The sequence below is a fragment of the Pseudohoeflea suaedae genome (assembly GCF_004354915.1).
Taxonomy (GTDB): Bacteria; Pseudomonadota; Alphaproteobacteria; order Rhizobiales; family Rhizobiaceae; genus Pseudohoeflea; species Pseudohoeflea suaedae.
Genome location: NZ_SMSI01000003.1, coordinates 92,501 through 150,171, shown reverse-complemented (window position 1 = coordinate 150,171; position 57,671 = coordinate 92,501). Strand labels below are relative to the sequence as shown.

Annotated in this window: 47 protein-coding genes, 1 tRNA gene and 2 rRNA genes (2 of these 50 running past the window's edge); 19 read left to right on the top strand and 31 right to left on the bottom strand. The window is 62.1% G+C overall.

All coding sequences use genetic code 11. The features are described from left to right. The 3 genes from E2A64_RS14410 to E2A64_RS14400 all read right to left on the bottom strand — a co-directional run. Positions 1-652 carry the 5' portion of a FadR/GntR family transcriptional regulator gene (locus E2A64_RS14410; protein WP_133285207.1) on the bottom strand. It extends 41 nt beyond the left edge of the window, so only the first 652 of its 693 coding nucleotides appear in the window; it begins with the start codon at positions 650-652; its stop codon lies off the left edge, out of view. Beyond that, positions 649-2,955 carry a molybdopterin-dependent oxidoreductase gene (locus E2A64_RS14405; protein WP_133285206.1) on the bottom strand — a complete coding sequence of 769 codons (2,307 nt, stop codon included), beginning with the start codon at positions 2,953-2,955 and terminating at the stop codon, positions 649-651. The genes E2A64_RS14410 and E2A64_RS14405 overlap by 4 nt, the downstream gene beginning before the upstream one ends. Positions 2,956-3,132: 177 nt before the next feature. Continuing rightward, positions 3,133-3,579 carry a cupin domain-containing protein gene (locus tag E2A64_RS14400; RefSeq protein WP_133285205.1) on the bottom strand — a complete coding sequence of 149 codons (447 nt, stop codon included), beginning with the start codon at positions 3,577-3,579 and terminating at the stop codon, positions 3,133-3,135. 343 nt (positions 3,580-3,922) lie between these two features. Here E2A64_RS14400 and E2A64_RS14395 point away from each other — a divergent pair, with 343 nt between their 5' ends. Genes E2A64_RS14395 through E2A64_RS14385 form a run of 3 tightly spaced genes read left to right on the top strand, consistent with a single transcriptional unit; the run spans position 3,923 to position 8,313 of the window. Further along, positions 3,923-5,041 carry a mandelate racemase/muconate lactonizing enzyme family protein gene (locus E2A64_RS14395; protein ID WP_133285204.1) on the top strand — a complete coding sequence of 373 codons (1,119 nt, stop codon included), beginning with the start codon at positions 3,923-3,925 and terminating at the stop codon, positions 5,039-5,041. Positions 5,042-5,064: 23 nt separating this feature from the next. Further along, positions 5,065-6,579 carry an aldehyde dehydrogenase family protein gene (locus E2A64_RS14390; RefSeq protein WP_133285203.1) on the top strand — a complete coding sequence of 505 codons (1,515 nt, stop codon included), beginning with the start codon at positions 5,065-5,067 and terminating at the stop codon, positions 6,577-6,579. Positions 6,580-6,606: 27 nt separating this feature from the next. Further along, positions 6,607-8,313: a GMC family oxidoreductase gene (locus E2A64_RS14385; RefSeq protein ID WP_133285202.1), complete on the top strand. Its 1,707-nt coding sequence runs from the start codon at positions 6,607-6,609 to the stop codon at positions 8,311-8,313. A gap of 567 nt (positions 8,314-8,880) precedes the next feature. Here E2A64_RS14385 and E2A64_RS14380 read toward each other — a convergent pair. After that, entirely contained in the window at positions 8,881-9,819 is a 939-nt protein-coding gene (locus tag E2A64_RS14380) for a LysR family transcriptional regulator (protein WP_133285201.1), read from the bottom strand. A 149-nt stretch (positions 9,820-9,968) separates the two neighbouring features. Between E2A64_RS14380 and E2A64_RS14375 the strand changes: the two genes are divergently transcribed. Together E2A64_RS14375 and E2A64_RS18155 are read left to right on the top strand one after the other, a co-directional pair. Continuing rightward, on the top strand, positions 9,969-11,663 hold the full coding sequence (locus tag E2A64_RS14375; protein WP_133285200.1) for a GMC family oxidoreductase: 1,695 nt from the start codon (positions 9,969-9,971) through the stop codon (positions 11,661-11,663). A 145-nt stretch (positions 11,664-11,808) separates the two neighbouring features. Then, positions 11,809-12,018 carry a hypothetical protein gene (locus E2A64_RS18155; RefSeq protein WP_133285199.1) on the top strand — a complete coding sequence of 70 codons (210 nt, stop codon included), beginning with the start codon at positions 11,809-11,811 and terminating at the stop codon, positions 12,016-12,018. Between the two features lie 309 nt (positions 12,019-12,327). On the opposite strand, the gene E2A64_RS14365 is transcribed toward E2A64_RS18155, so the two are convergent. The 6 genes from E2A64_RS14365 to E2A64_RS14340 form a co-directional block, all read right to left on the bottom strand. Further along, positions 12,328-13,242, bottom strand: coding sequence for a dihydrodipicolinate synthase family protein (locus E2A64_RS14365; protein ID WP_133285198.1), 915 nt, complete (start codon positions 13,240-13,242; stop codon positions 12,328-12,330). A gap of 107 nt (positions 13,243-13,349) precedes the next feature. Continuing rightward, entirely contained in the window at positions 13,350-14,333 is a 984-nt protein-coding gene (locus E2A64_RS14360) for a Bug family tripartite tricarboxylate transporter substrate binding protein (protein WP_206662456.1), read from the bottom strand. A gap of 166 nt (positions 14,334-14,499) precedes the next feature. After that, complete coding sequence (locus tag E2A64_RS14355) at positions 14,500-16,044, bottom strand: tripartite tricarboxylate transporter permease (RefSeq protein ID WP_206662455.1); 1,545 nt, start codon at positions 16,042-16,044, stop codon at positions 14,500-14,502. Then, positions 16,038-16,523, bottom strand: coding sequence for a tripartite tricarboxylate transporter TctB family protein (locus E2A64_RS14350; RefSeq protein WP_158285768.1), 486 nt, complete (start codon positions 16,521-16,523; stop codon positions 16,038-16,040). The genes E2A64_RS14355 and E2A64_RS14350 overlap by 7 nt, the downstream gene beginning before the upstream one ends. 64 nt (positions 16,524-16,587) lie before the next feature. Next, positions 16,588-17,553 (bottom strand): tripartite tricarboxylate transporter substrate binding protein, encoded by a 966-nt coding sequence (locus E2A64_RS14345; RefSeq protein ID WP_133285194.1) that lies wholly within the window; start codon positions 17,551-17,553, stop codon positions 16,588-16,590. Between the two features lie 102 nt (positions 17,554-17,655). After that, a complete protein-coding gene (locus E2A64_RS14340) occupies positions 17,656-18,483 on the bottom strand; it encodes an IclR family transcriptional regulator (protein ID WP_158285767.1) in 828 nt (275 codons plus the stop codon). Positions 18,484-18,726: 243 nt separating this feature from the next. Between E2A64_RS14340 and E2A64_RS14335 the strand changes: the two genes are divergently transcribed. The 5 genes from E2A64_RS14335 (at position 18,727) to E2A64_RS14315 (ending at position 24,884) form a co-directional block, all read left to right on the top strand. Then, a complete protein-coding gene (locus tag E2A64_RS14335; RefSeq protein ID WP_133285192.1) occupies positions 18,727-20,454 on the top strand; it encodes a dihydroxyacetone kinase family protein in 1,728 nt (575 codons plus the stop codon). A gap of 106 nt (positions 20,455-20,560) precedes the next feature. Continuing rightward, on the top strand, positions 20,561-21,595 hold the full coding sequence (locus E2A64_RS14330) for a TRAP transporter substrate-binding protein (protein ID WP_133285191.1): 1,035 nt from the start codon (positions 20,561-20,563) through the stop codon (positions 21,593-21,595). A 61-nt stretch (positions 21,596-21,656) separates the two neighbouring features. After that, positions 21,657-22,175: a TRAP transporter small permease gene (locus tag E2A64_RS14325; RefSeq protein WP_133285190.1), complete on the top strand. Its 519-nt coding sequence runs from the start codon at positions 21,657-21,659 to the stop codon at positions 22,173-22,175. After that, positions 22,172-23,461, top strand: a complete 1,290-nt coding sequence (locus E2A64_RS14320; protein ID WP_133285189.1) for a TRAP transporter large permease — start codon at positions 22,172-22,174, stop codon at positions 23,459-23,461. The genes E2A64_RS14325 and E2A64_RS14320 overlap by 4 nt, the downstream gene beginning before the upstream one ends. A 16-nt stretch (positions 23,462-23,477) precedes the next feature. Further along, positions 23,478-24,884, top strand: coding sequence for an FAD-binding oxidoreductase (locus E2A64_RS14315; RefSeq protein WP_133285188.1), 1,407 nt, complete (start codon positions 23,478-23,480; stop codon positions 24,882-24,884). 153 nt (positions 24,885-25,037) lie between these two features. Here the strand turns inward: E2A64_RS14315 and E2A64_RS14310 are convergent, their stop codons facing one another. The 16 genes from E2A64_RS14310 to E2A64_RS14235 form a co-directional block, all read right to left on the bottom strand. Further along, a complete protein-coding gene (locus tag E2A64_RS14310; RefSeq protein ID WP_133285187.1) occupies positions 25,038-26,183 on the bottom strand; it encodes a fumarylacetoacetate hydrolase family protein in 1,146 nt (381 codons plus the stop codon). Continuing rightward, positions 26,183-27,733 (bottom strand): sugar ABC transporter ATP-binding protein, encoded by a 1,551-nt coding sequence (locus E2A64_RS14305; protein ID WP_133285186.1) that lies wholly within the window; start codon positions 27,731-27,733, stop codon positions 26,183-26,185. Before E2A64_RS14305 ends, E2A64_RS14310 begins: the two co-directional genes overlap by 1 nt. After that, on the bottom strand, positions 27,733-28,707 hold the full coding sequence (locus tag E2A64_RS14300; RefSeq protein ID WP_174235805.1) for a sugar ABC transporter substrate-binding protein: 975 nt from the start codon (positions 28,705-28,707) through the stop codon (positions 27,733-27,735). Before E2A64_RS14300 ends, E2A64_RS14305 begins: the two co-directional genes overlap by 1 nt. Positions 28,708-28,727: 20 nt before the next feature. Further along, a complete protein-coding gene (locus tag E2A64_RS14295) occupies positions 28,728-29,696 on the bottom strand; it encodes an ABC transporter permease (protein ID WP_133285185.1) in 969 nt (322 codons plus the stop codon). Beyond that, a complete protein-coding gene (locus tag E2A64_RS14290) occupies positions 29,696-30,466 on the bottom strand; it encodes an enoyl-CoA hydratase/isomerase family protein (RefSeq protein ID WP_133285184.1) in 771 nt (256 codons plus the stop codon). Before E2A64_RS14290 ends, E2A64_RS14295 begins: the two co-directional genes overlap by 1 nt. Positions 30,467-30,471: 5 nt before the next feature. Continuing rightward, positions 30,472-31,605: a carbohydrate ABC transporter substrate-binding protein gene (locus tag E2A64_RS14285; protein WP_244598304.1), complete on the bottom strand. Its 1,134-nt coding sequence runs from the start codon at positions 31,603-31,605 to the stop codon at positions 30,472-30,474. Between the two features lie 2 nt (positions 31,606-31,607). After that, entirely contained in the window at positions 31,608-32,804 is a 1,197-nt protein-coding gene (locus E2A64_RS14280) for a CaiB/BaiF CoA transferase family protein (RefSeq protein WP_133285182.1), read from the bottom strand. A gap of 14 nt (positions 32,805-32,818) precedes the next feature. Then, a complete protein-coding gene (locus E2A64_RS14275) occupies positions 32,819-33,610 on the bottom strand; it encodes an SDR family NAD(P)-dependent oxidoreductase (RefSeq protein ID WP_206662454.1) in 792 nt (263 codons plus the stop codon). Continuing rightward, positions 33,607-34,788, bottom strand: coding sequence for an aldose 1-epimerase family protein (locus tag E2A64_RS14270; protein WP_133285181.1), 1,182 nt, complete (start codon positions 34,786-34,788; stop codon positions 33,607-33,609). The genes E2A64_RS14275 and E2A64_RS14270 overlap by 4 nt, the downstream gene beginning before the upstream one ends. A 94-nt stretch (positions 34,789-34,882) precedes the next feature. Then, positions 34,883-35,797 (bottom strand): sugar phosphate isomerase/epimerase family protein, encoded by a 915-nt coding sequence (locus E2A64_RS14265; protein WP_133285180.1) that lies wholly within the window; start codon positions 35,795-35,797, stop codon positions 34,883-34,885. 20 nt (positions 35,798-35,817) lie between these two features. Continuing rightward, a complete protein-coding gene (locus E2A64_RS14260; protein WP_428977490.1) occupies positions 35,818-36,897 on the bottom strand; it encodes a Gfo/Idh/MocA family protein in 1,080 nt (359 codons plus the stop codon). Between the two features lie 29 nt (positions 36,898-36,926). Beyond that, positions 36,927-37,979: an ABC transporter ATP-binding protein gene (locus E2A64_RS14255; protein ID WP_133285178.1), complete on the bottom strand. Its 1,053-nt coding sequence runs from the start codon at positions 37,977-37,979 to the stop codon at positions 36,927-36,929. Continuing rightward, a complete protein-coding gene (locus tag E2A64_RS14250; RefSeq protein WP_133285177.1) occupies positions 37,979-39,067 on the bottom strand; it encodes an ABC transporter ATP-binding protein in 1,089 nt (362 codons plus the stop codon). The genes E2A64_RS14255 and E2A64_RS14250 overlap by 1 nt, the downstream gene beginning before the upstream one ends. Continuing rightward, complete coding sequence (locus tag E2A64_RS14245) at positions 39,064-40,002, bottom strand: carbohydrate ABC transporter permease (protein WP_133285176.1); 939 nt, start codon at positions 40,000-40,002, stop codon at positions 39,064-39,066. Before E2A64_RS14245 ends, E2A64_RS14250 begins: the two co-directional genes overlap by 4 nt. After that, the gene (locus E2A64_RS14240) at positions 39,999-40,859 is read right to left on the bottom strand and encodes a carbohydrate ABC transporter permease (protein WP_133285175.1); all 861 of its coding nucleotides are present in this window, start codon (positions 40,857-40,859) and stop codon (positions 39,999-40,001) included. Before E2A64_RS14240 ends, E2A64_RS14245 begins: the two co-directional genes overlap by 4 nt. A 78-nt stretch (positions 40,860-40,937) precedes the next feature. Continuing rightward, complete coding sequence (locus E2A64_RS14235) at positions 40,938-42,545, bottom strand: extracellular solute-binding protein (RefSeq protein WP_133285174.1); 1,608 nt, start codon at positions 42,543-42,545, stop codon at positions 40,938-40,940. A gap of 215 nt (positions 42,546-42,760) precedes the next feature. Between E2A64_RS14235 and E2A64_RS14230 the strand changes: the two genes are divergently transcribed. Continuing rightward, positions 42,761-43,765, top strand: coding sequence for a LacI family DNA-binding transcriptional regulator (locus E2A64_RS14230; protein ID WP_133285173.1), 1,005 nt, complete (start codon positions 42,761-42,763; stop codon positions 43,763-43,765). Between the two features lie 58 nt (positions 43,766-43,823). On the opposite strand, the gene oiaX is transcribed toward E2A64_RS14230, so the two are convergent. Next, the gene (gene oiaX / locus E2A64_RS14225; protein WP_133285172.1) at positions 43,824-45,071 is read right to left on the bottom strand and encodes a 3-oxo-isoapionate-4-phosphate decarboxylase OiaX; all 1,248 of its coding nucleotides are present in this window, start codon (positions 45,069-45,071) and stop codon (positions 43,824-43,826) included. Positions 45,072-45,231: 160 nt separating this feature from the next. On the opposite strand from oiaX, the gene E2A64_RS14220 reads away from it, so the two are divergent. The 7 genes from E2A64_RS14220 to nanR all read left to right on the top strand — a co-directional run bounded on the left by E2A64_RS14220 (position 45,232) and on the right by nanR (position 53,100). Beyond that, positions 45,232-46,167, top strand: a complete 936-nt coding sequence (locus E2A64_RS14220; RefSeq protein WP_133285171.1) for a D-ribose ABC transporter substrate-binding protein — start codon at positions 45,232-45,234, stop codon at positions 46,165-46,167. A 20-nt stretch (positions 46,168-46,187) separates the two neighbouring features. Beyond that, positions 46,188-46,868 (top strand): DUF2291 family protein, encoded by a 681-nt coding sequence (locus E2A64_RS14215; protein WP_244598303.1) that lies wholly within the window; start codon positions 46,188-46,190, stop codon positions 46,866-46,868. Further along, positions 46,865-48,421 carry a sugar ABC transporter ATP-binding protein gene (locus tag E2A64_RS14210; protein WP_133285170.1) on the top strand — a complete coding sequence of 519 codons (1,557 nt, stop codon included), beginning with the start codon at positions 46,865-46,867 and terminating at the stop codon, positions 48,419-48,421. Before E2A64_RS14215 ends, E2A64_RS14210 begins: the two co-directional genes overlap by 4 nt. Next, the gene (locus E2A64_RS14205) at positions 48,421-49,482 is read left to right on the top strand and encodes an ABC transporter permease (RefSeq protein WP_133285169.1); all 1,062 of its coding nucleotides are present in this window, start codon (positions 48,421-48,423) and stop codon (positions 49,480-49,482) included. Before E2A64_RS14210 ends, E2A64_RS14205 begins: the two co-directional genes overlap by 1 nt. A 12-nt stretch (positions 49,483-49,494) precedes the next feature. Beyond that, positions 49,495-50,514: a Gfo/Idh/MocA family protein gene (locus E2A64_RS14200; RefSeq protein ID WP_133285168.1), complete on the top strand. Its 1,020-nt coding sequence runs from the start codon at positions 49,495-49,497 to the stop codon at positions 50,512-50,514. Further along, positions 50,511-52,244 carry a D-apionate lactonase family protein gene (locus tag E2A64_RS14195; protein ID WP_133285167.1) on the top strand — a complete coding sequence of 578 codons (1,734 nt, stop codon included), beginning with the start codon at positions 50,511-50,513 and terminating at the stop codon, positions 52,242-52,244. The genes E2A64_RS14200 and E2A64_RS14195 overlap by 4 nt, the downstream gene beginning before the upstream one ends. Positions 52,245-52,374: 130 nt before the next feature. Continuing rightward, positions 52,375-53,100 carry a transcriptional regulator NanR gene (gene nanR / locus E2A64_RS14190; protein ID WP_133285166.1) on the top strand — a complete coding sequence of 242 codons (726 nt, stop codon included), beginning with the start codon at positions 52,375-52,377 and terminating at the stop codon, positions 53,098-53,100. Positions 53,101-53,125: 25 nt separating this feature from the next. On the opposite strand, the gene E2A64_RS14185 is transcribed toward nanR, so the two are convergent. Further along, complete coding sequence (locus tag E2A64_RS14185) at positions 53,126-54,490, bottom strand: four-carbon acid sugar kinase family protein (protein WP_133285165.1); 1,365 nt, start codon at positions 54,488-54,490, stop codon at positions 53,126-53,128. A 114-nt stretch (positions 54,491-54,604) separates the two neighbouring features. On the opposite strand from E2A64_RS14185, the gene E2A64_RS14180 reads away from it, so the two are divergent. Beyond that, on the top strand, positions 54,605-55,432 hold the full coding sequence (locus tag E2A64_RS14180) for a phosphogluconate dehydrogenase C-terminal domain-containing protein (RefSeq protein WP_133285164.1): 828 nt from the start codon (positions 54,605-54,607) through the stop codon (positions 55,430-55,432). Between the two features lie 666 nt (positions 55,433-56,098). On the opposite strand, the gene E2A64_RS14175 is transcribed toward E2A64_RS14180, so the two are convergent. The 3 genes from E2A64_RS14175 to E2A64_RS14165 form a co-directional block, all read right to left on the bottom strand. Then, a tRNA-Met gene (locus tag E2A64_RS14175) sits at positions 56,099-56,175 on the bottom strand. A gap of 151 nt (positions 56,176-56,326) precedes the next feature. After that, positions 56,327-56,441: ribosomal RNA gene (gene rrf / locus E2A64_RS14170) — 5S ribosomal RNA — on the bottom strand. A 109-nt stretch (positions 56,442-56,550) separates the two neighbouring features. After that, positions 56,551-57,671, bottom strand: a 23S ribosomal RNA gene (locus E2A64_RS14165); it runs 1,676 nt beyond the window's last position.

Here is a 57,671-nt window from a genome sequence, read left to right as displayed (position 1 = left end):
CCTTCATGGCCGCGGCCGCTCCCGCCTCGTCTCCCTTCTCGACGCAATCGAGAATGCGCGTATGCCCCTCGAGAGCCGTCTTCAGGCCCTCGCGCGTCGCCAGCGTGATCTGACGTTCGGACCCCGTCGCGGTCATGACGAAGTGGACGAGGCTGTCGATCAGCGAATTGCCGGTGCTTTCGCCGAGAATGCGATGAAAGTCCGCATCCGCCTTGATCGCCCGTTGCGGCTCGTCGATGTTCGCCGCCAGTTCATCGACGCTGGCGCGCAGCTTGTTGAGATGCTCGGCATCGATCATCTTCGCCGCCAGCGCCGCGAGATTGGGCTCGAACAGCATGCGGAGTTCGAACACCTTGGAAACATTGTCGCCATTGCCGCCGACCCATGTCTCCAGCATGTGCAGTTCGCGCTCGGCGCGAGATCGCACGAATGCCCCGCGTCCGGCATGAACCTCGATATAGCCTTCGCGTTCGAGCGCACGAAGCGCCTCGCGCAGGCTGATCCTGCTGATCCCGAACTGCTGGCACATGGTCCGCTCACTCGGCAGCTTCTCGCCGGGTTCCAGCCCCTTGGCCTCTATCATCTTGCGGATCTGATTGGCGACATCCTGCCAGATCGACCGGCGCTCGATGGTCGCGAATAAATCGCTCATGTCTCGGGTTCCTCTCTCCCAATTCCCTCGGGGAGCTTCTGGTGGATGTCGGGATAGGCCGAATCGGCGCTTTTTTCAACGAAGACCAGAGCGGAGTGCTGCGCCGGTGCGTGGCTGAGCGTGCTCGTTGGCACATTGCTGGTCAGCACATTCGGATTGCCGTGAAGGTCGCGTGAGCCCCGACCGCTCCGGCCTTCGGGATTATACCATGCCCCGGTTGCCAGGGCGATCACGCCGGGCATGACATGCTCGCTCAGCGATGCGGTCGCCAGACACTCGCCGCGCTCGTTCCAGATCCGCACCTCGTCGCCATCCCGGATGCCGCGCTCGGCCGCGTCCTCGGGATTGATCCGCGCCGGCTCGCGCCCCTTGATCTTCGAGCGCCTCGACACGCCCACCCCGTCGAGCTGTCCGTGAAGACGGTGTGCGGGTTGTGGCGACACCATGTGGAGCTGGGTCGCCTTCGCGCTTCCCAGCCATTCGCGCGGCTCCACCCAGCGCGGATGCGGATGAACATCCTCGTGAACCGACTCGGCGATGAAACGCGACCAGATTTCGATCTTGCCCGAAGGCGTCTTCAACGGGTTCTTTGCCGGGTTGTCGCGGAAATCCGCGAAGAGGGTATAGGCGCTTTCGGGCGCCGGCAGTTCGGCGAAGCCCTTTTCCCAGAAGGCGGCAAAGGCGGGCAGAACGGCGCCGAGCGTATCCCGGGCACGCTGCCGGTAGTCCTCGTAGATATGCTCGAGCCATCCCATCTCGTCCCGGCCTTCGCCATAGGCCTCCAGGGTACCGAAACGTGCCGCCAGACCGGAGAAGATATCGAATTCGGATCGTGCTTCGCACTGCGGTTCGATCTGCTTGCTCATTGCCGCCGTGTAACGGTCGGTGGGAGATCCGGAAATGTCGTTCCGCTCGAAGGCGGTCGTCGCCGGCAGCACGATATCCGCGTGGCGGGCGGTAGCCGTCCACCAGATTTCGTTGACGATCACCGTGCGCGGCTTGCGGAATGCCTCGACCAGCCGGTTGAGATCCTGATGGTGATGAAATGGATTGCCGCCGGCCCACCAGACGATATCGATTTCCGGATAGGTGATTTCCTGACCATCGAAATGAATTGTGCCACCGGGGTCGAGCAACATGTCGGCCACCCGCGCCACGGGGATGAAGCGGCCCAGCGGATTGGTCCCTGCCTTGAAGCCGGGCGACGAGATGACCGGGCGCGGATCGCCGCGATTGCCCATCGAGCCGTAACCGAACGAGACGCCTCGGCCCGGCAGCCCGATCTCGCCCAGCATGGCGGCAAGTGTGATCAGCATCCACAAGGGCTGCTCGCCGTTCTCCTGACGCTGCAGCGACCAGGACGCGGTCAGGAACACCGGATTGTCCGAGAGCTTCGCTGCCAGTTTGCGGATGGTGCCCGCAGGAATTCCGGTAATGCCGGACGCCCAGTCGGCATCCTTGCGAACACCGTCCGCCTGTCCCGTCAGATAGGGTTCGAAGGCGCCATATCCCGTGCAATACCGCTCGAGAAAGCGGTGATCGACGCGGCAGGTTTTCACGATTTCGTAGGCCAGCGCCAGCATCAGCGCGGTGTCGGTTCCCGGGCAGATCTGCAGCCACTCATGCGGCGGCAACTGCTCGCCGGAATCATGGACGGGGCTGATGCAGACGATCTCGATGCCGCGTTTGCCCGCTTCCGTCAGCCAGTCCGCGGTGGCGTGATTGCCGAGGCCACCGGCGGCGATCTGCGCATTGGACAGGTTGATGCCGCCGAAGAATACGATGAGCCGGGCATTGTCGAGAATTGCCGGCCATTCCGTGGTTTCGCCGCCGAAGAGAATGCGGTTGTCGCCCACCACATGCGGACAGATGATCTGGCCGGCGGCGAAGGAATAGGTCTGCGTCTGGTCGACAAAGCCGCCGATTGTATTGAGGAAGCGTTTGAGATGCGTGGCGGCATGATGGAATCGACCGGCCGATCCCCAGCCATAGGAGCCGGCGAAAATGCCCTCATTGCCCTTCTCGGCAATCGTGGACTTGAGTTCCCGTTCGATATGATCGTAGGCGGTTGCCCAGTCGACCTCTACGAACGCGCCCTCGCCCCGGTTTTCACGGTCACCTTCGAGCCATGCCTTGCGGATTGCGGGTCTGAGCACGCGCGTCGGCGCATATATCGCTTCCGGGAGCCCGCCGATCAGAGGTGAGGGATTCCGGTCACGGACGAACGGATCGATGGCTTCCACCCGCCCCGCTCTGGTCGTGACATGCGTGAACCCCCAGTGGGTCGCCGAAACATCGGCCATTCAGTTTTCTCCCTGCCGGCAGGCATTGATCAGCACCGGCGATCGCCCGGAAAGGTCAACGCGATTTCCGCCGGTATGGCACGAGAGAAAGTGTAGGGGGAGAAGTGCCCCGCCGGAAGCCACGGACGCCTCCAAACATGTCGACCGCAAGACATCTCCTCCCCCTCGGCCGCCGGCTTAAGCGGCGGCGTTCTTGGTCGAGCCCTCGAAGACTTCGTACGGCGTTTCGGTCGGCCATTTCGGCCAGAGCGGCACGAGCATGACGCCGCCGATCACCAGAAGCCGGAGCGTCTTGTCCCCGGTATTGTGTACGCGGTGGGTCTCGTTGGGGCGCTGCAGCGAGCAGCCACCTGCGACCAGCGGATACCGCTCGCCCTCGAGCTCCAGTTCACCCTGGCCATCGAGAACATAATAGGTTTCCTCGCAATTGTGCCGGTGCATCGGCGAGGCATGGCCCGGATCGATCTCGACAAGCCCCATGCAGAGCGTCTGCGCCCCAAGTCCGGTTTCCGGATAGACAAGCTTCAGATCGCGGACACCGCCGCCTTCCTGCTGCATGGGCGCGCCATCGAGGATCTGCTCCGGACTGATGGTGACGATCTTCTGCTGTTTGGACGTGGTCATGCTGTGCTTTCCTCTCACTGACGTTTGCTTCCGGGCGTGCTGCCCGCGACGGAACCGGCAAAGCGCCTGGCGCGTGGAGCGGCGGGCCATCTGCCTCCCGCTCCGGCGTCACAATCGCATTGTGGCGATCCCATTGAACTCCTCCCCAGCGCCAATCGCACATTGGCCAGCTGGTAATACCAGCAGATAGCTTGACATCTTACCCATTGTCAAGCACAACAAGGCAAGGCCCGGCGTTCGGGAGGACGGACGCCACATGAAAATCCTGCGTGTGCAGGCGGGTTCGATGACAGCGGAGCGCGGTCAAGGCCACGTTTCCGCAGAATGACTGGGAGGATGATCCTTGAAGATCACCCGCGTACGTTTCGTCCTGTGCGGATACGAGCTTCCGACGCCCATACCGCTGTCTTGCGGTGAATTGACCCACCGCAATTTCGGCCTCGTGCTGGTCGAGACGGATGCAGGCGTGACGGGCATTGGCGAAACCTCGGTGAACTTCCCGCCCTGGTGCGTGCACGAACGCCGCGCTACGATCGAGGACGGCCTCCAGAGCCTTCTGCTGGGCGAGAACCCGCTCGACATCGCCCGCCTCAACAAGCGTATGGTCGATGCCACGCGCCCCTTCACCAGGATGTGGGCCGAAGGCGCGATCGCCCAGGCGATCTCGGGGATCGACATCGCGCTGTGGGACATTGCGGGCAAGGAATACGGCGTCCCCGTCTGGCAACTGCTCGGCGGCAAGTATCGCGACGAGATCCTGTGCTACGCAGTGGGCTTCAATGCCGCCGATCCCGGCAAGGGCGCCCTCGACATGCGTGGGCGCGGCTATACTCATGGCAAGATGCGCATCGGCTTCGACGATGCCGCAGATATCGCCAAGGCGCGCGGCATGCGCGAGGCCGTCGGCAATGACTTCGCCATGATGATCGACGCCAACCAGGCCTTCGACCTGCCCCGCGCACGCCGGATGATGACGGCCCTGAGCGACCTTGATCTCTACTGGCTCGAGGAGCCCCTCCTCAACGACGATTTCGACGGATACGCGGCCCTGCGCACCGAGTTTCCGCAAATCCCTCTGGCTTGGGGCGAGAATGCCTTCAGCCTCGGTAATTACAACACCATGCTGGACAACCACCTCGTCGATGTCGCCATGCCGGACCCTTGCCGGTCGGGCGGGCTGACGACGGCTGTCCGCATGGCGGAAACCGCGGCAAACCACGGCATAGCCATATCCCCCCACCACTATGGCTCTGATGTCGGGTTTGTCGCGGCCCTCCATTTGGCGGCCAGCCAGCCCAATTTTTCCATCATGCTGCGTGACGAGGCGCCGGTGCCCCTGCGCGGCGACATTCTGTCCGAACCGCTTGCCGTGAGGAACGGCACCATTTCGGTGCCCGCCAAGCCAGGCCTCGGCATCGATCTCGATCACGATATCGTCGAAACCTCGACGATCCGCCTTTGAACGACGCATACGGAGCAGCGACAATGAACGCTCACCCCGCCGACCTTCTGGTCCATCACCCTGAAAAGCAGCTCTCCGCCCGGGCCGCCGCCTTCGCCGCGAAGAAGAAACAGCTCTATATCGGCGGCAAGTTCACCGATGCATCGGACGGCGCCACCTTCACGTCCGAGGACCCGGCCACAGGAAAGATCATCTGCGAATTCGCGGAGGCCACACGCGAGGATGTCGATCGTGCCGTACGCGCCGCCGATGACGCCTTCGAAAACCACTGGCGCGACATGGCGCCCGCCGGGCGCTCGGCACTTCTCCACAAGCTCGCCGACCTGATCATGGAAAATGTCGACGAGTTGGCCGAACTCGAAAGCCTCGACGCCGGCAAGCCGGTCGCAGTGGCGCGTGCGCTCGACATTCCCTTTACCGCCGAGATCCTGCGCTATTACGCAGGCTGGGCAACGAAGCTCTCGGGCAAGACCTTCAATCTTTCGCTCCAGGGCGATCCCTACCACGCCTATACGCTGCGCGAGCCGCTCGGCGTCGTCGCCGGCATCATCCCGTGGAATTTCCCCTTCTCGCAAGCAGGCTTCAAGATCGGTCCGGCGCTTGCCGCCGGCTGCACCATGCTGCTCAAACCTGCCGAGCAGACCCCACTGACCGCCGTCCGCCTCGCCGAACTGATCGACGAGGCCGGCTTCCCGGCCGGCGTCGTCAATGTCATCACCGGCCACGGCCGGACCTCGGGCGCGGCGATAACGGAACATGCGGGCGTGCGGAAGGTTTCCTTCACCGGCTCGACCGAGGTCGGCAAGATCCTTCTCAAGGCGGCATCGGGCAACCTCAAGCGCCTGACGCTCGAACTCGGCGGCAAATCGCCCAACATCATCTTCGCTGACGCCGACATGGAGAAGGCGATCCCGGCCGCTGCCGGCGCCATCTTCGGCAATACCGGCCAGGTGTGCAACGCCGGCTCCCGCCTCTATGTCCAGCGCTCGGCCTTCGACAAGGTCGTCTCGGGCATCGTCGATCATGCCAGGAAGCTCAAGCTCGGCGCCGGCCTCAACGAAGGCACCGAACTCGGCCCGCTGATCTCGAAAGTCCAGCGCGACCGGGTGGCAGCCTATGTCGAGGCCGGACGCAGGGACGGCGCAGACATTGCCACCGGCGGCGGCGCCCCGGGCGAGGCCGGTTACTTTTTTGAACCGACCGTGCTGCTTGGCACCACGCCCTCGATGAGCGTACAGACCGAAGAGATCTTCGGCCCCGTTCTCTGCGCCATGCCCTTCGACGACATGTCCGATATCGAGCCGGTCGCCGATCACGCGCAATATGGCCTGGCCGCCAGCATCTGGACGCGCGACCTTTCGACCGCACACCGGCTGGGCCGCAGGGTTGCCGCCGGTGCGGTATGGATCAACTGCTTCGGCGTTTTTGATCCCAATCTTCCTTTCGGCGGCTACAAGGAGAGTGGCTGGGGCAGGGAAATGGGTCAGGAAGGCGTCGAGGCCTTTACGGAAGTCAAGTCGGTGACCGTTCGGCTCTGAGGAGGGCCGCATTCGGGAGGAGTGAAAATGACGGAGTTTGATTACGTTATCGTCGGCGGCGGCGTGGCAGGATGCGTTGTCGCAAACCGGCTGACGGAAGACCCGTCGGTCCGGGTCGCCATGCTGGAATTCGGCACCGACAATAACCACAAGAAGCAGATCGTCCGCGCGCCGCTCGGCATGGTCACCTTCATGATGCCGAACCTGGCTTTCCTGGGCGGCACCAAGATGATGTATCTCTACGAGGCCGAGCCGTCGCGCGGGCTCGGCAACCAGAAAATGATGCTGCCGCGCGGCAAGGCGCTCGGCGGCTCCTCCATGGTCAACGGCATGATCTACATCCGCGGCCAGAAGCAGGACTATGACGACTGGCGCGACATGGGCAATCCGGGATGGGGCTATGACGACATGCTGCCCTATTTCAGGAAGTCCGAGAACTTCGTGCTGGCCTCCGAGCCGGATGCCACGAAGAACTTCAATCTGGGCGGCAAACCTGTCCGCGACCAGATCGACATGCGCTATCACGGGACAGGCGGTCCGGTTTCCGTCGCGCCTCCCCGCTCGCCAAATCCGCTCTGCCCCACCTATTTCGAAGCCGCCAAACAGGCCGGCTACAAGCTCAATGCCGACTTCAACGGCGAGGACCAGGAAGGCATCGGCTATCACTGGCTGACCCAGAAGGGCGGCGAACGCTGGGGCGCCGAGAGCAGCTACGCCAACCCGGCCCGCGAGCGCCCGAACCTGACGATCATCACCGAGGCGCGCGCGCTCGAGATCCTGATGGAGGGCAAGCGCGCCACCGGCGTGAAGTACGACCGAGCCGGTGAAATTTCCGAGATCAAGGCCGGCAAGGAAGTCATCCTCGCCACCGGCGCCTTCATCTCGCCCCAGCTTCTGCAGCTGTCGGGAATCGGCGACCCGAAGGAGCTCAAGCGCCACGGCATAGAGGTCAGGCACGCCCTGCCCGGCGTCGGCCAGAACCTGCAGGACCATATCGACACCTGGACCAAGCAGCGCACGACGTCCAACCTCACCTACGGCATTTCCTGGGCAACGATGCATTCCAACGCCATGCACATCCTCAAATGGTTCACGTCACGGCGCGGCATGTTCACGTCCAACACAGGCGAGGCCGGCGGCTTCGTCAAATCGGGCCCGGATGTCGATCGCCCCGACCTGCAGCTCTTCTTCTGTTCCACCATGGCCTCCGCGCAGGCCGCCGACAGTTTCTGGGGCCATGGCTGGGCCATGCACGCCTGCCTTCTGCGCCCCAGGAGCGTGGGCCATGTGGGGTTGAAGAGCGCCAGCGCCTACGAGGCCCCGCTCATCGCACCGAACTTCCTCGGCGACCCCTACGACATGGAAATCCTGATCCGCGGCGTGAAGATCATGCGCGAGATCACCAACCAGCCGGCCTTCGACGCGCATCGTGGCGAGGAGGTGGCTCCGGGGCCTTCCGTGCAGACCGACGACGACATCGCCGCCTATATCCGCAGCCATTCGATGACGATGTATCACCCCACCAGCACCTGCAAGATGGGCACCGACGACATGGCCGTCGTCGCCCCCGACAGCCTGCTGGTCCACGGGCTCGAAAACCTCGCGATCGTCGACGCATCGGTGATGCCGGCGGTCATCTCGGGCAACACCTTCGCGCCGACCGTCGCCGTCGCGGAAAAAGCCGCCGACCTGATCAAGGCACGCGGCAAGGCGCGCACGGCCAGGGCTGCCTGACCGCCTCGATGGCGAGGTTACCCATGAAGATACGGCTCTCCGATTTCCCGGAGAGCCGCAGGAAGCATAAGCAGGGCCGGACAGCTTCTCCTCACGGCGCGCAGATCAAATCTGCCCGGCAGCCGCCATTTCGCGCAAATTCTCAAGCACCTTCTTTTCAATTGCAGTGCGCACTCAAATCAATCAAAGCCCACAAAGATAAAAACGAAGACAATTAAAGCTGCCACATAGGAATATTTCCAGTCAGGAATATACCGATAGTAAAGGGGATTGATAAGACGCGCAAGCAGCAGCCCGCCAGCAGCCATGCCCGCAATGAATGTGCGAAGAATTATTTCGTGACAATCTATCATTGTCGTCGTTAATTTTTAAAATCTGTCTTTGTTATTTGTGAAGAGGAACGATAAAATGGCCAAGCCTGCTGATTGCAAGCGTAACCATGATAGAGACCATCAGTTTACCTCCCATCACGGATGGCCACTCGGCCCAGCGATGCGCGAAATTATTCGCAACGCGGGTTTCGGCTCTACAACATTCGAACCATCGGCACTTCCTGCGGCGGCCGGTCTAACCGGTCCGCGCCCAGATTTGCGATGCCGCCTCGAAAGCGAGCGAGATCACCGGATCGGCGATGCGGCTCTTGAGGCAGATCAGGCTGAGGGAGGTGGAGACCTTCACCGCATTGGCGATTGCCAGTCCGTTTGCCTGCTGCTCATGAAGCGCGAGGGATTCGCGACACAGGCTCAGGCCTAGACCGGTTCGCACCATCGCCAGCATCGAAGACTCCTGATCAACCGACGCAACGATATTCTGGCGCAGCCCGAGCTCGTTGAAGAGCCGGTTGAGGAGCCGGTTGTGAACCGAGGCGGGCGGCGTGCCGATCCATGGCAGTTCGGCGAGATCGCTCCAGTCCTTGTCGTTGACCACATCACGAAGTTCCGGCGGCGCGACCACACGATAGGTCAGCGGGGCGAGCCGCAGAACATGGTAGAGACCGTCCTCACTGTCCTGATCGGTCTGAAAGGGGGAAGCGTCGTAGTCGCGGACGTCGCCGAGGAAGAAGCCGATATCCAGCTCGTTGCGCTTGAGGCCCTCCGGCACCTGCCCGCTCATGCCATGACGCAGCTCCGTTTCGATCCCGGGCCCGTTTTCCACCAGCATCTTCAAAAGCGAGCCGAGCCGGGTGAACTCCGGATCGATGATCGTGCCGATGCGCAATTTGCCCCGCACATCTGTCGCCAGGCGGCGGGCTGTCTGATTGAAATCGGTGAGCGCCGCAAAGACGCGTTCAGCTTTGGCGAGAAGCAGCACTCCCTCCGGGGTGAGCTCCATGCCCTTTGCCGTCCGCCGGAACAGGTCGATGCCGGCGTCGGCGGCAAGCCGCCTCAACTGCAAGCTGACCGCCGGCTGGGTCAGGCGCAGCCTGTCTGCCGCCCGTGTCACGTTGCCCTCCCGCGCGACGGTGACGAACGCGCGCAGGGTCTTGAGGTCGATCGAGTCCATCATATTAACAGCACTTATAATTGACAGCGCCATTTGTCATTTGATTTCCGATTTTGGCGACGATTACACTCGGATGGACCGTGGCGAGGCCCAATCCGGCAATTCGGGGCTAGCCGGTTTTATAAGGCAGCCGATCAGGGAGGAGGCGCGCCATGGCGAAAACCGAAGGGTTCAACCCTGTCGACCATTTCGATTACGTCATCATCGGCGGCGGCTCGGCCGGGTGCCTTCTTGCCAACCGGTTGAGTCGCGATCCGTCACATCGCGTCCTGCTGCTCGAGGCCGGCAAGAAGGACAATTATCTCTGGATCCACGTGCCGGTCGGTTATCTCTACTGCATCGGCAACCCCCGGACGGACTGGCTTTACAATACCGAGCCGGACGCCGGCCTGAATGGCCGCCAATTGCGCTATCCCCGCGGCAAGACACTCGGCGGCTGCTCCTCGATCAATGGAATGATCTACATGCGCGGCCAGGCCCGCGACTATGATCGCTGGGCCGCGCTGACCGGAGACGACGGCTGGTCCTGGGAAAATGTGGTGCCGGCCTTCAAGGCCCATGAGGACCACTACCGGCTCGACGACGACGAGGATCCGCAGACGGGCGACAACAGCCGGTTCTCGGATCTCCACGGACATGGCGGCGAATGGCGCATCGAGAAGCAGCGACTGCGTTGGGACGTGCTCGACGCCTTCGCCGAAGCCGCCGTACAGGCCGGTGTGCGCAGGACCGCCGATTTCAACGCCGGCGACAATGAGGGGGTCGGCTATTTCGAAGTCAACCAGAAGGCCGGTTGGCGCTGGAATACGGCGAAGGCATTCCTGCGTCCCGTTCTGAAGCGGCCAAACCTCACCGTCTGGACCGAGGCGCAGGTCGAAAAGCTTGTCATCGCCACCGGCGCGGACGGAGCGAGAATGTGCAAGGGGGCCAGGGTCAGGCGCGCGGGGAGCGTCGTCGACGTCGAGGCCCGCAAGGAATTGATCCTGTCAGCCGGAGCCATCGGCTCGCCGGCGATCCTTCAGCTCTCCGGCATAGGCCCCGCCCAACATCTCAGGGAAAAGGGGGTCGATATCGTCGCAGACATTCCGGGCGTGGGTGAAAACCTGCAGGACCACCTACAGATCCGCTCCGTCTTCAAGGTGAAGGGCGTCAAGACACTCAACAAGCTGGCAAACAGCCTGTTCGGCAAGATGATGATCGGCCTTGAATACGGGCTTTTCCGCTCCGGCCCGATGAGCATGTCGCCGTCTCAGCTCGGCGCCTTCACCCGCTCGGACGACAGCCAGTCCCATGCCAATCTCGAATACCACGTGCAGCCGCTGAGTCTCGACGCGTTCGGCGAACCCCTCCATCGCGATCCCGCCTTCACCGCGAGCGTCTGCAACCTCAACCCGACCAGCACCGGTTCGGTGCGGATCCGCTCGGCCGATGCGGGCGAGGCGCCAGCCATCGCACCGAATTATCTGAGCACCGAGGAAGACCGGAAGATCGCCGCCGACAGCCTGCGGCAGGTCCGCGAGATCGTCTCGCAGCCGGCGCTCGCAAAATACCAGCCCGAGGAATGGAAGCCCGGCGTCCGGTACCAGTCGGACGAAGAACTCGCCAGGCTTGCAGGCGACATCGCCAGCACGATCTTCCATCCCGTCGGCACCACGAAGATGGGGCGGGACGACGATCCGATGGCTGTCGTCGACAGTCGGCTGCGCGTGCGGGGCATTTCCGGCCTGCGCGTCGTCGACGCCGGCGTGATGCCGAAGATCACGAGCGGCAACACCAACGCTCCCACATTGATGATTGCCGAGAAGGCTGCGACCTTCATTCTTCAGGACGCAGCCGCCGGCGCCTGACCACCGGCGAGCCAGGGCGCCGTCATGACGAGGTGCCGCTGGCCAGCGCCGTGATGAAAGGCTTTGCTACGTTTCGGTCCGGATCGAGGAACTGCAGGAGCTTCTGGATTCCCTCTACCGCAGCTATCTGTGCAACGACGGGCGCATGTTCTATGTCGCCTGGCCCAGTCACGAGAACCATGCAAAGCGCTGCCTTCAGGCTCTCGGCATCTCTGACAAGCTCGTGGCCAAAAGATTGACCGAGGAGAAAAACACTTACTTTCCGATCTCCGAGTGGCAGCCCGATGTCTCGCTCGGCGTATATCCGTTGCCCAAGGACTGGGTCGACAAGATCACGCCGAAGCATCAGGGCTGATGATCGGCGTGCAGGACCCGGAATACGGGACCATGATCCAACCCGGGCTTGTTGTCTGGCTCGAGGAGAGCGGTGCGGCGGCGCCGTCTCCTGCACCGCGCCGTTGGATCGACGCTTCGGCCGCCCTGTCGCTACGACCTGAAGGGCTGCGAGCATCGGCGGGAATGTTCTGGAAATACTCGATTGCGGGGAGCGGACGGGACGGAAGCTTGCAGAGGTGATCTCGTCGGCGTGCTGCCGGACCGGCGAAAACCCCTGATGGACGCCGGGTCCGGGATGCCGCCGCGCCAGGCGCGGCGGCATTTGTCATCAGGCGGCCTTGGAGGCAGCTTCGGTTTCGTCCCACTTGAGAACGTTTACCAGTTCCTTGTCGATCGCTTCGGCCTGAGCGGCGGAGGTGGCCGGCATCGGCATGCGCGGCTGGCCACTGGCCACACCCTGCTTGGCGAGGCAGTACTTCACATTGGCCGGGAGATTGTCTGCGAAGATGGTATTCCAGAATCGCAGCAGCGCTTTGTGAATTTCCTGCGCCTTGGCGTGTTCACCGGCCTGCACCGCATTCCAAAGCGTGACACAGACGCCCGGCACGGCGGCGGGGTTGGCTGCAATCGTGCCATGCGCTCCGATCGCGAAGGACGGATAGAGCAGAGCATCGACGGCGGTGAAGACGAGCTTGTCCTTCGGCGCGGAGATCAACAGGTCGGCCATCAGCTTGAGGTCGCCCGCACTCTGCTTGACGCCGATGACGCCCGGCAGACCGGTCATGATACGCACCAGGAGCTTCGGGCTGAGATAATTCCACGGAACGACATTGTAGATGATGATCGGAATATCGGTTTCCTTGGTCAGCCGTTCAAAATGCGCATAGGTCGCATCCTCGTCCGGCTTGAAAACGTAATGAACCGGCGTGATCTGCAGCGCGGCCACGTTGAACTTGGCAACGGCCTTGGCCTTCTCCGCAGCGTCGCGCGTGCTGTTGGCAATGATGCCTGCCACGACTGGAATGCGGCCATCGACCTCTTCGGTGGCGATTTCGATCGAGCGGGCCAGTTCCTCGGTGGAAAGCGTGTGGCCTTCGCCGGTGCTGCCACCGAGGCAGATGCCGTGTACCTGCTTGCGCAGCATGAAGCGGACGTTTTCGCGCAGCGCGGCCTCGTCCATGGTCTCATCGTCCTTGAAGGGCGTGACGAGCGGAGGAATGATACCTCGGAGTGTTTGGGACATTTCAGTTTCCTTCGTTGCTATTGGGCTTGGCCCGTCGTGCCTTGGCGGTCTTTGCCGTACAGGCTGGCGTCCCCGCACCGGGTAGGATGCGGGGACGAATGTCTTGATCAGTTGGCGGCCTTCTCGGCAGTGCCGAGGGCGGACATCACCCGCTGGGTCTGTTCTTCATGCTGCTTGGTGAAGGCTGTGAATTCGGCGGTACCGAGCCATACGGCGCCGAAGCCCCGCTCTTTCATGCCTTCCTGGAAGCGTTCAGCGTTGAACGCCTCCTTGGCCACGGCTTCGATCTCGGCGACCAGCGCGGGGTCCATACCGGCAGGGCCGGCAAGACCGCGCCAGGTACCGCCGGTAACATCCTTGCCAGTCTTTTCCTTGACGGTCGGCACGTATGGATATTTTTCCAGCCGCTCGGAGCTCAGGACACCGACCGTCTTGACCAGTCCAGCGGAAGCGAGGGAGTCGGTCTCGGGGATCGAGCACAGAACAACGTCCATGCCGCCCGAGACAAGTTCCTGCAGACCTGCAGCCGATCCCTGAGCAGGAATAAGGTTGAGCTTGGTGACATCGATACCCTCATCGAGCATCAGCGACACAAAGGGAATATCCCAGCTCGCGCTGCAGGTGCCGCCGCAGGAAATCTTGAGGCTCGACGGGTCCGCCTTCAGCGCATCGATGATGTCATTGAGCGATTTCAGCTCGGAATCACTGGCGACGTGAACAGCCGACGGATCGGCATTGAACTGCGCGATCGGGGTGAAGCTGTCGCGGGTGAAGTCCGCCTGCCCGAGAAGCTTGAACTGGGCGAAGGGAGAAAGCTGGCCGAGTGTATACCCGTCGGGGGCGGAGGTGCTGTAGGTGGTGTAGCCGACAATGCCGCCGCCCTGAGCCTGGTTGACCACGTTGAAGGACTGCCCGGTCGCCTCTTCCATCTCGCGGGCCAGAAGACGCATCGTGTAGTCGCTTCCCCCACCAGCGCCTGCGACGGCAATCAATGTCACCGGACGCTCCGGCCATTCAGCGAAGGCCGGGCCTGCTGCTGTGAGGAAGGCACCGCTCGCCAGGGTGGTTACGAGTTTCGAGAGTATGGTCATGAAATCCTCCATGTTCCGCATTGCGGGATAGTTCGTGATTTTTGTGCACGAGTACCTTATTTGCGGATAAGCGGCGTCGCAAGTGGCTCGCAGGCTATTTTCGGAATAAGATTTTTGGAAATCATTTCCAATTCCGATTAAGACGGCGCACGGATCTAGCCCGTCGTCAGCTGGCACGACGGTTCTCAGGAACCGCTGCAGCATCGGTAGGAGGTGGTGTAAGTTCCACCTGACGGTTACCGCTGAAGGACTTGATGCCGATCGCCGCGAGCCAGACGAGAATGGTGAATGCACCGATCGTTCCGCCGATAGGTCTGTCGAAGAAGATCAACAGATCGCCCTGCGACTTCAGCATCGTCGTCATGAAGGTCTGCTCGATGAGAGGGCCGAGAATGAGACCGAGAATGGCCGGCGCCAGCGGGATCTGGTTGATCTCCATGAGATAGCCTAACACCCCGAAGAGCGCGACAAGGCCAACCGCAAACAATGTGTTCTCGACCGAGAAGGCACCCAGGATGCAGAACATGAGGATAACCGGCGACACATAGCTCGTCGGCAGTTTCAGGATGAGCCCGAAGGCCCGAATACACAGAATGCCGAGCGGAACCATCAGCAGGTTGGCGATGAAAAATATCGCGAAGATCGTGTAGATCACATCCGGATTGTTGAGAAAGAGCGTCGGCCCCGGATTGATGCCCTTGATGAACATGACGCTGATGACGATGGCCGTGATCGCGTCCCCCGGAATGCCGAAGACCGTCGCCGGAATATAGGCACCGCCCAGCGAGGCGTTGTTGGCTGCACTCGCCGACATGATGCGCTCAACCGCGCCATCGTCATCGTCCTTGCGACCGATGCGCGATCCGCGGCGGGCGATGGCATAGGAAATCCAGGCGGCGATATCGGATCCCGCACCCGGGAGCGCTCCCACGACCGTTCCGATAAGGCCACCACGCAGGATGCCGACTTTATGCGGCACGAGCCTGGCCCCGATGGTGGAAAAAATCGGCCCCATGCGATGCGTGTCCGCATGTCCGTGAAACTCGGAATTGGCGTTCCTCATCAATTCGGAGATTGCGAAAAGGCCGATCAGCACCGGGATCAGGCCCAGTCCACCCATTAGGTTGGACGATCCAAAGGTAAAGCGCGGGATGCCGGAAGTGGGGTCCATGCCGATCGTCGCAAGCGTCAGCCCGAGGAAGAGGGAGGCAAGCCCCTTGGGTAGCGAGGGTCCCGCGACAAAAGTCGCGCAGGACAAGCCGAGCACGCCCAGCCAGAAATATTCGACGCTCGAGAAGGAGAGCGCGATGCGGGCCAGTGACGGCGCCGCCAGCGTGAGGATGACAGCGCTGAACAATCCACCGGCCGCGGAAGCAAACAGCCCCGCCCCGAGCGCCACCACCGTCTTGCCCTTGCGCGTGAGCGCGTGAGCGTCGTCTGTGTAGGCGGCCGACGCCGGAGTCCCCGGCATGCGCAGGAGCGCGCCCGGAATGTCTCCGGCGAAAATCGCCATTGCGGAGGCCGTGATAATGGAGGCAATCGCCGGGAGCGGCTCCATGAAAATAATGAAGGGAACGAGGAGCGCGCTTGCCATCAATGCGGTCAGGCCGGGAACTGCGCCGATGAAAAGGCCGTAGAATGCCGAAGCGAAGATCACCAACAGCAGGTATGGGTCGGCAAGCTGGCCGAGAATTGCGAGCGGACTTACCATATCAGCCATCCGGAGATCGAAGTGAGAGGACCCCACGGCAGCGGCACATGGAGCAGCGACGCGAATGCGACATTCGTGGCCACGGCAACCAACAGACCGGCCACGAACGCCTTGAACAGATGAATGCCGCCAGCCGCCATCGCGGCAGTCAGGATGAGCGTCGCGGTAGCGAGAAAGCCCAGCGCTTCGACAGCAAAAACGTAAAAAAGAATGGAACCCGGCAGGATCCAGAAGCGGAGCGCCATCTGGGCACTTCTCGCCCACTCCGGAAGCACGAAAACCGGCTCGACACGAAGGTTGCGCAGCCCCTGCAGCGAGATCACCAGTCCGACCAGCGCCAAGCCGCATCCAACCAGCAGCGGAAAGAACCCCGGCCCGTAATTCAGATTGCGCGGCGCGACGAGTGTCGTTGAGTAAGTCGCCACGCAAAGGCCGAGCGCCAGAATGACGATGCCAACAATGATGTCATGAACCTTCATGAAGGATCCCATTCAACAATAAGATAAGACCGGCAGCCGGGAGCATGACCGCCGGTCATTACTTTCACTTGCCGTAGCCAAGCGCCCCCATCACACGTGCGGTATCTGCCTCGTGCTGCTCCATCAAAGCCTTCAGCTGCGCGGAATCCAGCCATTTGAGGCCGAAGCCGGCGGTCTTCATCGAGGTACGGAATTCCTCCGAGTTCATGGCATTGCGGATTGCCTCCTGCCAGACTTCGACGGCTTCCGCGGGCATACCCGCCGGGCCGCCGATCGCGCGCCAGGTACCTCCGTCGACCGGATGACCGACGGTATCGCCGGCAAGCGGGACATCCTCGAAACCGGCCACAGGCTCGGGGCTCAACACCGCCAAGGCGCGAACCTGACCCGCCTGCATCAGCGATGCGGCTTCGGGCAGGGAGGCCGTCTGGAAATCAACGCCGCCTGACGAAAGTTCAGTCAGCCCGCTCGCCGCCCCCTGCCCCGGGATCCAGTTGATCTTGGCGACGTCGATGCCGTAGTCGAGCATCATGCCCGCAACGGGAATGTCCCAGACGCTACCGCATCCGCCGCTGCAATGCACATTGAAGCCGGACGGATCCGCCTTCAACGCGTCGAGCGCGGATTTGAGATCGGTAAAGGGTGAGCTCTCGGCGACGAGCAGCGAAGATGAATCGCCGTTGAAGTTGGCGACCGGCGTGAAATCCGCGCCCTTGAAATCAGCCTGCCCGGTGAACTTGTAGCCGGCATAGGGAAACAGCAGGCCTACCGTGTAGCCATCAGCCTTCGCGTTGCGGATACTTGTCAGGCCGACGACACCGCCGCCCTGTCCCTGATTGATAATGGTAATCGGCTGCCCGAGTTCGCCCTCAAGCTCCCGTGCCAGCATGCGGGTCGTGGTATCGCCTCCGCCGCCGGCGCCGGCCGGCACGACTATGGTCAGCGGGCGCGCTGGAAATTCGTCCGCGAATGCGACGCCTGCAAGGCCGACCACAAAAACAGCGGACGCGAGTGTGTGAAAAGTGCCCATCGATCTCCTCCAAATCTCGGGTTCAAGAGAAGGATTAAAGAGGAGTCTGATGCATGTCAATCCCGAATAGTGGGATAAGGAGATTTTATAGGGACCGCATATTTATTTATGCCTGCGACCGGTCCATCCAAGCTCCTGGGAAATATGGTCTGCGGTCTGGACCACGGTCGATGCCAGACCCGAGACACGGGCAATCGGCATCCGCTCTGTCGGCCCGGAAACACTGACCGAGGCAAAGACCTGCCCGCGAGAATCGCGGATGGGCGCGCCAACGCAACGCACGCCGATCTCGTTTTCCTCATCGTCGATGGAATAGCCGCGCTCACGAACACCCTTGAAGTCCTCGAGAAGGGCATCGAGAGTAGTGATCGTTTTTGCAGTCCTCGACTGCAATCCCTCCTCCGCAGCGATCCTGCGAATGAGGTCTTCTTTCTGGAAGGCAAGAAATGCCTTGCCGACGCTGGTGCAATAGGTCGGAGCCGCCTCGATCGTGGTCAGCGTCGTCAGCCGCGTGTCACCCATCTCCTCGCGCTCGATACAGACCATCTGGCTGCCGTCGAACATGTGCAGATGCACAATCTCTCCGGTTATTTGATGAAGATTGATGACATGCGGCCTCGCGTGACGGTTGAGGTCGAGATTGGCAAGAACAACGCTGCCGTAATAGAACATCTTCAGCCCGAGCCGATAATCATGTCGCCGCCCGTCCTGGTCGATGAGACCTATGTCACGCAGCGATGCAACGATGCGGTGGATCGTCGTGCGCGGCATGCCCGTCATCTCGACGAGATCTGCGATCGACAGGCTCCCCTTGGCCCGGGTGAAACAATCGAGAACCGCCGCCATCTTGTAGAATGACTTCGCGCCACCGTCCCGGCTAGTCTCTGCCTCGGCTTCCTCAACAAGCGTCTTATCGCTATTGATATCCATTACCGCGTTCAGCTCCCGTCCGTCTTTTGAATACAGCTTTAACATTGCCATTTCGCTGAGAAATTGGCCAGTACGGCACCCGCCGTCATCCACATAGCAGATTTCGGAACAGCTACACACATTCCGTAAACGAAATACGGAATGCGCGAAACACGGTTGACCACCATTTTTATTAATGGCACATAACGCCACTTTGATAGCTTTAATCCCATTATTCGGGATAAGAATGCAAGGGAGGCGATTATGAAAAAGCTGGTCAATGAACCGAGGGCCGCCGTTCGTGAAATGCTGGAGGGGTTGGTTGATGTATCTCCTCACCTTGCACTCCTGTCTGACGAGAACGTCGTCCTGCGAAACGATCTCCCGGCTGTCGCCGATCGCAAGGTCGCCGTGATCTCCGGCGGGGGCAGCGGCCACGAGCCCGCTCACGCAGGTTACGTCGGAACGGGAATGCTGACCGCCGCTGTCGCCGGAGATGTCTTCACCTCGCCGAGTGTCGATGCCGTACTCGCCGCCATCCTGGCTGTCGCCGGTCCTGCGGGCGCACTGCTGATTATCAAGAACTACACCGGCGATCGCCTGAATTTCGCCCTGGCAGCCGAGCTCGCCCGCAAGGAAGGCATCCCCACGGAGACCGTCATCGTCGCCGACGACGTCGCGCTGCGGGACCTCGTTGCACGGGAGCGCAGCCGTGGAATCGCGGGAACGGTTCTGGTGCACAAGATTGCCGGATCCGCCGCAGAGAATGGTCTGCCTCTCGCCGAAGTCGCGCGCCTCGCCCGTTCGGCGGCGGAGGATGTTGCGACCATGGGAATCGCGCTCGGGGCTTGCACAGTGCCGGCCGCCGGCAAGCCGAGCTTCGAACTCGGCGACGATGAGATCGAATTCGGTCTCGGCATTCACGGCGAAAAGGGTATCCGCCGCGCCACGATCGACAGCGCCGACGCAATTGTCAGCGAGATTGTCAAAACCCTGCTCAAGGACATGGCCCCGGAAAAGACCGGCCACGTCGCGGTCATGGTCAATGGCCTCGGCGCCACGCCGCCGATGGAACTCTCCATCGTGGCGCGCAAAGCCCTGGCGGTCTTGCGCGATCGCGGATGCCGGGTCACCAAGGCCTGGGTCGGAAATTTCATGACGGCACTCGAAATGCCCGGCTGCTCGATCTCGCTGCTCCCGCTCGACGAGGAGCGGATTTCCCTGCTCGATACCGCCGCCGGAGCATCCGCCTGGCCCGGGCCCGGTGACATCGCCGAGCAGCGTAACGTCCTCCCCGTTGCGCGCGCGTCAATGACAGCCGACACGGCTACACCTGCGCCCGGGCCGCTATCTCCCCTGTTGCAGCAGGTGGTTCTCGCAGTGGCTGAATCGCTCGAGAAAGCCGAAGCCCACCTGACAGAACTCGACAGCCTTTCCGGCGACGGCGATCTGGGCGCCAGCATGGAACGCGGCGCGAAGGCTTTGCGCGCCCTGCCCGACAGCGCCTATGCCAATCCCGAAACCCTGTTCGTCGCCACTGCCAACACGTTGCGCCGGACGATCGCGGGCAGTTCCGGTCCGTTCTATGCCGCGGCTCTCATGCGGGCGGCCCACAGCCTTGCCGCAATCGACCTTCCTGACGCGTCCCATTGGGACGCAGCTTTCGCCGAAGCCGTGAACTCTGTCCCGGAGATCGGCGGCGCAAGGCGCGGCGACCGGACCATGTATGACGCCCTCGCCGCCGCGCTCGATGCATGGCGTGCCGCCCGCAACGACGGACAATCCGGAACGGATGCCTGGCAGGCTGCCGCAACGGCGGCGCGTGCGGCAGCCAATGCCACCGCCGACATGCGCCCGAAGCTCGGGCGGGCAAGCTATCTCGGCGATCGTGCCTTGGGTAACCCGGACGGCGGCGCCGTCGCCGTCGCCATCTGGATGGAAGCCATCGCCGGCGGGATCGGCGCTTCCGGGCCGATCCGCGCCAAGGCCTGAAGCCTGCAAGTGAAATTATAACGCTCGCCGGAGGAGGAGCCGGCGCGCGGGGAGACATTCAACTGATCCGCTTATTGGATCTTCATGCAAACGGGAGGAGAAACCCATGAAATCTTGCTTGATCGCGATAGCTACCGCGACTGCCCTCTTTGTCGCCGGCCCTGCCGGCGCACAGGAATACACGCTCAAATATTCATTTGCGGACGTTGACCAGCCGGCTGAAAACGCGGCGGCCGCCCATGCCTATGTCTTCAAGGACACGCTTGAGAGACTGAGCGGCGGCCGTATGAAGGTCGACCTGTTTCCGAACGGCCAGCTTGGCGATGCCAAATCGATGGCCCAGCAGATCCGGCGCGGCACGATCAGCGTGGCGAGCTTTTCTTCCGGCGTCTTCGCATCCCTGTACTACCCGAAGCTCGGGGTTCTCGATCTGCCCTTCCTCTACCGGACGCGTGCCGAGATGGTCGATGCGCTCGCCACCGACAATGATTACATGAAGACGATGGTCGATGACATCGCCGCTGAAACCGGCGTGCGCGTTCTCGGCTTCGAACCCTACGGATTCCGAAACTTCACCACCGCGTCGAAGGAAATCCGCGAACCGGCCGATCTTGCCGGTCTCAAGATGCGCACGCAGGAAATCGTGCCGCACCAGGAAATGATGCGCGCGCTCGGCGCCACGCCTACCCCCATTCCCTTCATGGAGCTCTACTCCAGTCTGCAGACCGGCGTCGTTGACGGGCAGGAAAATCCGCTCGCTACCATCCTTCAGCAGAAGTTCTATCAGGTGCAGAAAAATCTGACCCTGTCGGGACACCTGATGACCGTGGCCGGCATCTTCGTCAACGAGGAGTGGTTCCAGGGCCTCCCCGACGATCTCAAGGGAGCCGTGGTCGAAGCCAACAGGGAGGCTTCGCTCGCCTATGCCGGCATCGGCGCCGTTCAGGACGTCGTGGCCCTCAAGAAGCTGCAGGACGAGGGGATGCAGATCTACGCGCCGACGGCGGAACAGATCGAGAAATTCCGCGAAACCACGTCCCCGGCAGTTCGCAGCTGGGCCGAAGGTGAATACGGCAAGGAGTTCGTGGACGGCTTCTTCGCACACCTGAAGGATACCTCCGGCGAAGGAACTGCCGAATAGGATCCGACAAACGGGCCGGCAGGGCTCTCCTGCCGGCCGGTCCCTTCGCGAAGGAAGCGACATGAAAGCTTTTCTCTCCGCCTGCAGCATCGTCGACAGGTTTGTCTTTCGGCTCAACGTTTTTGTCGTCGCCGCCATTCTTGCAGCGATGTCCGGCATCGTCTTCTACGGCGTGATCGGCCGCTACGTTTTCAATGCGCCGCTGTTCTGGGGCGAGGAGACCGCACGGTTCCTGATGTTCTTCCTGGTGCTGACAGGCAGTGCGCTGGGTCTGCGCCTGTCCCAACATCCGCGCCTGACCATGTTCGTGGACCTGTTTCCTGAACGCCATCGCAAGGCGCTGATGCTTCTGGGCGATGCAATCGTATTCGGCACGATACTTGTCATCCTGATACAGGGGACAGAACTGGCGATCGACGAGGGGATCATGCGTACCCCGGCGCTGCGGATCTCCTATTTCTGGATCTATCTTGCCTATCCCATCGGCGCGGTTCTGGGGCTGATGCAGCTCATCGGCGCCTATTTCGCGCCGCAGCTCGCCGATACCCTCAACGAAGACGCGGAGGAAACTGCGCTATGATCTCTCCGCTCGCCCTTCTGCTGATTTCTTTCTTCGCCATGATGGTTGTCGGCGTTCCGCTGTCCTTCGCCATGCTGGCAAGCACCATCGTCTACTTCGTCTATGTCGGTCAGCCGCTCTATCTGGTGGTGCAGCAGTTTTTCATCGGCATCGACAGTTTCACGCTGCTTGCCATTCCCTTCTTCATGCTGGCCGGGGACCTGATGGTGGTCTCGGGGACGGCTGAGAAGATGCTCACCTTCTCCAATGCGGTCGTCGGACGTTTCAAGGGCGGCGTCGGCTATGTGACGATCGTGTCCAGCATGCTCTTCGGCGGCTGCTCGGGTTCTGCCATTTCGGAAATTGCCGGCCTCGGCCGGATGCAGGTACGCATGATGGAGCGAGGCGGTTTCACCAAACCCTTCGCCACCGCGCTTGCCGTATCCGCCTCCATCAAGGGCGCCATCATTCCCCCAAGCATCCCGATGGTCCTGGTGGGAGCGATCACCGGCACCTCGATCGGCGGGCTGCTTGTGGGTGGCGCCGTGCCCGGCGTTCTCGTCGCCATTGCCATGGCCGTCGTCGTCGTCCTGACCTCGCGCAACATGAAGCGGGCGCGCGACGAGCGGCTGACCCCGGGCGCCTTCCTGCGAATTCTCGTGCAGTCCCTCCCCTTCCTCACCATGCCGTTCATCATTCTCGGCGGCATCCTGAGCGGTGTCTTCACCCCGACCGAAGCGTCCGCCGCCGCTGTCGCCTACGGGCTCATCCTGCTGGTGGCCAGCAAACGCGGCACGATCGACTGGAAAACGCTCGGCCTGCTCTTCGCACGCAGCGGCACGCTTGCAGCCGTCGTTCTTCTTCTCTCCGGAGCATCCGCGGTCTTCTCCTGGGTACTGGCTGCGGAAAAGGTCCCGGAACTCATTGCGGGCGCGCTGTTCGGCATTACCGACAATAAGTATGTGATCCTGCTGATCATCAACATCTTCCTGTTGCTCTGGGGCATGGTGATGGACATGCTGCCGGCGATCTTTATCATCGTGCCCATGCTGATGCCTCTTGCCGTCAAGCTCGGAATCGATCCGGTCCATTTTGGCGTCGTCGTCGTCTTCAATCTCGTTATCGGCCTCATCACGCCGCCCTACGGGGCGGCACTGTTCACCGGCTCGATCGTTACCGGCGTTCCGCTGGAACGGGTGGTACGCAGCATGTGGCCATTCCTGCTTGCGGCAATCGCCGTACTGATGATCATCACCTACGTGCCGCAGACCGTGCTGTTCCTGCCGCATCTCTTCGGGCTCAACTGAGGAAAAGGAAAACACCATGGACGTGACGCATGATGTCGCCCGCAGCATCACGGCGCTGCCCTCCGAACTGGCAGCGGAACTCGCAGGCCTCGTGGGCGGCAGAATTTCCACCGCACCGTCCGATCTCTATGTCCGTGGAAAGGGCGAGTGCTACCATCCCTCCTTTCCGCCCGACATCATCTGCTTTCCGGAAACGACCGACGAGGTTGCCGCGGTGGTGCGGTTTGCGCGACGTGAGCAATTGCCGATCGTTGCCTTCGGTGCCGGGACTTCGCTCGAGGGCCACACCGCGGCCCTGAAGGGCGGCATCTGCGTCGATCTTTCCCGCATGAACCGCGTCGTGGACGTCAGACCGGAGGACATGGACATCACAGTCGAAGCCGGCGTCACCCGCAAGCAGCTCAACGCCTATATCCGCGACACCGGGCTTTTCTTTCCCGTCGATCCTGGGGCAGACGCAACACTCGGCGGCATGGCATCGACGCGAGCCTCCGGCACCAATGCGGTTCGTTACGGAACCATGCGCGAGAACGTGCTTTCGCTGACGGTCGTGCTGCCGGACGGCTCGATCGTCAAGACCGCCAACCGCGCGCGCAAATCCTCCGCGGGTTACGACCTCACCCGGCTCTTCGTCGGCGCGGAGGGAACGCTCGGCATCATCACCGAAGTGACCGTCAAGCTTCACGGAATTCCCGAGGCGGTGACGGCCGCCGTCTGCAGCTTTCCCGACGCGGCATCGGCGGTGACCGCGGCCATCGAGACGATCCAGTGCGGCATCCCTGTCGCGCGCGTCGAATTTGTCGACGCGGTGGGCATGGAAGCCGTCAATCGTTTCGCCAATCTCGACTATCCCGTCGCACCGGCCCTCTTCTTTGAATTCCACGGCTCTCCGTCGTCCGTCGAGGAACAGGCGGAGCGGGCGGGAGAGATCGCGCTCGGTAACGATGGTTCCGGCTTCGCATGGGCGGCAACGCCGGAAGAGCGAAGCAGGCTGTGGCAGGCGCGGCATGATTTCCACTACGCGATCATGGCGTTGCGGCCGGGCGCCAGAATCTGGGGCACGGACGTCTGCGTGCCGATCTCCAAGCTTCCCGAATGCATCGCTTTCGCCCAGGCCGATGCGGCGCTGGCACCGTTTCCCGTCAGTTCGCTCGGACATGTCGGGGATGGCAATTTCCACATGAGCTACGTGATCGACCCCGAAGATGCGGACGAACGCGCAATGGCGGAAAGGCTTGCCGAACGGCTGGGTCACCACGCTATCTCCCTCGGCGGCACCTGTACCGGCGAGCATGGCGTCGGCTATGGCAAGGCGAAGTTCATGACCGCCGAACACGGCGACGCGGCGATAGCCCTGATGCGGCTGATAAAGCAGTCGATCGATCCGGACGATCTGTTCAACCCGTCGAAAATCCTGCCCTGACAGCAAGAAGCCCCGCGTGATGCCGAGCTGCGTTTATCAGGAATCTGGCAAGGCTTTGGTTGCGGGCCCGGCGAATGAGTTTCTGGCGCAGGAAAGATGACTGGTGCACGATGTCCATTGAAAATGGTGCATCATCTCATCGAGACCATGATTCTAGATAAGGCGTCGTCGTGCCAGGTTGCGCATGAAAGCGGCAAGGCCGAACGTCCATTCCGGACAGTCCGTCGACAGCCGCACGGTGTTGGTGAGACTGCCGAGATCCCTGGTCGATATGGTGACGACATCGCCGAACTTGTGGGTAAAGCCTTCGCCGGGGACATCACGATCCTGGGTCGGCGCAAACAGCGTGCCGAGAAACAGCATGAGGCCATCGGGATACTGGTGGTGGCGGCCGATAGTCTGGGAGACGAGATCAAGCGGGTCACGGCTGATCTCCCTCATCGATGAATGACCATTGAGAACGAAACCGTCCTCGCCATTCACGGTGAGATCGAGCTCGGCGCTGCGAACATCGGCGAGCGAAAAGCCGTCATCGAACAGCCGGATCATCGGTCCGATCGAACAGCTTGCGTTGTTGTCCTTGGCCTTGCCAAGGAGCAACGCCGAACGGCCTTCCACGTCACGAAGATTGACGTCGTTGCCGAGCGTCGCGCCGATAATCTCCCCCCTCGAGGAGACCGCGAGCACGATCTCAGGCTCCGGGTTGTTCCATCTGGAAATGGGGTGAAGTCCCACCTCTGCGCCCGGACCGACCGAGGACAGGACCTGCGCCTTGGAAAAGACCTCCGCATCGGGGCCGATGCCCACCTCGAGATACTGGCTCCACAGGCCTTCCGCGATCAGCGCAGCCTTGACTCTCGCGGCTTCATCCGAGCCAGCCTTTATGTTGCGCAGCGAGCCGCCGATCGCTTCGCCGACGCGAGCCCGGATATCCTGCGCCCGGGCGGGGTCGCCGGCGGCTTTTTCCTCGATGACGCGTTCGACCATCGAGGAGGCGAAGGTCACGCCGCATGCCTTGACTGCCTGAAGATCGCAGGGTGCCAGAAAATGCGAGCGGTTGAGGTCACCGACCTTGTTGCCAGCGATCGCCTCTAAATGCCCCACCGCTCTACCCGCCGCAGACCGCACGAAAGCCGCCGGATCGTCCAACTCGCAGATATCGCGGACTGTAGGGGCGTCCCGCGAGGTGATATCGAAGACTTCCTCACCGCGTATCGTGACGACGCACGGGCCTTCCGCCTCGGGCGACCAGATGCGGCCAAGATAAATGCCTTTTTCGGGCAGGCGGAAATCGTTCATCAGGCATGTCCTTCAAATGCGAGGGAAAGCAGGCGCTCTTCGGAGAGATCGGCGCGATCGACAATACCGACGAGACGGCCCATGGAAAGCACTGCGACACGGTCGCAGAGCGCCATGATTTCAGGGATTTCGGACGACGCCATGATGACGGCAAGGCCCTTGTCGGCGGCGTCGGAGACGATCTCATAGATCTCGGCCTTGGCCCCGACATCGACACCATGGGTCGGTTCGTCGAGAAGCAGGAGCTTGGGAGCGGTCATCAATGCGCGGGCGAAGAGCACCTTCTGCTGATTGCCGCCGCTCAGTGTTCCGATCATCTGCCGATCGTCGGACATGCGGATGCTGAGGCTGTCGCGATAGCTCGACGACTGCGCGGTTTCCCGTCCGCGATCCACGAAGCCGCCCGGGCTCATGGCATCAAGGCTGCTGATCGACATGTTGGAGCGCACACTGTGCTGCGGCAGGATGCCGGCGGTCTTGCGGCCCTCGGGTACGATCGCCATGCCCTTGGCCATCGCCTCGGTGGGCTTGTCGAAACACGCGCTCTCTCCGCAAATTTCCACTCTGCCGGCGGTCGTCGGACGCGCACCGTAGATCGTTTCGAGCAGTTCGGTGCGTCCAGCGCCGACCAGGCCGAAAAGGCCCAGAATCTCGCCTTCCGCCACATCAAGCGTGATGCCCTCGATATGCTGGCTGTCGCTTACGTTCCTGAGACTGAGAACCTTGCGATCACTCACCTCCGGCGAGCGGGCATACCCGAACATCGCCGGCTTGCCGGTCATGTCGGAAATGATGCCGTCGCGGGTCACCTCGACCGAGGGCTTCTCGGACACGATCGCTCCATTGCGCAGAACGAGAATGCGGTCGCAAAGGCGGATCGCCTCATCAAGCCGGTGGGTGATGAAAATGATCGCTGTTCCGGCCGCCTTCGCCTTCTCGACATACCGGACAAAACTCTCCACCTCCCGCGGCGTCAACGACGATGTCGGCTCGTCGAGGATGAGAAGTTTCGGATTGCGGGCAGCGGCGCGCGCGATTTCGACGAGTTGCTGCTCTCCGGCACGAAGGAGGCCCGCTTCCTGTTCCGGGCGGATCGCCTGTGCGCCGATGCGCGCCAGCCGTTCCCGGGCGAGATCACGCATGCGGTTGCGGTCGACGAAGCCCATGCGGTTGCGCGGCAGGTCGCCGAGCGACAGGTTTTCGGCAACGCTCAGGGCGCCCACGACGGAGAGTTCCTGGTGCACGAAGCTGATGCCGCGCTCGATGCCCTCGCCGACCGAGGCGAGCTGCACCTCGTTTCCCTCGATCTCTACCCGCCCCTGATCCGGAGCATGCTCGCCGGAGACGATCTTCATCAACGTCGACTTGCCCGCGCCGTTTTCCCCCAGGAGTCCCACCACCTCGCCGGGACGGATTTCGAATGATACGTCCTCAAGCACGGATACGCTGCCGAAGCTCTTGGAGATATTCCTCAGACGAACGAACGGCAGACCGGGGACGGCATTGTCGCCGTCCCCCTGTGCCTCGCCCTGTCGGGCCGCTGCCTGCATCACTCGCTGCCCGGGGTCATAAGATTGCCCTCGACGGCGATGACGTCGCTCGGCGGCTTTGTCCCGGCAACAAGATAGTTGAACAGCATGACGGTGGAATCGAAGGCCTGTTGGAACGGCGCCTGGTCGAGCAGGCCGACCATTTCGCCGCTTTCGAGGTAACGCACGTTCTCGGGCGTGTGGTCGAAGCCGACCACGCCTACCTTGCCGGTGAGGCCGAGATCCTGAACCGCCTTGGCCGCTCCGTACGGACCACCGGCAGTCACGTAGACCATCTTCAGTTCCGGGTTTGCCGTATGCATGTCTTCGACAAGCGAGTAGGCGCTCTCCGCCTTGTCCTTGTTCTCGAAGGGTCCGAGAATCTCGATCTTCGGCGCTTCCTCCTTGATGTAGTCGAGGGCGCCGTTCATGCGGTTATTGTGCTGGGTGGCGCCGAAATAGCCGGTAATGACGCCAAGCTTACCCTCGCCCCCCATCTTATCGACGATGAATTCGCCGATCTGCTTGCCGGCCGCGGTTGCATCCTGGCCGATAAAGGCGAGGCGCTTGGACGGCACACCGCCCTCGGCGATAATGTTGAAGACCGGAACGCCCGAATCCACCGCCTCGTCGATGATGCGCGCGGTGCCGTCGAAGATCGGCACGACGACGATGCCATCATACTGCTGGGCGAGCGCGCCCTCGATGCCCGAGACCACGGCCTCGGCGGAAAGTTCGTTGCCGAGATCGACGTAATCGACGGTTCCGTTGAACCCTGAGAGATACGCCTTAGCTGCTTCGGCGCCTTCCGTGACGGGTATCCAGAACGGATTGTTCTGGAACGACAGGAACGCGATACGGACGTCGTCGTCCGCCGCCTTTTCCGCCGCCACTGTTCCGCCATCGGGCATTTCCTGCGCGGGCACGGCCGTTACCATCAGGGCCATGGCCAGCATCGGAGCCAGCACCGATCCCAGTTTCAATTTCAGTCCCATTTCACACCTCCTGAAAGCTGTCATTCGTCGTCTTCCCTGCGCTGCAACCCGTCGATCCCGACAGCGATGATGATCACGAGTCCCTTGGTCACGACCTGCCAATAGGCGGAGATGCCAAGCAGCACGAATGCATTGTTGAGAAGGGCCATCAGCATGGCGCCGATGACGACGCCGATGATCGAGCCGCGACCTCCGTTGAGCGCGGTCCCGCCCAGAATGACTGCGGCGATCACGTCGAGTTCGTATCCCATGCCCAGATTGGGGTCGGCGCTCGCCAGATTGCCTGCGAGAATGACGCCGCCCAGCCCCGCCAGGCAGCCGCAAAACCCGAAGACAAAAAGACGGGTCTTCTTCAGGTCGATGCCAGCGAGCCGGGCTGCTTTCGGATTGTCGCCTATCGCGTAGATCTCGCGGCCAAGCCTGTGGCGCGTGGCGAGAATATGGATGGCCAAGGCCAGGATCAACATGAGGATGAAGGAGACCGGGATCTGGAAGATTCGGCCGGCTCCGAGGAATTCCGCCCAGCCGGTGAACATGACGGGAATACCCCCGGTTACCAGAAGCGCTATGCCGCGGGCCACAGAGAGCATGCCCAGCGTGGCGATGAAGGGATTGATCCTCAGCCGGGTGACCATGATGCCATTGGCGAGACCGCAGGCCAGACCCGTGAGCAGCCCAACGGCGATCCCCAGCGGCTGAATGCCGGTCCCCTCGAGGACGACGGCTGCAACCACCGCGGAGACGCCAATGACGGAACCCACGGAAAGATCGATACCGCGGGCGATGATGACGAGCGCCTGCCCGAGCGCGACGATCGCGACGACCGAGGCCTGTCGGCCGACGTTCAGGAGGTTTCGCGAGGAGAGGAAATACTCGTTGGAGAAGGCGAGAAACGCCGCGATCGCCAACAACATGATGAGGACCGAGGCCTCGCGATGACGGAGCAGGGAGCGCAGGGCCGGAGCGCGGGCTTTTGCCAGTGTCGTCATCACTTCTTCCTGAATTCCGGGCTTCGCTTTTCCGCGAAGGCGCGGCGGCCTTCGGCTGCATCCTCGGTGGCAAAGCAGATGGTCTGGAGATCCCGCTCGTAGGCGATGGCGTTCTCCGCCGGCATCCACCCGGCGGCTGCCAGGTTCAGCTTTGCGGTCTCGACCGCCACCGGGGCGCGCGATGCGATCGTCGCGGCAATCTCCTTCGCCCTCGCCACGAGATCGGCCTGCGAGACGACCTCGCTGACGATCCCCCATTTGAGCGCGGTCTCGGCGTTGATCGGGTCGCCGGTCATCAGCATCAGCGCCGCGTTGGACGGACCGGCGGCCGAGCGAAGAAAGGTCGCCATGCCGCCGCCGCCGATCCAGCCCAGCTTCACCTCGGGTGCTGCGAAACTGGCATTTTCCGAGGCGATGCGGATGTCGCAGGACATCGAGGTTTCGAGTCCGCCACCGAAGGCATAACCGTTGATCGCGGCGATGACGGGCTTGGTGATGCGGCGGATGGCATCGCAATAATCCTGCCGCTGACGGAACGACCACGGCGTCGGATAACCGTCGAGCGCGCGGATATCGGAACCGGCCGAAAAGGCGCGAGAACCGGCACCGGTCAGAACAATCGCGCGGATGCCGTCATCCGCATTGCAGCGGCCCGCCAATTCGACCAGGGTCGCCGCCATCTCGGGCGTCATCGCATTGAGCTTTTCGGGCCGATCGATGGTGATCAGCGCCACATGGCCGTCGATTTCGAAGCCGATGCTGCCGGACATGTAAATTACCTTTCTCCGCCTTTGCGGCTCTTTGCATAAAGTTCCTGAAGCGGCCCGAGCGCCTCATCCACCGGCACGCCCTTCTCGAAGGCCTCGCGGAGTGCCGCGGACGCCGCCGTCTGGAAGGCGATGTAGCCGGAGTGTCGCGGACGGACATAGGAATGCTCCAGCGTCTCCGCCGAGTTGACATAGAAGTCGCCCCACTCGGCGTTGACCTTCGGATCGAACCACGCCTCGCGGCGCGAGGGTTGCCCGTCATGGGCGGGAATGAAGCCGCATTGCGCGGTCTTTCCCATCAGCCACAGGATGTGTTCCTTGAGAGCGACATCGGGTATGCAGCGTTTGGAAATGGCGATGCCGGTGCCGCCGAGCGTGCCGACCGGATGACCGCCTGAAACACGAGGCGCATTGTGGAAACGCAGCGGCTCCCTTCCCTGACCGGGCTTGCTGTAGTTCACATACCCATAGATCAACGGGCAGAGCGCAATTCCGTCTTCGCGCCCCATCAAGTCGAGGAGGCCGATGGGGTTCAGCGCCTTCGCTTTTTCCGGCATCGCGCGGACGATCTTCGACAGGATCGCGTAGGCTTTCGCGCCGGTCTCACCGCCCACCAGAACATCCGGATCCGCCACGGCCGGCGGTTCGCCGAGCGCAGCGCAGATCGAGAAGAACGACAGGACGGCATGCGGGCCGGCGATGGATGCCGCCACCGGCGCGCCGCGATCTATGAGGGCCAGCACGTCGTCCCATTCGACGGGGACTTCGGGCAGCATATCCGGGCGTACGGCCATGACCTGGGTTGCGGCATCGAGCGGCAACGCCCAGTGCTTGCCATGGAAGCGATAGCTCGAAAGGCTGGGCCCGATCGATACCGCCTCGAGTTCGCTGACAAGCTCGTTGCCGAAAATGTCCTCCATCGCATGAAGACAATCGGCTTCCACCGCCTCGCCGACATGCGGATGATCGAGAACCACGAGATCGAAGCGCGCACAGAGATCGGCGATCGGCGCGGATTCGAAGCCTTCGAGCGGCTGCACATCCCAGGCGATTTTGCCGCTTCCCGGGACACTCGTGTCTCGCGACGCGGCATCGAGCGCGTTGAAACCGCGCGGATGATCCCAGGTCAGGCCCTTCCACATGGTCAGGCCTTGCCGCCGGAGACGATCGCTCCCGACTGCACCAGCGCGGCAATGCGGTCGTCGCTGAAGCCGGCCTGCCTGAGGATCTCATCCGTATGTTCCCCGACCAGCGGCGCGCCGCGTTCCACGGTCGCCGGCGTTTTGGAGAACTTCATCGGGAAGCCCGGGGCCTTGATGTGGCCTTCGGTCGGATGGTCGTATTCGATGAAGGTCTTGTTGTGGGCGATCTGCGGATCGTTGACCAATTCCTCGTAGCCATAGACAGGACCGGCCCAGATGCCAGCCGCGGAGAACGCCTCAAGCCATTCGTCCGTCGTCCTGTCTTCGAGCTTGCCCCGCGTCAGGGCGAATATCTCGTCGCGCTTTTCCCAACCGTCGCGCTCGTCGTTCATTTCGAGAAGCGCCGGCTCGCCGATGATCTCGCCGAGCGTCTTGAGCGGCGGGAAGGCGAGCGCGAGATAGCCGTCGGAGGTCTTGAAGGTGCCGTAGGGCGAGCGGATATAGACGTGCGCATGCGGCTCGGCACTGCGGGTCTGGGGCTTGTGGCCGACGGTAAAGACCGAGAGCTCCTGCATCTGTATGGTGGTGATGGCATCTAGCATGTTGACCTTGACGAGCTGCCCCTCGCCCGTGCGTTCGCGGTGCAGAAGGGCTGCCAGCGCGCCTTCGAATGCGGTGTAGGCGGTAATCGCGTCAGCAAGGTACATGCCGGCGGGGGTCGGCGGCTCGCCTTCCCGGCCCGTCGAGCGCATTGCCCCCGACATCGCCTGAAGGAGCAGATCCTGCCCGGGACGCTGGGCATAGGGGCCGTCCTCGCCATAGCCCGACATCGAGACGTAGACGAGCCCGGGATTGATCTTCGACAGGCTCTCGTAATCGACACCCAGACGCTTGGCGACGCCAGGCCGGTAGTTCTGAATGAAGACGTCGGCCGACTTGACCAGTTCCGCAATGACCTCACGGCCACCATCGCTCTTCAGATCGACCGCCAGCGAGCGCTTGTTCCGGTTCAGCGACAGAAACGAGACGTTAATCTTGTTGCCAGTGGCTCCGCCCGCCGAGACGTGACGCTGCCACTCCCCGCTGGTCGGTTCAACCTTGACAACATCGGCGCCGAGATCTCCAAGCCGCTGGGCCGCGAACGGCCCTGCCATGGCGATCGAGCAATCGAGAACCCGATAACCGCTGAGAATGCCCACGAAGAATTCCTTTCCTATTGCATGACCCAGCCGCCATCTACGTTGATGGTCTGGCCGGTAATGAAGCTTGCGTTTTCAGATGTGAGAAAGAGGATGGTGCCGGCGATGTCTCCGGCGTGTCCACGCCGCTGGACCGACTGGTTCTCCAGAACGTAACGATTGTAACCTTCGGGATCGGCGTGAATCTTTTCGGCGTCCGTAGGAAAGGCGCCCGGCGAGATTGCATTGACGGTGACGCCGTATTTGCCGAATTCGCGCGCCCAGGCCCGCGTCAGGCCGACAAGCGCGCCCTTGGACTGGACGTATGGAGCGAGATGCTGCCAGCCCCCATAAAAGGTGATGGAGGCGATGTTGACGATGCGGCCCCAACCACGCTCCTTCATGCCGGGAAGCGCCGCGCGCACGCACATCAGATGCGATTCGACGTTGACCCGCTGGATCTTGCGGTACTCCTCGATGGAATAGTCCTCGAATGCACGCGCCGGATACATGGCGGCATTGTTGATGACGACATCGAAGCCACCAGTCTCGGCGGCAAGCGCCTCGAGCTTGGCGGGTAGCGCGTCGGTATCCGAGAGGTCGAAATCGCGCTGCATGAGCCTCGCCGCATCCGCCTGGGGAACCGCCTTGCGCAACTCCTCGCACTTGGCCGGATCATTGTCGATGGCGACCACGCGCGCACCGGCTTCGATAAGCTGAAGGCTCGTCGCCAGACCGAGTCCGCCGGCGGCACCGGTATAAAGCACCGTCTTGCCTGCGAGGGTCCTTGCATTGCCGAGCGGCGTCATGGAGGCAGGCTTGGTCATGCACGCCCCCGGATCGGTTCGAAGTTGCCGGAGGGCTCCGGATAGTCTTCCGCGGGTTGAGCGGCGAGGCCCGATATCCGGGCTTCGGAAGCCGCGATCTCGTCCGCACTGGTGAGAATGCGGAAGCGCGTGTCGTACCGGCGTTCGTCGCCATGCTCCAGCCAGATCATCTCGCCGCGCTCACGGGCTCCTGCCTGTCCCAGCACGTGGTTCGTCGATGGTTCGATGCCAAGCGCATAATGCGCCGACTGGAAATTCTGCCATTCGTACATGCAGGGGAACTGGTCCTTGCGGGTGGTCACCTCGAAGCCGAGCCCAAGTGCGTCGTTGACGAGCGCCACCGGCACCTCGCCATTGCCGTCGGCGGCCATCTCGTGCTGCCAGACCTGTTCGTGGAAAGGATTGAGGGGCGCGGCGGCCGTGCGATAGCCGACATTCTGCTTGCAATAGTTCTCGCCGGCATGCGCCGCCCAGACCACGTCCTTGATGGGCGCGAGATAGCGCGAGCCTTCCGCCAGCACCGGATGGGCGACGTTGATGTGGTAGCAGTACATGTGAGGCGTCTTGTAGAAGCCCAGATTGACCACCTTGTCAGACAGCCGGATGTCGTTTGTCCCGACCTCGACTTCGATCCGGCGTACGAGTTCCAAATGCTCACCGAAGACAGTCGCCTGACGGACCCTGCCCTCTGCCCAGAGGATGCAGCGCTCCCCCTCCCAGCGCTCGCCATAGCCCGTCAGCCGCGCAGGTATCGTACCGACCCTGCCGTGGATCGACTGCTTGATGGTCTCGCGGGGGCCGTAGACGTAATTGTCGGCCGGTGCGTCGTACATGAAGAGAATATGGTCGAGACCGCAGGTGACCATCAGCCCAGAGAAGGAGCGCATCCAGCCCAGGCCGCCCTCGCCTTCATATTCATGCAGACCGGGATGGCGGAAACCCGAAGGCGAATGCCAGCCGATTGCCTTGCCCTGATAGTCGCAGTCGGCAATATCCATGGCCCGGTCCACGAGCACGGTGAAGCGCAGACCGGTTCCCGTGCGAAATTCCAGCATGCGGATTCCGCGTTCCAGACCGTCGTCCAGGGTCATCGACCGCACGCCGGCAAACTGGCTCAGATCACCGGCATGGGCAGCCACGTCGCGGCGTGAGAGGTTTTTCCCATAGAGCTGCACCATGGACATCTCCTTCTCGTCCGGCGCGCCAGAGGCGGCCGGTCATGTGTTCGATTTCGTTAGAGGCCACGAGCCGTGCCCGTGGCCCCGTTGTTGATCAGAGACCGTTGGCGCGAAGCTTCCCGTCGAGGAACTTCTTGGCACGCGGAACGTCTGCTTCTTCCAGATGTTCGATGATCATCGGAATGTTCGGATGCTTCTGCGCCAGACGCTTGAGGTAGAGATCGTAATTGAGTTCACCCAGCCCCGGAGCAGGTAGCTCGATCTCTCCCACGCCGCGGAAGGTGTGGCTTTCATGGGCAGTGTCGTCGCCGATGTCGGCGTGCTTCTCGGCCTTGTCGTCGCCGGAGCGCTTGACGTCCTTGGCGTGACCGATCTTGATCTTGTCCGACAGCGCGTCAAAGACGTAGTTCAGCGTCTCGTCCATCTTGTCGATGTTGTGCGCCTCGAAATAGTTGGTCGGGTCCATCAGCAGGCCAAGACCCGGATGATCGACTTCGGCAAACATGCGCAGCGTTTCCTCGACCGAGCCGACGACGTTGTTGACGTAGGTTTCGAGCAGAAACATCGCGCCATGATCATAGGCGTGCTGGGCGAGCTCCCGGATGACGGCGCGGCAGTCGTCCCAGCCTTCCTCGGTTTTGTTCTTCGGATGGTGAACCCAGTCGCTCTCGGTATCGAAGGTACCGGTTTCGGAGATGACGTAGGGCGAGCCGAGATGCTGCGCGTTGGCTATGATCTCCTTGAGGAGACCGTTGCGCTTGGCGCGTTCCGACTTGTCCGGATGGATGATGTTCGTATATCCGGAAATGCAGCTGATCGGCAGATTGTGGTCTCGGAAGGTCTCCCGGATCCTTATGCATTTGTCCTTGGTGATGTTGCCGGCGCTGAGGTCCATATCCTTAAAGTGCATGTCGAGCTGGACGGTATTGAAGCCATGGCCGCGAATGACCTTGGCGGTTTCCTCCAGGCTGTACGGAAAGTACGCCGTAAAAATACCTGTCTGCATCATGATGAAATCCTCCCTTGAGTTCAGTCGATCTTGATTTCGGAAAGTGCGACCGTCCGCTTCTCGTCGATCGAGCGGTAGGCCGCCTCGACAAGCGCCATGGTCCTGACGTTGTCGGCGACGGAGAGGGCGGGTGCCTCTCCGGATTTGACGGCATGCTGGAGCTGCTCCATCACGCCGATGAATGCGTGCGGGAACCACATGGTCTCCCATTCGGGGGTGACCCACCTGCCGTCGGTCATCTTCGGCGAGGCGTAGGAGAGCGACGACGGCGCACCGGTCGGCCAGCCGATCGTGCCCTTGGCCACGCCTTCCGTGCCTTCGACGCGCCAGCCGATATGCTGGTCGTCCTCGTAACCCTCTGCGCGCGGACCGGACCAGACGTCCTCGAGTGAAACGGCAACCACACCGGAAGGGAAGCGCAGCGTGGAGACGACGATACCGTCCGAGTGTTCGAACTTGGTGCGCGGATCGGGACGCGTGAGCGAGGTCACTTCGTCCGGGTCGCCGAACAGGAAGCGCAGCGCATCGAGATGGTGGACGCTCATGTTCGACAGCGTCAGCCGGTCGTAACCTTCGAGGAAACCTTGCCAGTGCGGGATCGCGTGCATGTCGATCTGCGCGAATACGATCTCGCCGAGTTCGCCCGCATCGATGATCTGCTTGAGTACACGCATCGACTGGTCGTAGCGCATGTTCTGGTTGACCGAGAGGATCTTGCCGGCCGCGGCGGCCTCGTCGCGCAGCTTCTTGGCCTCGTCGAGCGAGAGCGCCAGCGGCTTTTGAGCCAGGATCGCCTTGACGTTGGGCGCGGCCAGCGCCTTGCGGATAAGGTCCGGCTGGAGATCCGGCGGATAGGCGATGTCGACGATCTCCACCGATGGATCGGCGATCAGATCCTCTGGCGTGTCGTGCACGGTGCTGATCTTCCAGCGATCGGCCACTTTCTGAGCATTGGCCCTGGTGCGCGATGCGATCGCGGCGACCTGGAATCCTGCTTCGGCATAAGCGGCCAGATGGCATTCCGCCATGATCATGCCCGCGCCGATGCAGCCAATCGAGTAATCCCGACAGCGGACTTGCGGGTCCGGTTCAAACGTCATTGTGTCCATCCTCCCAATCTCCATTCTTCTCATGCCGTTACCGCCTGCCCTTCGCTGTCGAAGAAGCAAGCCTGACCGTTCGCCACGGCGAGCGCGACCTGGCTCGACGGTTCGATTTTCGGCTGGCCGCGAACCATGGCGCGCAACGAGGTTTCGCCCGCCTGAAGCGTGACCACGGTCACGCCGCCGAGCGGCTCGACTTCGTAGACCTGCACCGGCTTGCGGACGCCATCTACGTCATGGTCGACGGCGAGATCCTCGGGCCGGATGCCGATCTGGGACGCGCCATCGGGCACCGTCATCGCATGGAGCGACAGCGCGCCGTCGAGCGCGCTCAGCCGACCCGGATCGAGCGTGATCAGGTTCATCGCCGGCGCACCGAGCATGCCGGCTACATAGGCCGACCGGGGATTGTCATAGATGTCCGACGGCGCGCCGATCTGGCGGATCACGCCATTCTCCAGGACCGCGATCCGATCGGCGACCGACATCGCCTCTTCCTGATCGTGCGTGACGTAAACGAGCGTGCGGCCGAGTTCGTGCTGGATGCGCTTGAGCTCGACGCGGGTTTCTTCGCGCAGCCGCGCATCGAGCGCCGAGATCGGATCGTCCATCAGATAGGCGACGGGATCGCGCACCAGTGCACGGGCAATGGCGACACGCTGGCGCTCGCCGCCGGAGAGTTGCGCCGGCGACTTGTGCAGGATGTGACCGATATGGAGCTTCTCGACCACGTCGGCGACGCGAGGAGCGATCTCGTCCGGGCTTATCTTGCGTTCGACGAGCGGGAAGCGGACGTTCTCCTCCGCCGTCATGTGCGGGAAGAGAGCGAGATTCTGGAATACCATCGCCACGTTACGGCGCGCCGGCGAAACATGGTTCACCGGCTCTCCGTCGATCAGGACCTCCCCTTCATCCGGCCTTTCCAGCCCGAGGATCAGCTTGAGGATCGTGGTTTTGCCCGAGAGCGGCGGACCGAAGAGGCAGAAGAATTCGTTGTCGGCGATCTCGAAGCTGACATCGTTGACAGCGATCGTATCGCCAAAACGCTTGGTAACGTTCCTGAATGCGATTGAAGCCATCAGTGCGTCTCCACGATGGCGGCGCCGGTGTCCGCATCGAACAGCCTGATATTGGACGGATCGATTGCCAGCGTGACGATATCGCCCTGTCGTACCGGCACGCGATTGTCGAATACGCCTTTAATCGAGTGACCACCCTGACCCATGTGAAGAATGGTGCGCGCGCCGATCCGCTCGACGAAATTGACGGGCAGGCGCAAACCGTCGTCATCGGTGAGTTCGCAATGCTCGGGACGGAAGCCGTAGACCACGGCCTTGCCTTCCGGTAGCCCCCGGAACAGCGCGCCGGGAAGCGGCGCCGAAAGGCCGGCTTCTCCGAGATCGATGCACATGGCCTCACCGGAAGCGACGCTGCGTCCCTTGATCAGGTTCATGCCTGGCGAGCCAAGGAAGCCGGCGACAAAGACGTTCGACGGGTTGTTGTAGACGTCGATCGGCGTTCCGACCTGCAGGAGCTTTCCGTGATCCATCACCGCGATCCGGTCTGCCATGGTCATCGCCTCGAGCTGGTCGTGGGTGACGTAAACCATGGTCTGGCGGAACTCGCGCTGGAGATGCTTGAGTTCGGTGCGCATGACCGCGCGGAAGGCCGCATCGACGTTCGACAGCGGTTCGTCCAGCAGGAAGATCGCCGGTTCCATGATGGCCGAACGGCCGATCGCCAGACGCTGGAGAATGTTGACCGAGAGGCCGGCGGCCGGCTTTTTCAGGAGCGCGGTCAGATGCAGGAACTCGGCCATGTCGTTGACCCGCCGCTCTCGCTCAGCCTTCCCCACGCCGGTCGCACAAAGACCATAGGCGAGGTTCTCGTAAACGGTCATGTGAGTGAAGATCGCGTAGTTCTGGAAAACGAAGCCAACGCCCCGGCGGCTCATTGGCACGCCGCGCATGTCTCGCTCGCCGAAGAGGATTTCGCCTTCCGAGGGCTCGATCATGCCCGAAATCATGTTCATCGTCGTCGACTTGCCGCAGCCCGAGGGGCCGAGGAGCGCGACGAACTCTCCGTCAGCGATTTCGAGGTTCATGTTCCTGAGCGCCGTGAACGAACCGAAGGTCTTGCCCAGATTTGCGAGATGGATCGAAGTCACTGGCTCACCCCTCGCGACATACGCTTGATTGCGATGGCGGACACCACGGAGAGCGCGATCAGAATGACCAGCGCGACAGCCGCGACATAGCCCCAGATCAGCTCCTGCTGGGTGACTTTGTAGATGTAAATCGAGATCGTCTCGGTCGCGACACCAGGGCCGCCGCCGGTCATGATGTAGAAATTATCGAACACTTTGAAGTTCTCGATGACCCGAATCGCCAGCGCGATGATGATAATGGTCTTCATGCGCGGCAGGACGATCGTGCGGAACCGGGTGGCCCAGGAGGCGCCCAGAAGGGTGGCCGCACGGAGCTGGTCCTCGGGAACGCCGACCATGCCGGCGAGCAGGATGAGGAACATCAAAGGCGTCCATTGCCAGATGTCGGAAACGATGACTGCGAAGAAAGCGAGATCGGGGTCGGCAAGCCAGGCGATGGTGACGGGCGCACCGTAGAAGAACGACAGGATGTCGTTCACCGGTCCGCCTGACTGGAACAGCATGAAGAACATGTATCCGGCAACCGCGGGCACCACCATCATCGGGATGAGCAGCACCGAATAGAGGAACCGGCGGCCCGGAAAATCGTCGACGAAGAGAATTGCCAGACCCAGTCCGAGCAGGAATTCCACCGGCACACAGATCGCCATCACAAGAACGGTGCGGCCCAGCGCTGACCAGAAACGGTCATCGGCCATAAGGTCGCTGTAGTTGGCGAAGCTGTTCCAGAGTTCATGCGCCTGCCACCAGCCGATGCCGTCGAGGGGCGACCAGTCGGTCAGGCTGATATAGACCTGCATGAGAATCGGGAAGACGGCGATGAACAGGACCAGGATCTGGGCCGGAAGCGTGAGCCAGATGCCGAGTCTGCGGCTGTCGCGCGTATCCTCGTGTTCCATCACGGGCGTATTGGTATCGAGAGCGGCCATGGTCATTGCTTGAGCGCTCCGAAGGTCAGGCCGCGCACCAGATGTTTCTGGATGGCGATGCCGAGAACGACGGGCGGAATGGCGGCAATCAGGCCCAGCGCGGCCTTGGCGCCGTAGAGCTGGCCGGTCATCGAGGACGACAGCGAGGCCATGTAGACGGGAATGGTGACCCAGTCGCGCGTCGTCAGGAGCAGGCCGATCAGATAGTCCGACCAGTTGAGGATGAAGACGAAGAGGGCGGAGCTGGCGAGCGCCGGGCGCATCATCGGCAGTGTGATCTTCCAGAACACCCGCAGACGCGAGCAGCCCTCGACAAGTGCCGCATCTTCGATCTCGCGCGGCATGTCGTCGAAGAACGTCTTCATCAGCCAGAAGGCAAACGGCATGGTGACGATGCCGTAGACGAGCGCGAGACCGTACCAGGTGTCGATGAGGTCGAGAAACGCCCACATGATCATCACCGGAATCATTACCGCCATAGGCGGGAAGATGCGGAGCTGGATCAGCGCCAGCGGAAGGTTACCACCCGAGCCGAAGCGCGACAGGCCGTAGGCCGCCGAGGTGCCGGCGACCATCGCGATCAGCGTGCCGAAGACGGCGGAAAGAAGCGAGGCCAGAATGGGCCGGGCGGCGGTGCGGTCGAGCGCCACGATCAGGTCGGAGCTGCTTTCCCCGAAAAGGAAGCGGAAATTGTCGAGTGTCGGGCTTTTCGGCCACCAGGTAAGGTCAGCGCCGGTGGCGGACCACTCGGCAATCGGCTTGAAGGCCATCGACGCCATCCATAGGGTCGGGACAAGCGACAACGCCACAATGGTCAGGATCGCCGCATAGCGAAAGATCTCGAATGACAGTGAGCGGTTCATGATACGTCCGGGTCTCTGGAAAAGGGATGCGGGGCGTCGAACACGCACCCCGCATCCGGGCGATTGGGAGTTGTCCCGTCAGCCGATGGGATCGGTGACGGTCGGCCAGGCCGCCTTGTTGGCCTTGATCGCCTCGACCAGCTTGTCCTCGCCTACGCGGCGGGCAACACGCGCCCATTGCCGCTCGGTGTCCGCCATCGCATCGGCCGCCGACTTGCTGCCGGTCAACGCGGCGACAAGGTTCTCGTCGAGTGCGTTGTGGAAGGCTGTCGCGCCCGGATAGTTAATCGTCGGCACAGTGCGGGCGACGCTCTCGCGGACCACGTCCATGTGGTAGTCGTGATAGGTCTGACGCACGAGCGGATCGGCGAAGTTGGACAATTGGAACGGGTCAAAATAGCCGCCCGGGTTCGCCGTCATCCAGGAATAGATTCGGCTCGACCCCAGCCACTGCAGCAGCAGGTAGCTCGCTTCCGGATAGTCGCTCTGCGACGACACGGAGGCTGAAAGGTTGAGCCACAGAACGGTGCGGCGGACGAGCTTGCCATCGATTTCGCGGCCGGGCGGAAGGTGCGAGCCAACCTTGCCCGTCACTTTGCTACCCTCGTTGGCCGAATTGTCGAGGAACTTCGGCAGGTTCGAGAAAGCGCAGGTCATCGCCGCACCGCCGGAGGCGAAATTGCCGTACTGCTCAGGCCAGCCCCAGGAGATGGCATCGGGTGAATGGTGGGCGAGCGAATCGATATATTCCTGCGTCGCGTTGATGCCCGCTTCCGAGTTGATCAGCGGCTTGCCCTCGTCGTCGAACAGGAACTGGTTGGGCGACGCCATCGAGACGAAGCGCTGGTACCAGTTGGTATATCCCCAGCCCTGGTTGCGCAGATCGGTGGAGCCGAACAGCCCCTGATCCGGACGATGGAAGAAGGCCGCGATCTCGTCGTGCTGCTTGAATGTTGTCGGCGGCGCCAGTTCGTAGCCGTATTTGTCGGCAAACGTTTTCTGCTCCGCCGGATCGTTGAACAGGTCGGTGCGATGGTTCCAGATCTGGAAGTCGCCGTCGAGCGAGACCCCGTAGGTCGAGCCACGATAGTTGTTGAGCAGCGAAACGCCCTGCTTGCCACCGACATAGCCGCGTTCGGGATCGTCCCATTCGGGCTTGTGGGCGGCGACGTACTCGTCCAGATTGACGATACCGCCGGTTTCCGCGAGATCGCCCAGGCGGTTCCATTCGACCGCATAGATGTCGAAGGCGCCGCCTTTGGTGGAGACGTCCTGCATGACCTTGGTGAATTCCTGGCCGTTCGGCACGCCGACGATATCAAGTGTGATACCGGTTTCAGCCTCCCAGAGTTCCTTGATCGAAGGTGCGCCTTCCGGGAAGGGCTGTGTCAGCTGGCCGATCGAACCGTCGGAAAGGCCGAGCACGATGCGATCCGGCGCCTTGCCGGCACCCTTGAGTTCCTTGATGGCCTCGACGGCACGTGCTTCCGGCGTATCGGGTCCATACTGATAGCGCTCGGCACCGTCAAATCCGGTCGGGCCACCGACCATCCCCTCAGCGAGTCCCTCGGCGGCACGCGCACGGCCGAGACGAAGATAAAGCGGCGCGCCGAGCGCGGTGACGAGTCCTGCACTGGCAGCGGTCGACAGAAGCCGACGCCGCGAAATTGCGGATTTGATGTTCATGATATCCTCCCAGTAAGGCGTCCTCATCGCCCGAGAAGGAGGATTGATATTTTACACTAGGCCTGCAATCAGAATAATGCATCATTTTACATCATTATTCATCATTCAGGCCGATTTTGCGCTGCAATACGCGTGAAATTGGCAATTATTCAGATAATGATTGTTTTTGATGCACTATAAGCCATCATTAAGCGACAACAATCAGCGGGCTCACCATGCGTACGACCGTCTCCCATATCGCGAAGGAAGCAGGGGTCTCTCCGGCAACAGTGGACCGTGTGTTGAACGGTCGCGACGGCGTACGCGAGCGAACGCGGACCATCGTCATGGATGTGGCGACGCGGCTCGGCTATTTCGGACCGGTTGCCCATAGCGGCAATGACATCCGGATCGAGTTCATCCTGCCCGCCGGTAACAACACCTTCATGTTGATGCTGCGCAAATACCTCTTCGACGAGGCCGCATCCTATGGAGGCATCAATGCGAGCCTTCACCTGATCGAAGCCTTCGACCCCGAAAACCTGGCCCAGAAACTCCGCGAACTCGAAGGCAAGACGGATGCCGTGGCCCTTGTCGCGCTCGATCATCCGATTGTGCGAGAAGCCATCAATTCACTGGCTGCCACCGGAATCAGGATTGCGACGCTGGTTTCCGATATCTCGTCGGTCAACAAGCTCGGCTATGTGGGCATAGACAATCGCGCGGCGGGCCGGCTGGCGGGACTGCTCATGGGCCGGTTTCTCGGGCGAGGAGAAACTCACGGCACGGCAATCTTCATCGGTTCGTCGGCCTATCGCGGCCACGAAGAACGCGAGATGGGGTATCGCTCGATCCTGGCTCAGGACTTCCCGACACTGAATATCGTCGACATCATTCCGATCAGCGAAGACCGGGAGCGCGCCTACGAAGCGGCCAGGCACCTCCTGTCCTCAAAATCGCTGCGCGGCATCTATAATATCGGCTCCGGCAACCAAGGCATAGGCCGGGCCCTGCGGGAGGCAGACGGCGGACGCGATATCGTCTTCATCGGCCACGACCTGACCGACGCCACACGCATGATGCTTCTCGACCGGACGATGGATGCCGTCATCGACCAGAACCCGCGCGTGGAAGCCCGCGAGGTCGTCAAGCTTCTCGTCTCCGCCGTCCGAGGATCGAAGGAGCCGGAATACCTGCCCCGCCTTCAGGTGATTTTCCGCGAAAACATTCCGATTTTCTAATTCCCTCCCACCAGGAAGATGCCTGCTCTCGGCAAGGCCGCCGCAGGGCACTGTAGGTTCAGCCCCATTTTTCGAGCGAGGCGGCGAGCTCCGGATGGGTGGCGGCATGGGTTTCCAACGATTGCCCCGAGGCTGCGGCTTCCCAGGCCTGGCGGATGGCGCGCACGCCGGCGGTCGGTCCGCCCGGATGGCCGTGAATGCCGCCGCCGCCGAGATACATCAGATCGAGCGTGCGGCCGGTGCGATTATAGGTCTCGACCGCCTGCCCGCCCCATTGCCCCGAACAGACGACGGGCAGCGGCCGGTCATCCGGAGAAAAGATCGGCGTCATCACGTCATGGAAGGACTGAACGAAGCTTTCGTCCGGCTCCCAGTACTTGGCGCGGATGCCATTGATCTGGAACTGGTCGACGCCAAGCAGACGCCAGATCTTCTGATAAGCCCGAAATTCCATGCCGAGCGCCGGATGGCGTGTCAGGATGTCCCAGCCGTTGCGGTGGGCATGCAGACAAAGCGCGGAGCGCTTGCGCAGGAACGACATGCCGCCGTAGCCGATCGAGTTGATATTGATCACCGCCGCATTGCCGCCATTGCGGACCACGTAGTCGTGGTTTTCCATCATCGTGTCGGGATCGGCTGACGAGATGCCGAAGGCATACATCACCTGCTTGCCAGTCCGCTCGGCGTGGTCCCTGATAACCGGCATGATCGCGTCGACCCGCGCCTTCAGCGGCGCATAGGTCGGGTTCATCATCTTCTCGTCGTCCTTGATGAAATCGACACCGGCCTCGCAGAGCACCCTGACGACCTCCGCCGTCTCCTCCGGGGTCAGACCGAGCGAAGGCTTGATGATAGAGGCGATCATCGGCCCCCTCTCCACCCCCATCATCCGGCGCGATCCGGCAATGCCGAATTGCGGGCCGGGATGACAGGACCATGCCTCGGGCAGGTCAATATCCATCACGCGAATGCCGGAGAGCCCGCGCGCGGCAAAAACACCGCCGATTGCGATCGTCATCAATGCGGCGACATCGGTCCCGATTGCCTCCAACGGATAGGCAATCGTCACGTCGCCGCGATGATAGGGGCCAGCGCCGTCCCGATCCGGAAAGCCGGGGGTGTCGGCATCGTCAAGCGACGCGATCCCCTCGACGCGGGCCGCGCAACGCTTGCGCACCGCATCGGTCTCGCCCGGCAATTCGGTGAATGTGCCGGTCGATTGATCGGAGGCGATCTTGGCCGCCATCGCCTCGATGCTGCCGGCGCACTCGATGCGATAGGTGACCCGGATAAAGTCGTCTTTCATGCAATCCTCCACGTCGGACAGAACAGGCAGACCGGCCTCCAACGGCTCTCAGCTGTAATACTCATCATACCTGTTGACAAATGATTTATCATACCACAGGCTTCATCCTATCCAGGGAGAGAGCCATCCAATGGGGATGGTTTGTTGGAGGAGAAAACTTATGAATATCAAAAGACGTCTGCTTTTGGCGGCTTTCGCCTTGTCGTCTGCCCTTCCCACCTATGCACATGCTGAAGGCCTGATCGCGATTATTACGCCGAGCCACGACAACCCGTTCTTCAAGGCCGAAGCCGTGGGCGCAGAGGCGCGCGCCAAGGAGCTGGGCTACGAGACGCTGGTTCTCGTCCATGACGACGATCCGAACAAGCAGTCGGAAATGTTCGACACCGCGATCGCCCGCGGCGCGGCCGCCATCATTCTCGACAATGCCGGCGCCGATGCGACCGTCGCACCGGTGCAGCGCGCCAAGGATGCCGGCATCCCCTCCTTCCTGATCGACCGCGAGATCAAGGAAAGCGGCATCGCCGTCAGCCAGATTGTATCCAACAACTATCAGGGCGCGCAGCTGGGTGCCGAAGAATTCGTCAAGCTGATGGGCGAGGCGGGCCCCTATGTCGAACTGCTCGGCCGCGAAGCCGATACCAATGCCGGCATCCGCTCCTCCGGCTATCACGACATTATCGACCAGTATCCGGACCTCGAAATGGTGGCCCAGCAGTCCGCCAACTGGTCGCAGACCGAGGCCTATGAGAAGATGGAAACCATCCTCCAGGCCAATCCGAACATCAAGGGCGTGATCTCCGGCAACGACACCATGGCCATGGGCGCATGGGCGGCGCTCGAGGCAGCCGGCCGCACCGACGTCATTGTCGTCGGCTTCGACGGCTCCAATGACGTGCGCGATTCCATCATGAAGGACGGCATCAAGGCGACCGTGCTGCAGCCGGCCTACCGCCAGGCACAGTTCGCCGTCGAGCAGGCCGACCAGTACATCAAGACCGGTTCAACCGGCCAGCCTGAAAAGCAGCTGATGGACTGCGTCCTGATCACTGCCGAAAATGCCGAAAAGCTCGAAACTTTCGCCCTTTCGAACTGATCGAGGCGGGTCCGGCATGTTTGCCGGACCCGACCATCACCGAAATCTTCCATAGGTGTGATATGCACGCGATGAAACTGTCGGCGGCGCTGCTTGCGCTGTTGCTGCCACTCGGCGGCTGCAAGCTGGTGCCCACGGACAAGCCAGCCGCCGAGACTGCCGAGGCTCGGACCGACGAGGCCCGCATGGCAGCCTATGCCGATGAGAACTGGTCGGAAAAGGTCCTGCCCGTCATCGCGGAACACACCGTTGACTATGCAAAGCTGCGGCAGGCACTCGCCGCCAGCGTCGAATCTGCAGGCGATGAATACGGTCTAAGGCCCGAAGGCGAAGCCAATCCCTGGAACTTCGTGGTCAGCGGCGAAGGCCAGGTGACCGAGGCGAAGCTCGACAGCCGCGCGGCCAAGATGCAGGTCGACATGAATGGCGACGGCAAGCCCGACGTCACGCTTCAGATCGGCCCGATCATCCGCGGGACGGCGCTGCGCGATGCTATGCCCTTTATCGTCTTCACCGATTTTCGCGATCAGATCGAGTTTGCCAAGCTCGCCCGCGCCATGAATGAAAAGGCACACGCCGAACTCGATGTTCCCGAGGGTGATGTCGTGGGCAAGACGGTTGCCTTCACTGGTGTCTTCACCCTGCGCAGCGTTGATGAGCAGCCTGAGATCGTCCCCACCGCCATCGAGGTCAAGCCATGACCGATCAGCATCCGGTCGGATTGAAAATCATCGGCGGCACCAAGGTCTATCCGGGCACGGTGGCGCTGAAAGCGGCCGATTTCGAACTGCGCATGGGCGCCGTCAATGTGCTGGTCGGCGAAAATGGCGCCGGCAAGTCGACGATGATGAAGGTGATCGCCGGCGTCGAGCAGCTCACTCAAGGCCGTATCGAGATGGATGGTGAGGAGGTTCGGTTCACCTCGACCGATGATGCCGAGCGCCACGGTATCGGCATGATATTCCAGGAGCTCAACCTCTTTCCCAACCTGACCGTCGCCGAAAACATCTTCATGGCGCATGAAAAGACCCGCTTCGGCTTCGACATCGATGCCGAGCAGCAGCGGGCGGAAACCCGCAAGCTGATGAAGCGGCTCGAACACAGTATCGATCCCGATACGCTGGTCGGCGACCTCAAGGTCGGCCAGCAGCAGATCGTGGAAATCGCCAAGAGCCTGGCGCGCAAGGCGAAGATTCTTATCCTTGACGAACCCACCTCGGCGCTTTCGGCGACCGAGGTCGAGATTCTCTTCAAGGTGATCGCCGAGCTGAAGGCAGAGGGCGTTGGCCTGGTCTATATCTCCCACCGCATGGACGAGCTGATCCGCATCGGCGACTACATAACCGTCCTGCGCGACGGCGCGATCACCGGCGCCCGCTCCATGGATGGCGTCGACGTGCCGTGGATCGTGCGGAGCATGATTGGCGAGAGCTCGAAGGATTTCGCCAAGGAAATCGAACATCCCTATGGTGAAGAAGCCCTCAGGGTCGAAGGCATGAGATTGCCGGATTCGGGCGGCGGCTTCGTGGTCGACGGCGTCTCCTTCAGCCTGCGCCAAGGCGAGATCCTGGGCATTTACGGGCTGATGGGCGCAGGCCGCACCGAACTCCTGGAAACCATCATCGGCCGCCATCATCTGGCCGACGGCGATGTCTGGGTCGTTGGCAAGAAGATGGGCAGGCCGCGCGTTTCCGATCGCATCGCTCACGGGCTGGCGCTGATTCCCGAAGACCGCAAGCATGACGGCCTGGTGCAGATCCTGTCGATCCGCGAGAACATGACGCTGAGTTCGCTTGGTGCAGTCACAAGCGGCTTTCACATGAACCTCAAGGCCGAAAGGAGCCGGGTGGCAGAATTCGTCAAGCGTATGATGATCAAGATCGCCTCCCCGGAAAATCCGGTCTCGTCTCTTTCCGGCGGCAACCAGCAGAAGGTGGTGATCTCCAAGGCGCTGATGACGGAACCCAAGGTGCTGCTGATGGACGAGCCCTCGCGCGGCATCGATATCGGCGCCAAGGCGGAAGTGTTTCGCGTCATGCGCCAGCTCGCCGCCAAGGGTCTCGGCATCGTTTTCGTCACATCGGATCTGGAAGAAGTGCTCAGCCTGTCCGACCGGATCATCGTGATGTCGAACGGCCGGATCACGGGATCATTCAATCGCGACGAGGCGACCGACACCAAGCTCGTCCAGGCCTCGGCCGCCGGACACAACCCGGATTCGCCACCCGCACAGTTGCACAGGAAGACCGCATAATGACCGACATCACCTCAAACGGCGCCGCGGCGGCCCCGAGCAACGCATTGCTGACGCTGATGAAGGCCAGAACCTTCATTGCGCTCATCCTTGTGTTCGTCTTCTTCGCGATCTTCGCTCCGAACTTCCTGTCGACCGCGAACTTCGTGATCATGTCGAAACATGTGGCGCTCAACGCCTTCCTGGCGATCGGCATGACCTTCGTCATTATTTCGGGCGGCATCGATCTCTCCGTCGGTTCGATCGTCGGCCTCTGCGGCATGGTCGCCGGCTATCTGCTCTTGAACGGGATTGATCTCGGCATCGGCTGGACGGTGCAGTTCAACACGCTGGAAATCTGCCTGATCGTGGTATTGGTCGGCATCGCGATCGGCGCGCTGAACGGCTTCTTGATAACGAAGCTCAATGTCGCCCCCTTCATCGCCACGCTCGGCACGCTCTATATCGCGCGCGGCGCGGCGATGCTCTCGAGCGGCGGCGAAACCTTTCCGAACCTCACCGGCAGCGCCGAATACGGCTCGGCGAGCTATCGCTTCATCGGGTCCGGCGCGTTTCTCGGCATACCGGTCTCGATCTGGATGCTCATCGTCGTCGGGCTTCTCGCAGCCTATATCGCCAAGCGCACGCCGCTCGGCCGGTTCATCTATGCGGTGGGCGGAAATGAACGCGCGGCCGGGCTTTCGGGCGTGAAGGTCACCTATGTCAAATATTTCGTCTACATGTTTTCCGGCTTGTGCGCTGCGCTGGTCGGCATCATCATTTCCTCCCAGCTCGTTGCGGCCCATCCGGCGACCGGCGATACGTTCGAGCTGAACGCCATCGCCGCTGCGGTTCTCGGCGGAACCTCGATGTCCGGCGGGCGCGGCAAGATCGGCGGCACCATCATCGGCGCCTTCGTCATCGGCGTACTCTCCGACGGGCTGGTGATGATGGGCGTTTCAGCCTTCTGGCAGACCGTCATCAAGGGCGTCGTCATCATCGCCGCCGTGGTCATCGATCAGGCCCAGCAGCGGGTTCAGGCACGGGTCGCGCTGCAGGCGCAGGCCGCTGTCGGCAAGTAGGAAGAGGACATCATGAAAGGCGCTCTCATCGGCTGCGGCTTCTTCGCCCGCAATCAGCTCCACGCATGGCGCGATATCGACGGGGTCGAGATCGTCGCGATCTGCGACCGGGACGAAGGCCGGCTCGGCGAAGCAGGCGATCAGTTCGGCATTGCACGCCGGTACACCGATGCGAACGAAATGTTCGCCGACGGCGGTTTCGATTTCGTCGATATCGCCACCACCGCGCCCTCGCACCGCCCCCTGGTCGAGGCGGCCGCCAGGGCTGGTGTCCACATCATCTGCCAGAAACCGTTTGCGGAGAACATGGCGGATGCCCGCGCCATGGTGGAAGCCGCCGATGCCGCCGGCAAAGTGCTGATGGTTCATGAGAATTTCCGCTGGCAATCGGCGGTGCGCGCAGCCATCGATGCGCTGCGTCAGGGCGTGATCGGCATGCCGTTCTTCGGCCGCGTCTCGTTCCGCTCCGGTTACGACGTGTATGCCGGCCAGCCCTATCTGGCCGAGGGCAAGCGCTTCATCATCGAGGATCTCGGTATCCATATCCTCGATATCGCCCGGGCCCTGTTCGGCGAGGTCTCCACGATTACCGCCAGCACCAAACGGGTCAACCCGAAGATCAAGGGTGAGGACGTCGCGACCATGCTGTTGGTTCATCGCGGCGGTGCCACCAGCGTGGTCGACTGCTCCTATGCCACCAGACGCGAACCGGAGACGTTTCCGCAGACACTGCTGGAAATCGACGGCACCGGGGGCACGCTGCGGCTCGATGCCGATTACCGGCTGACGATCCAGGCCGCCGGTGAAAACGAGACCCGCGACGTTGCCCCGCCGGTGCTTTCCTGGGCGGAACGGCCCTGGCACAACATCCAGGAAAGCGTCGCCATCATCGAGCAGCACTTCATCGATTGCCTGAGGGAGGGGCGCGTTCCCGAAACCTCCGGCGCCGACAATCTCAACACCCTCGCCCTGGTCGAGGCCGCCTATCTTTCGGCCGCCGATGGCCGCACCGTCAGACTGGAGGAGGTGTGAGCGATCCCGTTTCCCTCTACGGTACCAGCCTGAAGCCCGCCCCCCTCGAGCGGCTGCGACAGGGCGACGTGACGGTGACCTTGCAGGATGGCGCGCTCCGCCATCTCGCCGTTGGCGGAACGGAAATCATCCGCTCGGTCGCCTTTCTGGCGCGCGATCGCGACTGGGGCACGATCGTGCCGGATGTCGGCGCGATCAGTCGCAACGAGAATGGTGCGCTGCGGCTCGACATCCCGATGGCGTTTCGCTCGAGCGGCGCCCGGCTCGATGTCACGGTCAGCATCATTCTTGCCGCCGACCGCCTGAGGGTCGAGGCCGAAGGTCGCGCTGTCGGCAATTTCGAAACCAACCGGGCGGGCTTTACCGTATTGCACCCGATCGAGGGCGTCGCCGGCGCGCCGGCACGTCTGACCCATTCCGCGGGAGGCGTCGAGGACGGAGCCTTTCCGGACCTGATCGAGCCGTGGCAGCCGTTCATGGATATCGCGTCGCTGGAACACCGCGCCAACGGTTTCGTGGTGCGGACCGCATTTAGCGGCGACATCTTCGAGATGGAGGACCAACGCCAGTGGGGCGATGCGTCTTTCAAGACCTATAACCGTCCGCTGGCGCTGCCATGGCCCTATGAGATCGCCGATGGCGAAACCCTGTCGCAATCGGTCGAGATCACCTGGGAGGCCGATGCCACCGCCGCGGCGCCGGCCATCTCAAAGGGGCTGAAGGCGGCCCGGTTTCCCGAAACGGCGCTGTTGCTGACGCCCGAAGATGCTTTGCGGCTGGCCGCAAATCGCGAGGACTTCGACATCGTCAGCCCGCAACGCCTGCTCTGCCATGTCGATGCGTCGATCGCCGCCGCGGGCCCGCAGATCGCCGCCTTCGCCGCACTTCAGGCGGTGCTGCCGCAGCCGGCCTATGATCTCGAGCTGATCTGCCGGTTCGATGGCGACCGGCGTCCTGCGGAGGAACTGGCGGCGCATGCGGCCGCGATGGCGGAATCCGGATTCGCGCCGGCTTCCGTGTTCGTCTGTCCCTCGGTCGATCGGCAGTCGACCCCGCCGGGCTCGGAATGGCCGCCCTGCCCGCCGCTGGACGAAATCCATGCGGCGGCGGCCGAAGCCTTTCCCGATGTCGCGCGCGGCGGCGGCATGGCGAGTTTCTTTCCGGAATTGAACCGCAAGCGACCTCCGCTCGAACACCTCGACTTCGTCACCCACGGGCTCTGCCCGATCGTCCATGCGGCAGACGATATCTCGGTGCTGGAAACGCTGGAGACGGTCCCCCATATCGCCCGTTCGGCACGGGCGATCATCGGCGATCGTTCCTATCGCATCGGCCCGGCGACGATCGCCATGCGGCAAAATCCCTACGGCGCGCGCACCATCCCCAATCCCGCGGGCAGCCGGGTGTGCATGGCCGATTACGATCCGCGCCATTTCGCGGCCTTCGCCGCGGCCTATGCCCTGGGGCTGGCCACTGCCCTGGCGCCATACGACGTGGCGGTCTGGACACCGTCCGCGCTCTATGGTCCGCGCGGGATTTTCTGTGACGACGGTACCCCCTCCCCGCTTGCCCGGGTCCTGAAGGCGCTTGCCGGTTGCGCGGGACAGGACGTCCTCTCCACGCGGATCGAGGGCGGCCTGGCACGGCTGGCAATTTGGGACGGCCACGAATTCGCGGCCAACCTCACCGACCGGACACTCGACGGCCTGCCGCCTTTCGGCTGGCGCTGAAGCCGCTTCGGCGGAGGAGGCCGCAGTTCTGGGTATAAGGGCGAATGTGGGTGTGCCGGGACTCAACTAATTGCGGCGAAAGCATTATCTTTTGAACGACTACATCGACAAAACCGGAGAGCATCGCGCGATGAACAGGGCACAGGCAGGCGAGAAGATCGTGCGCCGCAAGCTATCCGACCAGGTTCTGGAACGGATGCATGACATGATCCGCAGCGGCGAGCTGAGGCCCGGAGACTACATGCCGTCGGAGCGAAGCCTGATGGAGCGTTTCGGCGTGGGCCGGCCCGCGGTACGCGAGGCGCTGCAATCGCTGCACAACAGCGGCCTGATCACCATCAATCACGGCGAGCGCTCGCGGGTGAAGGAAATCAACCCGGCGACGATCCTGACCCAGTCGGACGAGCTTGCCCGGCTGGTGCTGAGCGCCGCGCCCGCCAATCTCGACCACCTCAAACATGCCCGCCAGATGTTCGAGCTCGGCATGGTGCGGGTCGCGGCCGAAAAGGCGAGCGAGGCCGATATCGCCGAACTCCGCGACCTCGTGGCGCTGCAGCGCAGCCAGCTCGGCGATGCGACCGCCTTTATCGGCACGGACATGAAGTTTCACCGCAAGATCGCTTCGCTCACCGACAACCCCATCATCGTTTCAGTCTCCGACGCCATGCTCGGCTGGCTGTTCGAATATCATGTCAGCCTGCTGCACCGCTCCGGCGGCGAAGAGCTGACGCTGGCGGAACACGAGAAGATCGTCGAGCACATCTCCGATCATGATGTCGCCGGCGCCATCGAGGAAATGCGCGCTCACCTGGAGCGCACCCGCGACGTCTTTCAGATGAAGAACGGTTTGGCCTAGGCTTTCGCCCTTCTCACAAGGGCCGCTATCGCGGTCCGCCGCCGTCACGGATCCAGCCGAAAAAATCTTCCGAGCCCATCTGCCCTCCCTTGAGCGCGATCTGAAGGCCATCATGCGGGCCCTCGCTGTGGCAGGAAGAGAGCGCTGCGCCGGGAATTGTCGGCGCCAGAGCCTCAAGCGCCTCGATGCCGAGCGCGCGCATGCCATGGCCGGACGTATCGCCGCCGGAGATGACGGCGCGGCGGAGGCCCGATTGCCGCAGCACCTGGTCGAGAACACGGCCGAGCGCCTTGCCGATCCGGGCATTGGCGGCTTCGAAATCGAGCGAGGACGCGGAAAGTGCGGTCTTGAAGCCGGCAACGCGCGGATCGTCGGGACCTTCGGCAGACGTCACCAGAATGCTCGCGCCTGTCGAAATCGCTTCCAGCGCCGCTCGGGAGGCGCGGGCGATCTCCGCTTCGAGCATCGAAGCGTCTCCCACCACGCTTGCCGCGTCGAAACCGATGATTTCAAATCCATTGGCCGCCGACCAAGCGATCTGCCGGGCGGTACTCGGCGAAACCGAGCCGGAGATCGCGGCGATCTGCTTGACGGCCCCTGCACTCTTGGCAGGCGGCGCCACCGCAATCTCGCCGGTTTCCTGCCAGTGCCGTACGAGCGCATATTCCAGCCCCTGCGAACCGACGGCAAGCCTCAGGCGATCGCGGTTCTCCCAGATCAGCCGGCCGACCGCCAGTTCGCTGGCAGCCTCCATGTCGTCGAGCGAGATGATCTTCGCCCCGGCGGCAATCGCCTGGTCGAGCATGGCTGTCGCCGAACCGGACCACAATGCCTCGAGATCGATCAGCGCGGAGGGAAGGTCCGTCTGGCGGGCCAGATGGCGCAGAAGGTCCGCCTCATCCATCGGCGTGACCGGATGGCGTGCCATCACCGGATGGCGATCGAGCCGGAACACCCCTTCGAAGATCCCGGCATAGAGATGGCCGAAGGACTGGTAGCGGCGCATCTGCGGGGCCGCCGTTACCAGCGGAACGGCCTCGGAGGCGCGGGTTTCGAGTGCGATCTCGATGGCGCGGCCGATATTGCCCGCGCTTGGCGAGGAATCGAAGGTGGAGCAGATCTTGTAATGCAGAATCTCCGCCCCGGTCGCATCGAGCCAGGCGAGCGGCGCCGGCAGATTGGCCGTCATCCACTCCGGTCCATGGCTGCGGGCGGTCGAGGCGATTCCGAGTGCATCCGCGTCCGCGAAGCGGCGGGCCAGTGCCGGGCTCGGCACATCGGAGAACAGCACCGCCTTCAGTCCCGCAAAGGCCAGCACCTCCATGACGGCGGCCGAACCGGTGAAGTCATCCCCGTACCAGGCCAGTCTGGGCCTCCCGCTGCCTGCCATGCCCTGATGCGCTCCTGTTTGCAAAAATGGATCAAACGTTGATTGACATTATCAGTTACATATTATCTGATCATACCAGATAAACAAGACATGACCCATGGAAGGTAGTGTAAGATGACGAAAGTCGCATTGTTCGGGGCTGGCGGCAAAATGGGCGTTCGCCTGTCGGTCAATCTGGCAAAGACCGATTTCGAGGTGCGCCATATCGAAGTCAGCGATGCGGGCAAGGCGCGGCTGAAGGCGGAAGTGGGGGTCGAGGCTGTGGATGCTGCGACCGGGCTCGCCGGCGCCGAAGTGGTCATCCTTGCGGTACCGGATACGGTGATCGGCAAGGTGGCGGCAGGGGTCGTGAAGGACCTCGCCCCCGGCACCATGGTTGTCATCCTCGATGCGGCCGCGCCCTTTGCAGGCCACCTGCCCGAGCGCAACGACATCACCTATTTCGTGACGCACCCCTGTCATCCGCCGATCTTCAACAATGAAGCGACCGAAGCCGGCCGCAAAGACCATTTCGGTGGCGTTGCCGCCCAGCAGGGCGTGGTCAACGCTCTGATGCAGGGCCCGGAAGAGCATTATGCGCTCGGCGACGCGATCGCCAGGGCCATTTACGCACCGGTGGCCCGCACCTATCGCGTGACCGTCGAGCAGATGGCACTACTCGAACCCGGCCTTTCGGAGACCGTCTGCGCCTCGCTGCTGGTGGTCATGCGCGAGGCCATGGACGAAGTCGTCGCCCGCGGCGTGAGCTATGATTGTGCCCGCGACTTCCTGCTCGGACACATGAACATTCTCGGCGCCGTGATCTTCGACGAGGTCCAGGGCCAGTTCTCCGACGCCTGCAACAAGGCGATCGAATTCGGCAAGCCGGCGCTGATGCGCGACGACTGGAAAAAGGTATTCGAGCCGGACGAGATCGCCGCCAGCATTCAGCGGATCACCTGATCGCGGCATTCGGATCTGGCGATACAGGAAAGGCCAGGACGGACGTCTCGACGCAATTCGGAAACGTTCAGGCGCCGTGTCGAATTGCGTTCCTGCTTTCTCGTGCGGGATCTGAACGAGGAGCGCTTTTCTTTCCTCGACTGAGGACGTTCGTGGCGACAGGAGGGTGTCACGATGCTTGGCCGGGATCGCGAGGTCAGGGCAGCGGAGCAGGTCATGCCCTTCCCCCCTGCGCGATAAGGGCGAGGTCATTGGCACCGGTCGAAGCCGGAGCTCCCATTGCCAGCCGTCCCCATAAACGTGAGAAAGCCCCGGCGGAGTTCGCACGGGGCTGACTGTATCGAGAAGCTATTGGATTTGGTTGCGGGGGCAGGATTTGAACCTGCGACCCGTTGATCCGGCAGGCAGTTGCGGAGCAAGTGCCGAGAGGATTTCAGGTTATGAGCCACGGACGCAAAATGCCCCGGCGGAGTTCGCGCGGGGCTTTGTCTTTATCGAGAAGCTATTGGATTTGGTTGCGGGGGCAGGATTTGAACCTGCGACCCGTTGATCCGGCAGGGACTTGCGGAGCAAGTGCCGAGAGGATTTCAGGTTATGAGTCACGAACGCAAAAGGCCCCGGCGGAGTTCGCGCGGGGCTTTGTCTTTATCGAGAAGCTATTGGATTTGGTTGCGGGGGCAGGATTTGAACCTGCGACCTTCAGGTTATGAGCCTGACGAGCTACCGGGCTGCTCCACCCCGCGTCAAAAGCGATTGACGCTTTTGACGCAGCACTGGCAGGCAATTGCGGAGCAAATGCCGGGAAGTGCCGCGCCGGACTGCGGTTCTGCTTTGCCCTGAGGAGATTGTGTTGCAGGGCTCGCATTTGAGAAGATTTGACGTTGTGTTTTGCAGACCTGGCAGCGACCTACTCTCCCGTGTCTTGAGACAAAGTACCATTGGCGCTGGGGCGTTTCACGGCCGGGTTCGGAATGGGACCGGGTGCAGCCACCCCGCAATAACCACCAGGTCGGCAAAAAACAACGTGTATGAGAAGCTGGTTTTCTGTGTTGGCGTGTTTCATCCGCGGAGGATGAACATGAGCCCCTCATCCTTTGGATGAGCACAAGCAATGAGAACGATTCAAGCCGATCGAGCTATTAGTACTGGTAAGCTTCACACGTCACCGCGCTTCCACACCCAGCCTATCAACGTGGTAGTCTTCCACGACTCTCAGGGAATACTCGTTTTCAGGTTGGTTTCCCGCTTAGATGCCTTCAGCGGTTATCCATTCCGTATATAGCTACTCTGCTATGCCCTTGGCAGGACAACAGATCCACCAGAGATACGTCCATCCCGGTCCTCTCGTACTAGGGACAGATCCTGTCAATATTCCTACACCCACGGCAGATAGGGACCGAACTGTCTCACGACGTTCTGAACCCAGCTCACGTACCGCTTTAATTGGCGAACAGCCAAACCCTTGGGACCTGCTCCAGCCCCAGGATGCGATGAGCCGACATCGAGGTGCCAAACAACCCCGTCGATATGGACTCTTGGGGGTCATCAGCCTGTTATCCCCGGCGTACCTTTTATCCGTTGAGCGATGGCCCTTCCACACGGGACCACCGGATCACTATGACCGACTTTCGTCTCTGCTCGACTTGTCAGTCTCGCAGTCAGGCAGGCTTATGCCATTGCACTCGTCGAACGATTTCCGACCGTTCTGAGCCTACCATCGCGCGCCTCCGTTACTCTTTAGGAGGCGACCGCCCCAGTCAAACTACCCACCATACACTGTCCCGGACCCGGATGACGGGCCGCGGTTAGACATCCACGAAGATAAGGGTGGTATTTCAAGGATGGCTCCACGCGAGCTGGCGCCCACGCTTCAAAGCCTACCACCTATCCTACACATGCCTTGGCGAATGCCAGTGTAAAGCTATAGTAAAGGTGCACGGGGTCTTTCCGTCTGACCGCAGGAACCCCGCATCTTCACGGGGAATTCAATTTCACTGAGTCTGCGTTGGAGACAGCGGGGAAGTCGTTACGCCATTCGTGCAGGTCGGAACTTACCCGACAAGGAATTTCGCTACCTTAGGACCGTTATAGTTACGGCCGCCGTTTACCGGGGCTTCGATTCAATGCTTGCACATCTCCTCTTAACCTTCCGGCACCGGGCAGGCGTCAGACCCTATACGTCGCCTTGCGGCTTCGCAGAGCCCTGTGTTTTTGATAAACAGTCGCTACCCCCTGGTCT

What these genes read in the sequence shown, in the direction of transcription:
- E2A64_RS14315 (WP_133285188.1), top strand. Translation starts at nt 23,478, where the DNA reads ATGGACGTGACGCATGATGTCGCCCGCAGCATCACGGCGCTGCCCTCC.
- E2A64_RS18155 (WP_133285199.1), top strand. Translation starts at nt 11,809, where the DNA reads ATGTTCTATGTCGCCTGGCCCAGTCACGAGAACCATGCAAAGCGCTGC.
- E2A64_RS14400 (WP_133285205.1), bottom strand. Translation starts at nt 3,579, where the DNA reads ATGACCACGTCCAAACAGCAGAAGATCGTCACCATCAGTCCGGAGCAG.
- E2A64_RS14390 (WP_133285203.1), top strand. Translation starts at nt 5,065, where the DNA reads ATGAACGCTCACCCCGCCGACCTTCTGGTCCATCACCCTGAAAAGCAG.
- E2A64_RS14220 (WP_133285171.1), top strand. Translation starts at nt 45,232, where the DNA reads ATGAATATCAAAAGACGTCTGCTTTTGGCGGCTTTCGCCTTGTCGTCT.
- E2A64_RS14240 (WP_133285175.1), bottom strand. Translation starts at nt 40,859, where the DNA reads ATGAACCGCTCACTGTCATTCGAGATCTTTCGCTATGCGGCGATCCTG.
- E2A64_RS14210 (WP_133285170.1), top strand. Translation starts at nt 46,865, where the DNA reads ATGACCGATCAGCATCCGGTCGGATTGAAAATCATCGGCGGCACCAAG.
- E2A64_RS14345 (WP_133285194.1), bottom strand. Translation starts at nt 17,553, where the DNA reads ATGGGCACTTTTCACACACTCGCGTCCGCTGTTTTTGTGGTCGGCCTT.
- E2A64_RS14335 (WP_133285192.1), top strand. Translation starts at nt 18,727, where the DNA reads ATGAAAAAGCTGGTCAATGAACCGAGGGCCGCCGTTCGTGAAATGCTG.
- E2A64_RS14330 (WP_133285191.1), top strand. Translation starts at nt 20,561, where the DNA reads ATGAAATCTTGCTTGATCGCGATAGCTACCGCGACTGCCCTCTTTGTC.
- E2A64_RS14325 (WP_133285190.1), top strand. Translation starts at nt 21,657, where the DNA reads ATGAAAGCTTTTCTCTCCGCCTGCAGCATCGTCGACAGGTTTGTCTTT.
- E2A64_RS14290 (WP_133285184.1), bottom strand. Translation starts at nt 30,466, where the DNA reads ATGTCCGGCAGCATCGGCTTCGAAATCGACGGCCATGTGGCGCTGATC.
- E2A64_RS14230 (WP_133285173.1), top strand. Translation starts at nt 42,761, where the DNA reads ATGCGTACGACCGTCTCCCATATCGCGAAGGAAGCAGGGGTCTCTCCG.
- E2A64_RS14200 (WP_133285168.1), top strand. Translation starts at nt 49,495, where the DNA reads ATGAAAGGCGCTCTCATCGGCTGCGGCTTCTTCGCCCGCAATCAGCTC.
- E2A64_RS14320 (WP_133285189.1), top strand. Translation starts at nt 22,172, where the DNA reads ATGATCTCTCCGCTCGCCCTTCTGCTGATTTCTTTCTTCGCCATGATG.
- E2A64_RS14255 (WP_133285178.1), bottom strand. Translation starts at nt 37,979, where the DNA reads ATGGCTTCAATCGCATTCAGGAACGTTACCAAGCGTTTTGGCGATACG.
- E2A64_RS14360 (WP_206662456.1), bottom strand. Translation starts at nt 14,333, where the DNA reads ATGACCATACTCTCGAAACTCGTAACCACCCTGGCGAGCGGTGCCTTC.
- E2A64_RS14375 (WP_133285200.1), top strand. Translation starts at nt 9,969, where the DNA reads ATGGCGAAAACCGAAGGGTTCAACCCTGTCGACCATTTCGATTACGTC.
- E2A64_RS14305 (WP_133285186.1), bottom strand. Translation starts at nt 27,733, where the DNA reads ATGCAGGCAGCGGCCCGACAGGGCGAGGCACAGGGGGACGGCGACAAT.
- E2A64_RS14340 (WP_158285767.1), bottom strand. Translation starts at nt 18,483, where the DNA reads ATGGATATCAATAGCGATAAGACGCTTGTTGAGGAAGCCGAGGCAGAG.
- E2A64_RS14265 (WP_133285180.1), bottom strand. Translation starts at nt 35,797, where the DNA reads ATGATGCAGACAGGTATTTTTACGGCGTACTTTCCGTACAGCCTGGAG.
- E2A64_RS14260 (WP_428977490.1), bottom strand. Translation starts at nt 36,897, where the DNA reads ATGACGTTTGAACCGGACCCGCAAGTCCGCTGTCGGGATTACTCGATT.
- E2A64_RS14300 (WP_174235805.1), bottom strand. Translation starts at nt 28,707, where the DNA reads ATGGGACTGAAATTGAAACTGGGATCGGTGCTGGCTCCGATGCTGGCC.
- E2A64_RS14365 (WP_133285198.1), bottom strand. Translation starts at nt 13,242, where the DNA reads ATGTCCCAAACACTCCGAGGTATCATTCCTCCGCTCGTCACGCCCTTC.
- E2A64_RS14270 (WP_133285181.1), bottom strand. Translation starts at nt 34,788, where the DNA reads ATGGTGCAGCTCTATGGGAAAAACCTCTCACGCCGCGACGTGGCTGCC.
- E2A64_RS14245 (WP_133285176.1), bottom strand. Translation starts at nt 40,002, where the DNA reads ATGACCATGGCCGCTCTCGATACCAATACGCCCGTGATGGAACACGAG.
- E2A64_RS14285 (WP_244598304.1), bottom strand. Translation starts at nt 31,605, where the DNA reads ATGTGGAAGGGCCTGACCTGGGATCATCCGCGCGGTTTCAACGCGCTC.
- E2A64_RS14275 (WP_206662454.1), bottom strand. Translation starts at nt 33,610, where the DNA reads ATGACCAAGCCTGCCTCCATGACGCCGCTCGGCAATGCAAGGACCCTC.
- E2A64_RS14295 (WP_133285185.1), bottom strand. Translation starts at nt 29,696, where the DNA reads ATGACGACACTGGCAAAAGCCCGCGCTCCGGCCCTGCGCTCCCTGCTC.
- E2A64_RS14205 (WP_133285169.1), top strand. Translation starts at nt 48,421, where the DNA reads ATGACCGACATCACCTCAAACGGCGCCGCGGCGGCCCCGAGCAACGCA.
- E2A64_RS14405 (WP_133285206.1), bottom strand. Translation starts at nt 2,955, where the DNA reads ATGGCCGATGTTTCGGCGACCCACTGGGGGTTCACGCATGTCACGACC.
- nanR (WP_133285166.1), top strand. Translation starts at nt 52,375, where the DNA reads ATGAACAGGGCACAGGCAGGCGAGAAGATCGTGCGCCGCAAGCTATCC.
- E2A64_RS14350 (WP_158285768.1), bottom strand. Translation starts at nt 16,523, where the DNA reads ATGAAGGTTCATGACATCATTGTTGGCATCGTCATTCTGGCGCTCGGC.
- E2A64_RS14310 (WP_133285187.1), bottom strand. Translation starts at nt 26,183, where the DNA reads ATGAACGATTTCCGCCTGCCCGAAAAAGGCATTTATCTTGGCCGCATC.
- E2A64_RS14380 (WP_133285201.1), bottom strand. Translation starts at nt 9,819, where the DNA reads ATGATGGACTCGATCGACCTCAAGACCCTGCGCGCGTTCGTCACCGTC.
- E2A64_RS14185 (WP_133285165.1), bottom strand. Translation starts at nt 54,490, where the DNA reads ATGGCAGGCAGCGGGAGGCCCAGACTGGCCTGGTACGGGGATGACTTC.
- E2A64_RS14355 (WP_206662455.1), bottom strand. Translation starts at nt 16,044, where the DNA reads ATGGTAAGTCCGCTCGCAATTCTCGGCCAGCTTGCCGACCCATACCTG.
- E2A64_RS14180 (WP_133285164.1), top strand. Translation starts at nt 54,605, where the DNA reads ATGACGAAAGTCGCATTGTTCGGGGCTGGCGGCAAAATGGGCGTTCGC.
- E2A64_RS14385 (WP_133285202.1), top strand. Translation starts at nt 6,607, where the DNA reads ATGACGGAGTTTGATTACGTTATCGTCGGCGGCGGCGTGGCAGGATGC.
- E2A64_RS14235 (WP_133285174.1), bottom strand. Translation starts at nt 42,545, where the DNA reads ATGAACATCAAATCCGCAATTTCGCGGCGTCGGCTTCTGTCGACCGCT.
- oiaX (WP_133285172.1), bottom strand. Translation starts at nt 45,071, where the DNA reads ATGAAAGACGACTTTATCCGGGTCACCTATCGCATCGAGTGCGCCGGC.